Genomic DNA, 56,856 nt, shown 5'->3' with positions numbered 1-56,856 from the left:
TGATCACGTCATAGCTGTCGGCCGAGCCGAAGATGGTCGACACCTGCTGGGTGCCGAAACCGCCATAAAGGCTGGAACGCAGCGTGTCGGTATCGACGCCGAGCGTCGCCGCCTTGTCGCGGTCGATCACCAGCGTCGCCTGCAGTGCGTTGTTCTGCAGGTCATTGGTGACGTCGGTGAAGGCAGCATGATCGGCAGCCATCGCGTCCGTCAGCTTCTGCGCCCAGACGTTCGTCAGGCGGGTATCGAGGCCCTGCACGGCAAGCTGGTAGGCACTCGCCGAAGAACGCGCGCCGAGCCGCAGGTTCTGCACCGGCTGCATGTAGGTTTCGATGCCGGGCACGTTGGCAAGTTGGCGCCGCAGATCCGAAAGCACCTTGTCGATGTTCGGTCGCTGGTCCTTGTCTTTCAGCTGCACAAACAGCTGGCCCTGGTTGAGCGCATTGCTTCCACTGCCCGCCGACCAGCCGACATGCGCGACGTAGGGCGAATGGGTGAAGACATCCGCCACTTGCCCCTGCAGCTTCACCATGGCGTCAAACGAAATATCCTGGCGCGCAATGGTCGTTACTGAGACCTGGCCGATATCCTCCTGCGGGAAAAAGCCCTTCGGCGAGATCTGGATCAGCCACACCGACAGCCCGGCGGTCACGAGGAAGACAAGGAAGACAAGGAAATTGTGGCGCAGGCAGAATGTCAGCAGCCTGTCATAGCCCCGTATGAAGACGTTTTGTCTGTGGTCCCCGCCATGCGCTGCTTTCTGCTCGGCTTTCGATAATGACAGCAGCCGCGAGCACAGCATCGGCGTCAGCGTCAGCGAGACGAACATCGACGCCAGGATGGCGACCGTCACCACCACCGCGAATTCGTTGAAGATGCGCCCGATCACGCCGCCCATCAAAAGCACTGGAATGAACACGGCGACCAGCGAGATCGAGATCGAGATGATGGTGAAGCCGATCTCGCGCGCGCCCTTGAGCGACGCCTCGAGGGCCGAGAGCCCGTCCTCCTCCATATGGCGGAAAATATTTTCCAGCATGACGATGGCATCGTCGACGACAAGGCCGACCGCCAGCGTCAGCCCCATCAATGAGACGTTGTCGATGGAAAAGCCGAACAGGTACATCACGCCCAGCGTGGCGATGAGCGAGATCGGCACCGCCACGGCGGGGATCACCGTCGCCGTCACCCGGCGCAGGAACAGGAAGATCACCATCACTACCAGCGCGATGGTGAGCAGCAGCGTGAACTGCACGTCGTCCACCGCCTCGCGGATCGACGTCGAGCGGTCGTTGAGCAACTGGATGCTCGCCGCCGCCGGCATCTGACCCTCGAAGGAAGGCAGCATCGCCTTGACGCGGTCGACGACGTCGACGGTATTGGCATCCGGCTGACGCTGCACCGCCATGATGATGGCGCGGGTGCCGTCGTACCAGCTTGCCGTCGTTGTGGTCTCGACCGAATCGATGACGCGGGTCACCTCGCCGAGCCGCACCGGATGTCCGTTCTTGGTTGCGATGATGATGTTGGAGAATCCCGCCGCGTTGGTCAGCTGCGTGTTCGCGGTGATCGTCAGTTGCTGTTTGTTGTTCTTGAGCACGCCGAGCGGCGTGTTGCTGTTGGCCGAGGCAATGGCCGTCTGCAGCTGGTCGATCGAGATGCCGCGCGCGGCGAGCGCCGTCGGATCGATCTGGACGCGTACGGCATATTTTTGCTGGCCGTAGATCGAAACCTGCGCAACGCCATCGATTGTCGACAGCGATGGCGAAATCACATTCTCGGCAAAGGCATCGAGATCGGTCAGCGGAATGGTGTCGCTGACCAGCGACATCAGCAGGATCGGCGCGTCGGCTGGATTGACCTTGCGATAGCTCGGCGGGCTGGTCATCTCCGGCGGCAATTGTCGTTGCGTGCGTGCGATCGCCGCCTGCACGTCGGCGGCGGCGTCGTCTATGTCGCGGTTGAGCACGAACTGAATGGCGATCGAGGTCGAACCGAGCGAGTTGGTCGTCGAAATCGAATCGATGCCGGCGATGGTGGCAAACTGCTTGATCAGCGGCGTTGCCACCGAGGTCGCCATGGTTTCCGGCGAGGCCCCGGGCAGCGAGGCCGAGACGTTGACCACCGGAAATTCCGCGCTTGGCAGTGCCGCCACCGGCAGGAATTTGTAAGCAAATAGCCCGCCCAGAACCAGAGCGAACGACATGAGCAGCGTTGCGACGGGCCTGCGGATGCAGAATTCGGAAATCATGGCTGTGTTCCGCCCGTCCGGTCAGCCTCGGCGACCTTCGGAGCCGCCTGGTCGCCGGTGCCGGTCGAAGCCTTGCCTTCGCGCACCGCCGCACCGTTCTTCAGCTTGGTCTGGCCTTCGACGACGACACGCTCGCCGCTTTTCAATCCTTGGCTGATCGCGGTGTTGGCGCCTTCTGTCAGCGTGACCTGCACCGGCCGCATTTCAACGGTGTTGTCCGGCTTGATCACATAGACGAACGGTCCCTTCTGGCTGGGCTGGACGGCGACCGTCGGAACCGACGTCATTTGCGGCATGATGCCGGCATCGAGCACGACATTGACATATTGGCCCGGCCACAGCGAAAGATCGGCGTTGGGCACGCTGGCCCGCGTTGCGATCGTGCCGGACGCGGTATCGACGGAGGAATCGACGAAATCCAGCGTTCCCCTGCCGATCGGCTTCGGGTCGCCATCCTTGGTCAGCGTCACCGCGCCTTGCTGCGGCGCGGCCAGCGCTTTGTGCAGTAACGCAAGATCGCTTTCGGGGAGATTGAAATTCACCTGCAACGGGTCGACCTGCGTGATCGTCACCAGCGGGGTCGACGTGCTGCTGCCGTTGCTGGTGGTGACGAGATCACCGACGGCGACGCTGACCGCGCCAAGCCTGCCGGAGATCGGCGCCCTGATCGTGGCGAAGCCAAGCTGGATTTGGTCCGCATCGATCGTTGCCTTGTCGGCGTCGACGGTGGCCGCTGCGGATTTCTGCGCCGCGACAGCCTGATCGTAGGTCTGCTGTGTGCCGGCCTGCCTGGCGACAAGATTTTTGGCCCGCTGAAGATCGGCCGTGGCGCTGGCAAGCAGCGCCTGATCTTTTGCGAGCGTCGCCTGATCACGTGCCAATTGCGCCTTCAACGAGCGATCGTCCAGCGAGAACAGAAGGTCGCCTGCCTTCACCATCTGTCCGTCCTTGACCGCGATTGCGACGATCTGGCTCGAGACCCGTGCGTTGATGCTGACTACGGCAGGAGAGGACACGAAGCCGATGGCATAGCGCCGGACCGGAAAATCGGCCGTCGAGGCGGTGGCGGCAACCACCGAAGTCGAATGCGCGGCACTTGCCGCTGCAGCGGGTTTGTCCGCCGCCGCCGTCTGCTTCGCCGACAGCAGATGCTGAAGATCGCTCATTGCGCTGGGCGAAAGATAGAGCCACGCCGCGGCAACGCAGGCTGCAGCGATCACCGCAAATACGATCGTTCCGCGCATCGACAAAAGGCCTCTCGATCCGACACGCCGCTATCCGGTGGCCGTAGTCTAGCTCAACTCGCAGCCGATTGCCGCGCTTTTGCCAGATAATAGAGGATGCCGAAGGCGAAAAAGGGCCAAAACCCGTCATTACGAAGATTTAATGTGCAGTGCACAATAAAACGGCAGCTAACGCAGCATCGGCCACAGCGTCGCCGCCAGCATCATGCCCATGGCGATGTTGAACCATTTGAGCCGCACCGCATCTGCCAGAAAACCGCGCAGCGCCATGCCGAAACCGGCCCAGGTCGAAATGCTCGGCAGCATGACGACGGCGAACGCAGCCGCGATCAGCACCACGGACACAAACGGGCGTTCCGGGTTCGTATAGACGGCCATGGCCGTAATCGCCATCACCCAGGCCTTGGGATTGACCCACTGGAAAGCCGCAGCCTCGATGAAGCGCATCGGCTGGCCCTTCGCCTCGCCTTCGCCGCCGAGCGAGCGCGACATGGCGATCTTCCAGGCGAGATAAAGCAGGCAAAGGCCGCCGGCGATCTTCAACCCGGTATGCAGCACCGGAAAGGCCGTCAACACGGCGCCAAGCCCGAAGCCTACGGCAAGCAACAGCACGAGGAAGCCGAAGCCGATGCCGAGCATGTGTGGCACGGTCTTGACCAAGCCGAAATTCACACCCGAGGCCAGAAGCATGAATTGTTCGGACCCGGCGTGACCGAGGTCACGAAGGCATAAACCAGCAAGGCGAAAAATGCATCGAAGGTCATGCCGTTTCCCTAAATCAATGCGATCGGTGGCAAAGCGACGAGATAGAGCCAAGCTGGATGACTACATCCCTTGCGGGCCGCGGTTCATCGCCGCCACCCCGGTACGGCAGATCTCGACTAAGCCGAGCGGTTTCATGATGGCGATGAACTGATCGAGCTTGGAGCCCTTGCCGGTGATCTCGAAGATGAAATGCTCGGTGTTGGCATCGATGACGCTGGCGCGGAATGCATCGGCAAGCCGGAGCGCCTCGACGCGGGCTTCGCCGGTGCCGGCGACCTTGACCAGCGCGAGCTCCCGCTCCAGTGGCCGCTCCTGTCCAAATTCCTGCGACCGCACGGTGAGATCGACGACGCGGTGCACCGGCACGATGCGCTCGAGCTGGTGCTTGATCTGCTCCAGCACATGCGGGGTGCCGCGCGTCACGATGGTGATGCGCGACAGATGCTTTTCGTGCTCGGTTTCCGAGACCGTCAGGCTCTCGATGTTGTAGCCACGCCCGGAAAACAGGCCGATGACCCGGGCAAGCACGCCCGGCTCATTGTCGACCAGGACCGAAAGCGTGTGGTTCTCTGGTTTTTCCGTCTCCTTGGCGATGAAATAGGCCGAGCCGGTCGGTTGCAACTGTGCGTTCATGACATGAATCTCGATTTAAAACTTTTGCGCTAATCTGCTGTTTCCGCACAGCTTCCTCGAACCAGGCTACACCAGTTCCCTGCCCTTGGCGTCGATCGCGTTGGCCACAGCTTCGTCGGTCGCCTCGTCAGGCAACAGCATCTCGTTATGCGCCTTGCCGGACGGGATCATCGGGAAGCAGTTGGCGAGCGTCGCCACGCGGCAGTCGAACAGGACGGGCTTCTTGACCGCTATCATCTCCTTGATGGCGTCGTCGAGCTCGTCCGGCTTGTCGCAGCGAATGCCGTGGCCGCCATAGGCTTCGGCGAGCTTGACGAAATCCGGCATCGCCTCGGTGTAGGAGTGCGACAGCCGGTTGCCGTGCAGCAGCTGCTGCCATTGCCGCACCATGCCCATATATTGGTTGTTGAGGATGAAGATCTTGATCGGCGCCTCGTGCTGCACCGCGGCGCTCATCTCCTGCATCGTCATCTGCACCGAAGCGTCGCCGGCGATATCGATGACCAGCGCATCCGGGTGCGCGATCTGCACGCCGAGCGCGGCCGGCAGGCCGTAGCCCATCGTGCCCAGTCCGCCAGAGGTCATCCAGCGGTTCGGCTTCTCGAAATGATAGTGCTGCGCCGCCCACATCTGATGCTGGCCGACCTCGGTGGTGATGTAGGTGTCGAGGTCCTTGGTCAGCGCATAGAGCCGCTGGACGGCATATTGCGGCATGATCACCTCGTGGTTCATCTTGTAGGCGAGCGAATCGCGGGCGCGCCATTTGGCAATCTGCTCCCACCACGGGTGAAGCGCTTTCTTGTCGGCCTTGGCGGTTGCCCGCCACAGCCGCACCAGATCCTCCAGCACACGCCCGACATCGCCGATGATCGGCACGTCGGTGTGGACGTTCTTGTTGATCGACGACGGGTCGATGTCGATGTGGATCTTCTTCGAATTCGGCGAAAACGCCGTCAGCCGCCCGGTGATGCGGTCGTCGAAGCGCGCGCCGATGCAGAGCATGACGTCGCAATCGTGCATCGCCATGTTCGCCTCATACGTGCCGTGCATGCCGAGCATGCCCATCCAGGTCTTGCCCGACGCCGGATAGGCGCCGAGGCCCATCAGCGTCGAGGTGATGGGAAAGCCGGTCAGGTCGACCAGCTCGCGCAGCAGATGGCTCGCCTCCGGGCCGGAATTGATGACGCCGCCGCCCGAATAGATGATCGGCTTCCTGGCGCCGGCCATCAGCTCGACCGCCGCCTTGATCTTTTCCAGGTCGCCCTGGACCTTCGGCTGGTAGCTGGTGCGCGGCGCCGTCTGCGGCGGGACATAGATACCCTTGGCGAACTGAACGTCCTTCGGAATGTCGACGACGACCGGACCGGGGCGCCCTGTCGTTGCCACATGGAAGGCCTCGTGGATCGTTGCCGCGAGCTCGTTGACGTCCTTCACCAGCCAGTTGTGCTTGGTGCAGGGTCGCGTGATGCCGACCGTGTCGCACTCCTGGAACGCATCCGAGCCGATCAGCGAAGTCGGCACCTGGCCTGTCAGGCAGACCAGCGGGATCGAGTCCATCAGCGCGTCCTGCAATGGCGTCACCGCGTTGGTGGCGCCCGGCCCTGAGGTCACCAGCATCACGCCGGCCTTGCCGGTCGAGCGCGCATAGCCTTCCGCCGCATGGCCCGCGCCCTGCTCGTGGCGGACGAGGATGTGCTCGACCTCGTCCTGCTGGAAGATTTCATCGTAGATTGGCAGAACCGCGCCGCCCGGATAGCCGAAAACATGCTTGACGCCATTGTCCTTCAGCGCCTGCACCACCATTTCGGCGCCAGTCATTTCAGTTCTTGGCATTTCAGTTCTTGGCATGTCGCGCCGCTCATTCTGTCCACTGCTCATCGGTCTGGTCCCGTACTGTTCGCCATCAGGCGATTGCTCGTCGTTTAGTCGTGTTTCGGGCAATAAAAAAGGCCCCCGAGGGAGCCTGTGTCTTGCGCATGGGAGGTCATCGCCCGGCGGTTACACCGCCTCGCCCACGCGCTTACCTACGAGAATGAGTGCCTTTTTCATGGTGGCGGACAATAGAATTGGTTTGACGCCGCTGTCAACGGCGAATGTGCACGGGCCGGATCAGGCTGAACCAATGCGTTTCCAGTAGATGAGGGTGGCTGTGAGCCCGCCATGCGGCTTCAGCGCATAATCCGGTATTTCGCCGGCCAGCGTGAAGCCGAGCTTTTCATAGAGGCCGGAAGCCCCCTCCTCTTTTGCCGTGTCGAGGACCAACAGCGTGCGGCCTTTCTCCACGGCAACGACTTCCGCCGCCTCCATAAGGCGGGTTGCTATGCCCTTGCCGCGGCAATCGAGGCGGGTCATCAGCTTGGCGATCTCGGCCCGGTGCGGCTGGTTGGGAGGGCAGTCGAGCAGCAAGGTGACTGTACCGACCAGAGCCTCGCCGTTCCAAGCCCCAAGCACCGCCCTTTCGCCTTTGGCGGCCGCCTGAAGCGACTTGCTCCAGAAGGCCGCGGCCATCTCCGGCGCTAGCGGATGCATGAAGCTGACCGAGCCGCCGGCAGCGACTGTCCCGATCAGCAGATCCGCCAGCATTTTTTGCGTTCCGTCAGTATTGCTGAGTGGCCTGATTTCGATCGAACTCATGTGGTTTCTCCTTCGCCGCCCGTCAGTCGAAATGACTGGTCCGCTTCCGCTTCCTGGCCCGGCGGATTTCCGCGATGCGATCGGCGTCTTCCTCTTGCAGATGTCGCCCGCGTTCCAGCAGTTCGAGCGTGTATTCCTCATAGGTCAGGCCCAGCCGCTCGGCCTTGTCCAGCCGCATCAGCATGATCTCGCGGCTCGGCGCTTTCCATGCCTGGGCATGGGCGGTCCGCCAGGCAAGAAAGACATAGGGATCGCCCTTGCCCCAGGGCGGACCGTCATAGTCGTCGAGCGGCGGCCCACCATTGTCGGAGCGTTTCGGACGGCGTGCCTTCACCTCAGCGCCTGGCCAACGCAACCAGATAGTCGGCGGCGTCCGGCCCCGGAGCGTGGAAGACGCAATCTGATGGCGCGCCGAGCGCCAGGCAGTCGCCGGTTTCGAGCTTGTGAACGATGCCGCCCTCGGTGAATTCGAGGCGCCCGGAGATCAGCCATATCTGTTGCCTGATGAAGGCATAGGACGCCGCCGGGAAACTTACCTTGGCGCCGGCCGGCAACTGGACCCGGATCAGTTCGAGCGGCATGTCGGAGACCGGCGAAAGATGCCGCCGCACATAACCCGTAGCCGGATCGCGCCACAGCGGCTGGTCACCTTCGCGAAGCAGGCCACCGCCCTGCAATTCCGCCCTTGCGATCAATGTGGACAGCGTCATGCCGAAGGCGGCCGCAATGCGCACGAGGAGTGCCGCCGTCGGGCTGGTCATGCCGCGCTCGATCGTGCTCAGCATGGCTTTCGAGACATCGGACCGCTCCGCCAATTCAGCCAGGGACCAGCTGCGAGCCACCCTTTCGGTGTGTATCCTTCTGCCGATAGTCGAGGATAAATCGTTCGCTATATCATCCATTAATCCAATATATCGAAATTTTTCTGCGAGGCAACAACCGTTTCGTCCAGTTTTCGCAAACTCCTTAATGTCCGCTAAACCATCCGGCCTCATCCCACCTTAACCCCGTTCGCCTAGGCTCATCGCTTGGGAAAAGGGGACCGGCCTGTCCATGCTCGTTGAACGCGAAGCCTCCATTGGGGAACCGACTTTGTTGGAGCGCCGCAGGGCGGAGCAGAACGACAAGCGCATTCTGGGCAATGTCGTGCAATGCGACGGCGCGCGCGCCACCATCAGCGCCTATGCCGACGACATCGAAGGCACGGTCACCGGCCTGTGGAGCGTCGGCAAGATGATCTCGATCAATCTCGGCACATCACGAACCGTCGGCCTTGTCTATGAAATCGGCAAGTCGGATCGTGCCTGGAGCAGCGAGGGCCAGAATCCGATCGAGGTCAGCATCGAATTGATCGGCGAGGTGCGCGACGGTGCCGAACCCGGCGCGAAGCCGATCTTCGACCGTGGCATCACAACCTACCCGCATATCGGCGCCATTGCCCATCGTATCCGCAGCCGCGACCTGCAGGCCGTCTACGATCTCGCCGGTCGTCATTCGATCACCATCGGCACGCTGTCGCAGGACGAGGCCATCGACGCCAATATCGCCATCGATGATACGCTGGCGCGCCATTTCGCCATTGTCGGCACCACTGGAGTTGGCAAATCGACCGCCGTGTCGCTGCTCTTGCGCAAGTCGATCGCCGCCCGGCCCGATCTGCGCGTGCTCATCCTCGATCCACACAATGAGTTCGCCGCATCGTTGCCCGAACATTGCGTCAGGGTCGATTCGACGACGCTCGACCTGCCCTTCTGGATGTTCAAGCTCGAGGAATTTGCCGAGGTGCTGTTTCGCGGCCGCGAGACGGTCCCGGAAGAGGTCGACGCCTTGCGCGATCTCATCCCCGCGGCCAAGAACCTCTACCGCAATCCGAACTCCGGCAACTACCTACGGCGCAGCACCGACGCGCTGACCGCCGACGCGCCGGTGCCCTATCGCATTGCCGACCTCATCAAGCTGGTCGACGAGCGCATGGGATTGCTGGAAAGCAAGAACGATCGCCCGACCCTCAGGTCACTGAAGGCACGTATCGAATCGGCGGCATCCGATCCGCGCTACCGTTTCATGTTCAACTCGCGCCTGATCGAGGACACCATCCACGAGACGATCGGCAACATTTTCCGCGTGCCGCATCACGGCCGCCCGGTAACCTGCTTCGAAATGGCCGGCATGCCGTCCGAGGTGGTCAATTCCGTTTGCTCGGTGCTGGCGCGGCTGGCCTTCGACCTGGCATTGTGGAGCGAAGGCCGCTTGCGGCTGCTCTTCCTGTGCGAGGAAGCGCATCGCTACATGCCGGCCGATCCGCGCCTCGGTTTCGCGCCGACGCGGCACGCGCTGTCGCGCATCGCCAAGGAAGGCCGCAAATATGGCTGTTATCTGGGCGTCGTCACCCAGCGCCCGGGCGAACTCGAACCGACCATCCTGTCGCAGTGCTCGACGTTCTTTGCCATGCGGCTCGCCAACGAGCAGGACCAGGCGATCATCCGCTCGGCGATCGCCGATTCCTCGGCCTCGACGCTGGCGTTCCTGTCTTCCATGGGCCAGCGCGAGGCCATCGCCTTCGGAGAAGGCGTGGCGACGACGATGCGGATGAAGTTCGAAAAACTCTCCGAGGATTTGATCCCAGGCACCGCCAAACGCGAGAATGCCTTGCCGTCCGAAACCGGCGACGAGGTCGACCTAGTGGCGATCGTCGAACGGCTGCGCAACATGCCGAAATCACAGCAGGCAATGCCTTTCGCGGAAGTCGTCGATCCGGGCCGGCAGGCCGGCGATTCGGACTATCGCAAGCCGTCGGCCGCACGCACCCAGCGGAACGACGATTTCGACTTGCGATACGGCCTCAAGCCGGCGACCTTCGGGCTGCGTCCGCCAGAATGATCGAGCCGAGCGACTTTTAGGCAGCGCTCGCAGATATTACAGCTGAGCTTCGATGGCTGTCTTGTCTATAATTGACCACACCTCGCGAATTTTCCCTCTCTGAAACTCATAGAATACGTTCTCGGCAAACGAAATTCTCTTCCCGCTCACATCGAGCCCAAGGAACATTCCCCTTGGCGTGCAGTCGAAGCTTAGCCGGCTCGCTATATAAGGCGGATCGGCAACCAATAGCTGAATGTCGAAGTAAAGGTCCGGAATTTGGTCGAAGTCTCTCACCAACATTTCGAGATAGCCGGACAATCCGAGCTTGCGACCGTTGTGGGTCACTTCATCATGGACAAACCGCCCCAGGTTTGGCCAATCCTGCTTGTTTAGACATGCAATATAGCCCCGATAACGATCTGAGAGGTCGGATTTAGTCACGGCAACACCTCTATTTCCGACAAGCCCCACAAAGGCAGCATCTCAGCTTGACTGGGTGACGTCGGTCTGCGTGCACCGGAAACGCAAAAAAGGATACCAGACGGCCAGCATCACGAATTTCCACATCACGAATTTGACGACGGAATTTCAGGCGCAGACGCGGTTGCGCCCTTGCCTCTTCGCCTCATAGAGCTGGCGATCGGCGCGGCGATAGAACTCCTCGGCGGTTTCCTTGCGATCCCAGACAGCAAGCCCGACGCTGGTGGTGATTTTCAGTCGGACATTACCTGTCAGCACCGACATGTTGGCGATCGCCTTGCGGATGCGCTCGGCGAATTTGGATAGCAGCTCGGCATCCATATTGGGCGTGACCACCGCGAACTCCTCGCCGCCGAGGCGCGCCACCACGTCGTGATAGCGTGTCATGTCCTTGAGACAGTTGGCGACCGCCCGCAACACCTCGTCGCCGACATCGTGGCCGTGGCTGTCGTTGACCTGCTTGAAATGGTCGAGGTCGAGGATCATCAGCCCGACTGGTTTCTCGATGCGGCGGAACTCTTCGAGATATTCCTTCAGCGCATCGTCGAAGTAGCGCCGGTTCTGCATGCCGGTAAGGCTGTCGGTGAGCGCCGCATGCTCCAGCGTCTCTGAACGCGCGCTGAGCGAAACGGTCATGGCACGCAGCTTGCCTTCTTCCGTCGCCTGCTTTCGGATCAGCGGGTAGATGAAGAAAATGCCGAAGAACAGCGCAGTCGCCAGCAGCACGCCGGTCACAAACAGCAGCTTGTTGAGATAGATGATTTCATCGAGTTCCGAAGGCGTATTGCTAATGTCGGCGGCCAAGGTTTGCAGGAGCCCATAGGCGTAAAGCGTCACCAGGCCGGCGGCCAGGATCACAAAAATAAAGACGAAAAAGGCTGATTCCGCCTTGTGGAAACGCATCTGCTCCCCGTTGGAAAGTTCCTATCGATCTTATGGCATGCGGGAACTTACGGACAGTTAACCTGGACAACTTCAACGCGAAATGGCCCCTCGGTGTCGACTTTTCAGGTTGCGCTCGAAGGAGGGGGTGAGGGCATCGAGTCGATCCCCTCACCCGGACGCAATCTCCGCCATTCCGGGCCCAATTGGTGCCTGAACCAGGTCGTCTGCCGTTTGGCATATTGCCGCGTCGCGATCTTCGCGCGCTCGATGGCCTCGGGAAAACTGATGGCGCCGGCCAGCGCGGCCTGGAGCTCGCGAACACCGATCGCCTTCATCGCCGGCAGGTCGGGATCGAGGCCGAGCGCCGAAAGCTGCTTCACCTCGTCCAGTGCCCCCTTGTCCAGCATGCTGTCGAAGCGGGCATCGATCCGCTCCACCAGCGCCGCTCGCTCCGGCTCGATGACGAAAAAGCGCGCGCTGCTCCTGTCGATCAACGGCCGGCCACGCGCGGCCTGCCATTCCAGGATGGAACGGCCCGATGCGTCGAGCACCTCCAGCGCCCGCACGATGCGCTGGCCATCCGTCGGCCTCAGCATCATGCCGGCCGCAGAATCCTCGCGCAACAGGATGCGGTGCAATCTCACTGCGCCCTGTTCCTGGAGTTCGTAGCGCCAGCGATCGCGGATCGACTTCGGAATGTCGGGCATCTCCGAGATACCTTCCGTGAGCGCCCGGAAATAAAGCCCGGTACCGCCGACGAAAATCACTGGCCGCTCCGAGAGCGTGCCGTCGTCCATCAGCTTCGTGACATCACGCAACCAGGCGCCGGTGGAATAGGCGGTGGACGGATCGACGTGTCCATAAAGAAAGTGAGGGACGCGGGCGAGTTCGGCAGGACCTGGCCGCGCCGTCAGCACGTCGAGCACCGAATAGCCTTGCATGGAATCGGTGTTGACGATGACACCGCCATTGCGCTCGGCGAGGTCGAGTGCGATCGCCGACTTGCCGCTGGCGGTCGGCCCGGCTATCAGGATCGCGTTCTTCAGGCGGCCTTCGCCCGCCTGTCCGCTGGAATTTTCGATGCCGCTGATCGCCACGCTTCTATCCCATCCCGCTGGCCGCGCATTGACGCCGACGCTAGCGAATATGGCCTCGCGGTCGGTCGGCGCAAGCGCTGTTCGCTGGCTGGCCGAAGACATCGCCTGCGAGCTCGACTTGCCGGAGACCGCCGACGCTTCCGAAATAACGGCGCGCCTGCATGCCGCGCTTGCTTCCGAACCGATCGACGTGGCCGTCCAGCCGGCTGAGAACAGGCGCAAGAAGATCCTGATCGCCGACATGGATTCGACGATGATCGACCAGGAATGCATCGACGAGCTTGCCGACGAGATCGGCGTCAAGGATCGTGTCGCCGCCATCACCGCGCGATCGATGAACGGCGAGATCGCATTCGAGCCGGCCTTGCGCGAGCGCGTAGCGCTGCTCAAGGGTCTCGATGCCGCAATCATCGACCGCATCATCGACAATCGCCTGACGCTTGCCTCCGGCGGCCGCACGCTCGTCCAGACGATGGCGGCCCGCGGCGCCTGGACGGCGCTGATCTCCGGTGGTTTCGACATCTTCACCAGCCGCATCGCGGCATTGCTCGGCTTTCACGAAAATCGCGCCAACCGCCTGATCGAGCAGGATCGCCGCTTCACCGGCTTGGTCGCCGAACCGATCCTCGGCCGCGCCGCCAAGGCCGAAGCCCTTATCGAGATTTCCGGCCGCCTCGGCCTGACACCTGCCGATGCCATTGCCGTCGGCGATGGCGCCAACGATCTCGACATGATCCGTCTTGCCGGCATCGGCGTCGCCTTGCATGCCAAGCCGGCCGTGGCAGCCGCGGCAAAGATCCGCATCGACTACGGCGACCTCACCGCCTTGCTTTATCTGCAGGGTTATCGCCGGGAGGAATTTGTCGAATGACGCCGATCTGCACCGAGCGCCTGATCCTGCGCAACTGGGAAGATCGTGACCGCGAGCTCTTCCATCGCATCAATTCCGACGAGTTGGTCATGGAATTCTTTCCGTTTCGCCGCGACCGCGCCCAGGCTGACGCCAAGATGGAGGAGTTGCGCGTGGCTATCGATCGCGACGGCTTCGGCTTCGCGGCCGCTGAGATCGCAGCCACAGGTGAATGCATCGGCTTCGTCGGCATAACCCGAACGGATCATTTGCCATTCCTGCCGCCCGGCACGATCGAGATCGGCTGGCGGCTGGCACCCGAATTCTGGGGCCGCTTCTATGTCACCGAAGCAGCCGAAGCCTGGCTCACCTATGGCTTTGAAAGACTTGGCCTCGACGAAATCGTGTCCTTCGCAGTCAAGGATAACAGCCGGTCCACTGCCGTCATGGAGCGCCTGGGCATGATCGCCGACCCCGCCTCCGACTTCAACTATCCAGGTGTTCCGGACAACCACACCGCACTCAGGCGACATGTCTTCTACAGGCTGTCACGCACAGACTGGCAGGCAAGAAAAAGAGCGGCCCGCTAGCCGCCCTTTTCCTTTCAACATCAGAGTGTTGCAGGCTCTTCCGGACTCAATCCATCCGGATTGTCACAAACCTCAGCTCGCCGGTCTTCGACGCCAGCATCAAAAGCGCGTTCTTGCGCCCCTGCTCCTTCAGCGCGCCGATCCGGTCCATGACGTCCTTGGGCGTTGCGACCGATTCCTGCGCGATCTCGGTGATCACCTCGCCCGGCTGGATGCCGCGTTCGGCCGCCGCCGAATCCTTTGAGACGTCGGTCACGACGACGCCGGAGATGTCGGCGGCGATGCCGAATTTCGTGCGCGTCTCGTCGTTGAGCTCGCCGATCGTCATGCCGAGCACGGAAGCCGTCGAAACCGCAGGCGCCTTGTCGGCGTCGTCCTGGTCGGTGTTGCCGTTTTCACCGCCGCTGGCGAGCTTTTCGCCGTCTTCGAGCCGGCCGAGCGTCACCTTGACCATCTGCTCGACCCCTTTGCGCACGATGATTACGTCGACCGCCTTGCCGACTGGGCTCTCCGCCACGACGCGCGGCAGGTCGCGCATTTCATGGATGTCCTTGCCGTCGAACTTGATGATGACGTCGCCGGCCTGGATGGTGCCGTTGTCGACCGGCCCGCCCTTGATGACGCCGGCGACCAGCGCGCCCTTGGCGGTCGCCATGCCCAAGCTCTCGGCAATGTCGTCGGTCACCGGCTGGATGCGCACGCCAAGCCAGCCGCGCCGCGTCTCGCCGAACTGGCGAAGCTGGTCGACGACGCCCGTGGCAAGCTGCGACGGGATCGAGAAGCCGATGCCGATCGAGCCGCCCGACGGCGAGATGATTGCCGTGTTGATGCCGATGACCTCGCCGCTGCTGTTGAACAGCGGTCCACCTGAATTGCCGCGGTTGATCGCGGCATCGGTCTGGATGAAATCATCATAGGGACCGGAATTAATGTCGCGATTGCGCGCCGAGACGATGCCGACCGTCACCGTGCCGCCGAGACCGAACGGATTGCCGATCGCCATTACCCAGTCGCCGACACGCATCTTGTTGGAATCGCCAAACTTCACAGCCGTCAGCTTGTGCCCTTTCGGATCGACCTTCAGCACCGCGACGTCGGTCTTGGTGTCGGTGCCGACCAGCGTCGCCTTGAGCGTCACCCCATCGGAGAAATTCACCTCGATGTCGTCGGCATCGGCAATGACGTGGTTGTTGGTCACCACGATGCCCTGCTCGGCGTCGACCACGAAGCCGGAGCCCAGCGATTGCACCTTTTGCCCGCCGCCGCCCTTGTCGCCGCCACGGTTCTTGAAGAAATCGTCGAAGAAGTCCTGGAAAGGCGAGCCTTCCGGCAGCTGCGGCATCGGCACTGCGCCCGGCCCCTCAGTGCCTTTAACAGTCTGCGACGTCGAGATGTTGACCACGGCGCCAAGCAGGCCGGCGGCGAGATCGGCAACCGAGGGCGGCCCGTCGGCTGCCATCGTCGGCGCCACGAACGAGGGAACGGCAACGGCGCCGACCAGAAGCGCAGCGGCCCCGGCGATGAACGTCCGCCTCGCTGCACGCAGAAGGGTGGTGGATGTCATCGAAAGGCCTCCGGGTGTTCTGAAAAAACCGCTTCGGCAAAAATGCCGGTCCGCGTCATGTTGGCAAGAAATAAGGCACGTTTGCGGCTATGGCTACGGCCAGAGGATAAATCCTCCGTTACGCCGGCGCCCCTGCACCGGCCCTACTGGCCGGTGCCTGGCTGTGCCGCCGGTGCGGCGGGAGCGGCAGGCGGTGGTGCCGCCGGTGCCGCAGGCGTTTCCTTGCTGTCCGGGTCGCGGAAAAAGCGGAAGAACTCGGAATTCGGCGACAGCACCATTGTCGTTCCGGTGCTGTTCAGCGCCGTGCCATAGGCATTCATCGACCGATAGAAATCGAAGAAGGCCGGATCGCGCTGATAGGCACCGGCAAACGTGGCGCTGCGCTGGGCTTCACCTTCACCACGCAGGATTTCAGACTCTTTTTGCGCTTCGGCGACGATTTCCACCACTTCGCGGTCGGCGCGAGCCCTGATCCGCTGCGCTGCTTCGTTGCCGCGCGCTCTCAGCCGCTCGGCTTCGGCGAGACGTTCGGCCTTCATGCGGTCGAAGGTCTGCTGCGAAACTTCGGCCGTGAGATCGGTGCGGCGGATGCGGACATCCTCGATCTGCAGGCCAAGCGAGGTGGCATCGGGCCTCAGCTGATCGCGCACCTCGCGCATCATCACGGCGCGCTCTTCCGAGAGCGCCGCCTCGAAGTCTCGCAGGCCATAGACGCGGCGCAAGGCGGCGTCGAGACGCGTCCTCAGCCGGGCCTCGGCCAGTTCGATCTGGCCGGAGACCGCGGCGCGGAACACACGCGGGTCCGAGATACGATAGGCGATAAAGGCATCGACCTCATAGAACTTGCCGCCCGAGACCTGGACGCGGATGTTGTCGAGGTCGAAGCGCAGCACCCTGTTTTCGATCAGCTGCACGGTGTCGGCATCGAAAAAGGAGAATGGCGCCTTGAAATAGATGCCCGGCTGGTTCTTGACGTCGACGATTTCGCCGAACCTGAGCACCAGCGCCTGCTGGCGCGCATTGACGACGAAGACCGACGAATAGAGCAGGAACAGGATGACCGCGGCGATGACCGCAATGACGGGAAGACGGTTGGCCATCACTGGTTTCCTCCGGTGGCCGGTGCCGGCGCCTTCTGCTGCAATGCCGGCAGCGGCAGGTAGGGAACCACCCCTTGCCCATTGCCCTGCTCGACGATGACCTTGCTCGAATCCTTCAGCACCCTCTCCATCGTCTCCAGGTAGAGCCGCTTGCGCGTCACTTCCGGCGCCTTTGCATATTCGTCATAGACCGAGATGAAGCGCTGCGCCTCGCCTTCGGCCTCCTGCACGACCCGGTTCTTGTAGGCGGCCGCGTCTTCGCGGATCTGTGCGGCCGCACCGCGCGCCTGGCCGAGCTTCTGATTGGAATACTGATTGGCCTGCTCGACGAACTTGTCCTCGTCCTGTTCGGCCCGCTGCACCTCGTCGAACGCGTCTGCCACCTCACGCGGCGGCGCGGCGTCCTCGATCGAAATTGCGTTGACGTTGAGGCCGGCCTTGTAGCCGTCCAGCGTCGTCTGGATGATCTCACGCACCGACGCTGCAATGCCTTGCCGGTCGTCGCGGAAAATGTCCTGCGCCGGGCGCCGGCCGACCGCTTCGCGCATCGCGCTTTCGGCGACCTGCTGCAGCATGCCGTCCGGGTCGGACACGTCGAACAGATAGGCCTTAGGGTCGGAGACCTGATAGGCCACAGAGAACTGCACGTTGACGATGTTCTGGTCGCCGGAAAGCATCAGGCCATTGCCGCTGGAACTGCCGCCGCCGATACTGACAAGCTGCTCGGCGATGTTGGCGGTCTCGACCGTTTCGATGGGCCACCAATGGAAATGCAGGCCAGGCTGCGAGAGCTCCGCCTTCGGCTTGCCGAACCTGAGCTCGACCGCAACTTCGTCGGGCTGCACAGTGTAGACCGCCTTGAACGCCCATAGCACCACCAGCGCCGCGGCAATCAGCCCGAACACGGCCGGGCTCGCGCCACCGCCGCCCGGCAGCGCGCGCCGCAACCTGTCCTGCCCGCGCCGGATGATATCCTCGAGATCGGGAGGCGAGCCTTGTGGGCCGCTGGGTCCCTTGGGTCCCTGACCCCAAGGCCCCTGATTGTTGCCGCCGCCCCACGGGCCGCCGCCGCCGCTCTTGTCGTTCCAGGGCATGGGTGTCCTTTCGCTTGGAATTCCCTCAAGCGCCGGCTCACCGGCGCAAAATCCAATATTATTCTTCTATAGGGATGCAACGGCACGCTTTCAACGCGATCGGCTGCCGCCACTGTCCGCCTTTTGGGTCCATTTAGACCTGTCGCGATCCTTTGTCGTCTTCAATGCACGTCGCGCCGCCGCTCGTAAACCGAATAGCGCGTCGCATGGCTGTCCTTTTCGCCAGCCGCCACGTCTTGCGAGCGGACGATCCGCCACCGCGCCGGATCGATCGGCGGGAAATGGGCATCGCCTTCGACCGTGGCCAGAACATGGGTCACGTGCAGCCGATCAGCCAACGGCAGCGCCTGAGCGTAGATCTCCCCGCCGCCGATGACGCAGATCTCGTCGGCGCCGGCCATGCAGCGCCCGCGCACCGTCGCCAGCGTGATCGCGTCCTCGATCGAGTGCGCGACTTCGACGCCCTCGGCGCGCCATGCCCTGTCTCGTGTCACCACGATGTTGAGCCTGCCCGGCAATGGCCGGCCGATGCCTTCATAGGTCTTGCGACCCATGATGATGGGCTTGCCCATCGTATCGGCCTTGAACCGCTTGAGATCGGTGGAAAGCCGCCACGGCAACCCACCCTCGCGTCCGATCACGCCGTTCGCGGCGATGGCGACATAAATCGCGAGATCCATCAGCCGCCGTTCCCGCCATCGGATGGCTCCAGCAGCAATATGTCGATGTCGTGCTCGGGGTAGAAGTTCTGCGCCTTCATCTCGAACGTGGTCGGTCCGATCTTCCTGACGTTTTCGCCGCAAAACGAGACAAGGTTCTTCGGATCGCCCTTGTCGACGGTCAGCTTGAACGTACCGATGTTTCCCGAGGCCCAGTTGCCGCCCGTGGTCAGGATATAGGCGATGCGGTTCTCGAAATATTTGGGGTAGCCGTCGGGATCGTCCTTGGCTGCCTTGCGCACGGCATTCTCGAAGGCATCGTCCATGCAGTAGCGTGTCTTGTAGGCGGCATACTGGCCCTGGAACTGGCCGTCATAGAAGAAGCTGACCGAGGAGGTGCCGCCGACGCTCGGCTTGTAGCGATGCGAGACATGGACCGCCTTGTTGGCCGGAAAGGTCGAGCGCCACCAATAGGTCGAGCGCAATTGCCAGAACGGCGTATAGACGGTCTTCATGCCCGAACCGTCGTCGGCGGTGTCCTCGATGATGATGCCGCGATTGACCCAGTCGTCGGTGACCGCTTGCGGCAGCTTTGCCAGCGCTGCCTTGGCCGCATCGCCGAACGGATAGAACGGCACGCCCTGCGCCTTCAGGTCAGCGCCGATGTCGATGCCGAGCGCGAACACCTTCTGCTCGAGCTGCGGCTTTGCCGGCACCCCGTCGACCGTCACTTCGAAGCCGAGGAAATTATCGCTCTGCGCGTCCGGAATTGCCGGTATTTCTTCGGGGTCGCCTTCGATGTCGGGCATCGGGAAGGCGACGATCGCATTGACATCCTTGTCGGTGTTGTTGCGGAAGACGTAGTCGACCGTCACCTTTTCCGGCGAGATGTAGAGATCCTCGCTTTCCATCGCCACCGCATCGCTGCGCGAAAGGATCAGCCCACCAGTGCCGAGTTCGGCAACCGAATCATTGGCGAGCGCAGGCGTAGCCGAGAGCGCCAAGGCTGCGGTCAGGACGTAACGGAACATGGAGACTCCCCCGGCGAGAATGCCAACATGACTCTAGCTGTTCAATGTGGCGTTTCAAAGCCTTTCGGCAAATGCGCCGGCGCCTGCCGGCATGTCGTGTCGGTCTGGACACACCGGTTCCGATCGGGCAGGAGTTGGCCCATGCGCAAGCTTCTCGTCATCGGCATCGGCGCCGGCAATCCGGAGCACATAACGGTCCAGGCCATCAACGGCCTCAATCGGGCCGACGTGCTGTTCATTCCCGACAAGGGCGCCAAGAAGAGCGATCTCGCCGAATTGCGCCGCCAGATCTGCGACCGCTTCGTCACTAATCCGAACTCGCGCCGTGTCGAATTCGAGGTGCCGGTGCGCGCCGAACCGGCGCCTTCCTACCGCTCGACCGTCGACGACTGGCACGAAGCGATCGCCGTGATCTACGAAGGCCTGATCCGCGACGAACTCCCCGAAGATGGCTGCGGCGCCTTCCTGATCTGGGGCGATCCATCGCTCTACGACAGCGCGCTGCGCATCCTGGATCGCGTGCGCCTCAGAGGCAATATCGCGTTCGAGCTGGAGGTCGTCCCTGGCATCACCGCCATCCAGGCACTCGCCGCCAGCCACAAAATGGCATTGAACCGAATTGGCGACGCCATTTTGATCACCACCGGCCGCCGGCTCACCGAGGAAGGTCTGCCCGAAAACGCCGGCAGCACCATCGTCATGCTGGACGGCAAATGCGCCTTCAACACGCTGGACGACAAGGACGTCACCGTCTACTGGGGGGCCTATCTCGGCACCCCCGACGAGATCGTCATCTCGGGCCGGATTGGCGACGTTGGCGACAAGATCGTGAGCACCCGTGAGGAGGCCCGCCGGAAAAAAGGCTGGATCATGGACACCTATCTGCTGCGCAAGCCGGGCGAGCCGGAGGAGTAGCAGGGATCGAGCGCGGCGTGAATTCCGCCGAGTTCACGCTGCGTCGATCTCGGCCTGCAGCGCCTCCATATGCGCCGCCGCTGCTGAAGACGCAGCCCGCTCGATCGCGCGGAAGCGGCTGACCACAGCAAGCCCGACCGACGTCAACTGAGCGCCACCGCCTTTTTTGCCGCCCGTCTGTGCCGCAACCAGCGGCTTACCGAACACCCGGTTCATGTCTTCGACCAGATCCCATGCGTGCTTGTAGGACATCTCCATGCCGCGTGCCGCGGCCGAAATCGAGCCGAAGGCGGCGATCTGTTCCAGAAGCTCGATCTTGCCCGGCCCGATGCGGCCATCTGGATCGAGATTTATCCGCAAACTCAGCGACGGCATTTGCTCCTCCGCGGTGACGCTATTCTACAAGTTCTGCAGCGATACCGCTATTCTAAAACGATATAGCGAATCATCGGCCGCTCACCCATCCGCCTCGGCCGGGAACCCGGCGCCGGTGTTCGCCCGGTCGAAGCTCACTGTCTTGACCACGGCGAAGACCTTTCGACCAAGCTGGAGCCCCAGCGTCTGCCGTGACTGTTCGGTGATGCGGGCAAGCACGGTTGCGCCATTGCAGTCGAGGCCGATCTCGACCGTAGGCCCTTCGCCCGGCTCTATCGCCACGATCGTGCCCGGCAATATGTTGAGCGCGCTGAGGCCGACCGGCTGCTCGGTGGCGATCATCACGTCGCGGGCACGGATGCGGACGCGCACTGGCGCACCGACCGGCGTTGCCAGAAGCGGCACCCGGATCTCGCCCGCCAATGAGCCTAGCACGGTCATGCCAAACGCCTCGTCGTGGCGCAGAACAGCGGTATCCAGCACGGCACCGCCCTCGCCCCGCTCTTCGGCCGGCAATAGATCCAGACGCTGCATGATCGCTCCGGTCGGACCGGTAGCGGCGACCTTGCCTTGCATCAGCACCACGACGTCACTCGCCAACCGCGCCACTTCGGCGATCGAGTGGCTGACATAGACGATCGGAATTTTCGTCTCGTCGCGCAGCCGCTCGATATAAGGCAAGATCTCGGCCTTGCGCGCCTCGTCGAGCGACGCCAGCGGCTCGTCCATCAGCAGCAATTTCGGACTGGCAAGCAGCGCCCGGCCGATTGCCACGCGCTGCTTCTCGCCACCGGAGAGTTTTGCCGGCCGCCGGTCGAGCAGATGACCGATGCCGAGCAATTCGACCACGCCATCGATATCAGCGTAGCGCTCGGCAGCCGGCGTGAACCAACGGCCATAGCGCAGATTGCTCGCCACGCTCATATGCGGAAACAGCCGCGCATCCTGGAACACCATGCCGATCCGCCGCTTGTGTTTCGGCACGAACAGGCCGGCGTCGCTATCGACCAGCACGCGGCCCTCGGCCGCGATACGGCCTTTGTCGGGGCGGATCAGCCCGGCAATCAAATTGATGAGCGTCGTCTTTCCGGAACCGGAAGGCCCGAACAGCGCAGTCAGCCGCCCGGCGCTCTCGAAGCGGGCATTGACGGCGAAACCGCCAAGCCGGTGGCTGATGTCGACCTGAACCGTCATTCGATGTCCATCCGCCGGCCGACACGCCGCGCCAGCACTTCCGAGGCCACGAGTGCCGCCATCGATATGACGATCGAGATCAGCGTCAGCCTGAGCGCTCCGGCGTCGCCGCCGGGAACCTGCGTGAAAGTGTAGATAGCCGACGGCAGCGTCTGCGTCTCGTTCGGGATGTTGGAGACGAAGGTGATCGTCGCGCCGAATTCGCCCATCGCCTTGGCGAAGGAGAGGATCGCACCGGCGATCAGGCCGGGCAGGATAAGCGGCAGGGTGATCGTGCCGAATACCCATAGCGGATTGGCGCCGAGCGTGCCGGCGGCCGCCTCGATTTTGCGGTCGACGGCCTCGATAGACAGCCGGATCGCCCGCACCATCAGCGGAAAACCCATTACGCCGCAGGCGAGCGCGGCGCCCGTCCATCGAAAGGAAAAAACGATGCCGAAGTGCTCGGCCAGGAAAGCCCCGGCCGGACCGCGCTTGCCGAAAGTCAAAAGCAGCAAATAGCCAGTCACCACCGGCGGCAGGATCAGCGGCAGATGCACCAGACCATTGAGCAGCGTCTTGCCCCAGAACTGGCCGCGGGCAAGCACAAGGGCGATTGCTACGCCCGGCGGCAGGCTGGCTATCATCGCCACGGTCGCCACCTTGATCGACAGCCGGACCGCGTTCCATTCGTCGGGAGTAAGATCCAGCAGCCAGTTCATGCGTCAGCGCGTTGCCCTAATTGCTCGGCGCGAGCACGGTAAAACCTTGCGCCTTGAAGAGTTCGCCAGCCTTGGCGGATTGCAGGCATTTTAGGAATGCCGGGGTATCCTTACTCTCCGAATCCGCAAGCTGGGCGACTGGATAGATGATCGGCGGATGGGTACCCGCGGGGAAAGTGCCGACCACCTTCACGCCAGGCTCCGCATGCGCATCCGTGGCATAGACGATGCCGAGTGCTGCCTCGCCGGTCGACACCAGTTTTAGAGCGGCGCGCACATTCTCGGCCTGCGCCACTTGGCCTTCGACGGAAGACCAGACACCGAGCGATTCGAGGGCTGCCTTGCCGTATTTGCCGGCCGGCACCGCCTTGACATCGCCCATGGCAAGTTTGCCGTCACCGACGAGCCCGGCAAGAGCGAACCCCTTTTCAATCCTGGTCTCGACCTTGGAATCCCGCGGCGCAACCAGCACAATCTGGTTACCGAGCAGTTTCACTTCGGTTTCGGGCTTGGTCAGCTTCCTGTCGGAAAGATATTTCATCCAGTCGAGATCGGCCGAGATGAACACGTCTGCCGGCGCGCCGCTTTCGATCTGCCTGGCCAGCGCCGAGCTCGCCGCGTAGGAAATGGTTGCCACCTCGCCGACGTCGGCCTCGCAGGCCTTGTTGACGGCGTCGAGCCCTTCCTTGAGGCTCGCCGCAGCAAACACGACCACCTTGTCATCGGCATAGGCCGCCGGCACCACGACCATCAGCATGGCGGCGAGACCGACTTTGGCAATCGTCGTCGAACCCTTGCGCGTCAGCATGAAACTCTCCTCGTCCCGGATCGCCCGAAGCCGTCTATCGATATATCCATGTGAACATAACAAGGAAAGGTTCTTTACCGGCCACGGTCTTCTGGGCTGAGGTTTTCCTGGCCTGCGATAATCTTCGTTGGATACAGCGGTATCGAGGCCGAAGGAAATATTGCATAAAAACAGCGACCAGGGATTGCGTCAGGTCGACGTCGGCCGATCAAGTTGAATGCTGACACGCCCAAGGGCGTAGCCGCAGTAGGCAATTTCGATATGGACGGTCAGCTATGGTGCTAGACCGCGATCGGTGCCTTGATCGTCGCGTCGGCGAAATAGTTGTCGAGCCGGAAATCCTCGAAGCGGAAAGCAAAGATTTCCTTCACCTCGGGGTTTATCCATAGCGTCGGCAACGCCTTGGGCGTGCGCCGCAATTGCTCGCGCGCCTGCTCGAAATGGTTCGAGTAAAGATGCGCATCGCCGAGCGTGTGGATGAAATCGCCGGGTTTCAATCCGGTCACCTGCGCCACCATCAGCGTCAGCAAAGCATAGGAAGCGATGTTGAACGGCACACCGAGAAAAATATCGCCCGAACGCTGATAGAGCTGGCAGGAAAGCTTGCCTTCCGAAACATAGAACTGGAACAGGCAATGGCAGGGCGGCAACGCCATGGCCTCCACCTCGGCCGGGTTCCACGCCGAAACGATTAGCCGCCGCGAATTAGGATTTTTGCGTATCTCCTTCAGAAGATTCGCAATCTGGTCGATGGCGCCGCCATGGTCGTCCGGCCACGACCGCCACTGTTTGCCATAGACCGGGCCAAGATCGCCGTTCTCGTCGGCCCACTCATCCCAGATCGAGACGCCGTGATCGTTGAGATATTTGATGTTGGTGTCGCCGGCCAGGAACCACAAAAGCTCGTGGACAATCGACTTCAGGTGCAGCTTCTTGGTGGTGGTGACCGGAAAGCCGCGGGCCAGGTCGAAGCGCATCTGGTAGCCGAATACCGAGCGCGTTCCGGTGCCGGTACGGTCGCCGCGATCAGCGCCGTTTTCCAGCACATGCTTCAGAAGGTCGAGATACTGGCGCATCGGCTCCGGTCCGATTCGGGTTGTCAGCCATCATAGCCGAATGACCGTCGGCCGAACACAGCAAAGCGAGACGATTCCAGCAGAAGGCTCACCAGCATCAGCGGCGAGGTTGCTCAGAGCGAGCCGAGCATGCCCAGATCCCTGGCGACAAGGTAGTAGAACGTCACCCGGCTCTTGCTGTTGTCGGCCGCCATCGCCTTGCAGGCCTTTTCGATAGCCGCATCTGCCTTGGCGCCGTCGGTGACGCCGAGCTTGCCGGCGACCCAGCTGTTCCTGACGCGCTTCAGTTCCTCCGGGTCGGTGCAGGACACCAGCGAGGAATCGCGGTTCCTGAGCGCGATGCCCAGATGTTTGACGATCTTGGCGACCGCGTCGGCATCCGCCGCCGCATCATATTTCTTTACGTCTGCAAGATAATCGGCCATCGATTTCCCCTCGTCGGCGCCACGGGATCCGGTTGATGAGGATTGTGGCGCGCTGCCGCAAGTATGCGCTAGGTCTCCTCACCGCCACAAAGCTTCGGTTGAGACCGGCTGCAAGTCAACCCTTCATGATCCACTTTGGTACGGACGAAAGTGGCATTCCGGCCTTTCATTTTCCACCGCCAGTCCCTATATTCGCTTCGTCGGCTCGACCGACTATGGCGATAAACAGGCGATGAAATAAGCCGTTCGGACCCGGGGGCGGTACCCGGCGCCTCCACCAAAAACCGCTGCTCAGGAGCGGCTTTTGCTGGGGGCGAAATAGGATCGACGAAGGTGTAAAGATCGTACTTTTGCCCGGCATTGTACCACCGTTATCGGGCTAAACTTATAGTTGCCAACGACAACTATGCGGAAGCACGTCTCGCCGCGTAAGCGGTGCGATAGCTTCAATTCAAGCCCTAGTGGTTCGCACTTCTAGGCGGGGTTCGGAGGTACCTGGCAACAGAAACCTCCATTTCTCCCTTTTTTGATAGGCGCAGCTGCAGGTTGGCCGGCGGCTTTTTTTATGCGCCCTGACAGACCCAAGGCGCCGCGGCGTTTATACCAATCCCTGGCTGACCGCATCGATCGCACCGGCGAATGTTTCATCAACGTCTCAGGCTGAGGCGTCTCAGGCTGAGGCGAAAGCCCAAGGGCTTCCCATTATCGGAATCTCCGATGGCAGCATTCGTATCTTCCTGTTTCCCTTCTCTCATGCCTTTGCGGGACAAGGCCTCAGTTTCTCGCCGCGTGTGGTCATGCCCGGCGAGCTACCTGATGGAGACAAGATGAACCAGGAAACCACACCAAAACACGAACGCATCCTGATCGTTGGCGGCAGTTCCGGCATGGGGCTTTCGCTGGCCAAACAGCGGCTTGCCGCCGGCGCTGAGGTTACGATCGTCGGCCGCTCCCAGGACCGGTTGTCGGCCGCACGGCAGCGCTTGCCTCACCCGGAAAGGCTGAGGACGATCGCAGCCGACGTCACAAGTGAGGACGAGGTCCGACGCCTGTTCCAGGATGTCGGTACGCTCGACCACATCGTCTCGACCGCCGCCGACGTCACCGGCGTCTATGTATTGCTTCCCGAGATGGACATCTCCTTGGCGCGGGAAGTGATGGATTCCAAGGTCGTCGGACCGCTTCTTCTTGCCAAACATGGCGCGCCTCGTCTGACGCCCAGGGGATCGATCACGCTGACCTCGGGCATCGCCGCCTATCGTCCGGCGGCGAAAGGCTCGGTGGTGGCAGCCGTTAATGGGCCCTTGGCTCACTCGCCTACGCGCTTGCCGTCGAACTGGCGCCGATCCGCGTCAACGTCGTCTCGCCGGGCTGGGTCGACACGCCGATTTGGGATGCCGTCGCCGGCAGCGGAAAGACGGCTGCGCTGGACGGCATGGCAAAGCGCCTGCTCGTCGGCCGGATCGGGCAGGCAGCCGACATTGCCCAGGCCATCACGTCCCTGATGCATAACGGCTTCATCACCGGAACGGTGCTTCATGTCGATGGTGGCCAGCGGCTGGTCTAGCGATGGCCAAATTTCGCGAACCATTGCGAGGAACAGCCGCAGCACCGGCGCTTGAATGCGCCGGTGGCGCCATATCATGGTGACTGGCGTCACCGCGCTGCTTCCGGCCCAAGGCAACACACCGATATCGGCGTCGGCCGCGGAAGTCACGAGACGCGGAACCAGCGCGCATCCAAGACCGGCTGCAACAAGGCCCCGTATCGCACCCATGCTGGCGAACTCGCCGACGAGTTTTGGACGGTCAGGCAATGTTGCGGCAAACGTTTCGTCGAACATCCGCCTATAGACGCAACCGGGCTGGGTGACGAGGAAGGCCTCGTCAGTCAGGTCGTCGGACCTTATGGCAGAATATCCGGCCAACCGGTGATTTGCCGGCATTATGACGACGAGCTCTTCCTCGGCTATCTGCTCGCTTCGCAGATCCGGCGCCGCCGCCGGGACGGCTCCGAAATGGAACGATACGTCCAGCGCCCCGCTTGTCACGCCGGCACGCAACCCACTGCTATCGTTCGCCCTGAGGTCCAGTTCCACATCGGGATGACGCCGATGGAATTCCCCCAGCAAAGCCGGCAAGCGTGTCGAGCAAAGCGTCTCCGGGCCACCGACCGTCAGGCGACCGGCAACCGTACCGCTCGCGTCGGCGACAGCGGAACGGGCTTCGTCCGCAAGGTCGAGGAGATCGTTTGCGTAGTCCAGCAGGCGCTGTCCTGCCGCCGTCAGCTTCAAGCCACGCCGTGACCTGTCGAACAGCGACGTGCCCAGATCGGCTTCCAGCGCCTGGATCTGTTCGGTCACGCTCGATTGGGCAAGATGAACCCGCTCGGAGGCGCGCGTGATGTTCAAGGTGGTGGCGACCGCCACGAAGGTCTTGAGATGTCTAAGCTGCATGTCTTGAACCCGTCGTATAGGCATAGGCTGCTTTGAACCGGGACCGCAAACGTGAAAAGGCCGGGAACATCGCCCGGCCTTTTTGTCTCGATAGGTGAAGCTTACTCCGCCGGCGCTTCCGCAACGTCCCGGCTGCGGCCGAGCGTTATCTTGGCCAGTGTGAAGGAGATCGCCGCGCACAGCGTGATGCCCGCCACCATCGGCAGCGGCGTGCCGTCGAAAAACACGCCGGCGACGCCCATGGCGACAGCGCCGATGGCGAAGTGCAGCGTGCCCATCAGCGCCGAAGCGGTGCCGGCGATCTCGCCATGCTCTTCCATGGCCAGCACCGACGTTGTCGGGATGACCAGGCCGAGAAAGCCGTAGCCGATGAACAGCAGCGCCGCCATTACGTCGAGCCGGTCGACACCCGATGCCATCACCGCAAACAGCACCACCATCGTCGTCGCATAGCCCGTCACCGCGACGCGCACCACGCGCTGCAGCCCAAACCGCTCCGATAGCAACCCGGTCAGCTGCGACATGCCGATGAAGGCAACCGCATTGATCGAGAAGAACACGCTGTAAACCGAAGGCGACAGGCCATAATGGTCGATCAGGATGAAGGACGAGCTCGACAGATAGACGAAGAAGCTCGCAATGCCGAAGCCGGCGATGGCTGTCAGGCCAAGGAAGTTGCGGTCGCCCATCAGGAAGCGGTAGCCGGAAAGTGCCGTCCCGAAGGACGAACCGGCGCGCTCTTCCACCGGCCGCGTCTCCTTGAGAGAGGTCGCCAGCAGGATGGTGGCGAGCACGGCCGCGCCCGTCACCGTCCAGAACACGGCGCGCCAGCCGAAATTCTCGATGATCTGGCTACCGGTCAGCGGCGCCAGGATCGGCGACACCGAAAACACCAGCATCAGCAGCGACATCAACTTGGCGGCCTCGGTGCCGGTATGCAGGTCGCGCACGATCGCGCGCGGCACGGCCATGCCGGCGCTGGCGCCGAGCCCTTGCAGGAAACGGAAGGCGATCAGCCATTCGATCGAGGGAGCCAGCGCCGAGCCGACGCCGCCGACCATGAACAGCGCCAGGCCGCCGTAGAGCGGCAGCTTGCGGCCGACCATGTCGGAGATCGGTCCGACGACGATCTGGCCGAAGCCCATGGAAAGAAAGAAGATCAGCAGGCTCATCTGCACCGCGGCAGTGCCGGCATGCAGATCCTCGCCTATTGACGGCAGGGCCGGAAGATACATGTCGATGGCAAACGGGCCGATCGCGGACAATAGGCCGAGCACGACCGCAATGCGGAGGAATTTGGCGTTCATGATAGCAGGCTCTTTCGAATTCTGGTTGCCGCCGAGGACCGGCGCGTAACCCTAGGACGTTCCATCCCGTGGAGTTCCGACTCTTCTGCGGAACGAAACTCCCTTCGTGCAGTCCACAAATTTAGACAGGCTTGTCTAATTCGTCAACCACCTCTATATAGTTTTGCATGAAGGCCAACGTTTCTCCTGACATTTTCCCGCCACGGGGCCATGAGGCCAAGCGGATGTCGATTGTCGACGCCGCCACCTCGGTCTTCTGCCGCGAAAGCTTCGCCGGTGCCAATATCGACATGATTGCCGCCGAGGCCGGCGTCTCCCGCCAGACCATCTACAACCATCACGGCGACAAGGAAAAACTCTTCGTTGCCATCGTCCGCGACCTCACCGAACGTTGCAACGCCGGCATCTTTGCCACGATTTCCACTTTTCCCGATCAGCCGAAGGATCTCGAGGCCGACCTCATCGCCTTTGCTGTGCGGATGACCCACAACTGCATTTGCAACCGCGACGGCAAATTCCTGCGCAAGCTGATCCAGACCGAGGGCGGGCGCTATCCCGAGTTGTTCGCCGAATGGCGCGAAGAAGGACCGGGCAGGACATGGCCGGCGATCGCCGCCCGCTTCGCCCGCCTCGCTCATGCCGGCTTCCTTGATATCGACGATCCCGACGTCGCAGCGCGCCAGTTCATGGCGCTTGCCAATGCCGAGTTGCAGACGACGTTCATGCTCGGCGGCACACCGACCGAGGACGAGGTGGTGCAGTCGGCGACAAATGGCGTGCGCACCTTCCTGCGCGCCTTCGGCAAGCGGCAGCCTGTGGCTGGTAAACACGGCGCGCTCGCCAGCGCTTGACGATCAAAGCCGTTTGACGATCAAATCGTCGCCGATGGGCTTCGCTTCCGCACGCAGGCGATCTATATCCGGTTTACGCCGCGCTCAAGCTTGATTACAGCTATCAGGACGATTCAACGGAACCCGACAGCCACATGGCCGACGACCACATCCGCTACGACATTCTGGCCCAGGAGGCGTTGCGCGGCGTCATGCGCAAAGTCCTGGCCGAGGTCGCGCGCACCGGTCTCCCGGGCAACCATCACTTCTTCATCACCTTTCTCACCGGCGCGCCGGGTGTGCGCGTATCGTCGCGGCTGCGCGAGCGCTATCCCGAACAGATGACCATCGTCATCCAGTTCCAGTATTGGGACCTGAAGGTGAGCGACACCGGCTTCGAAGTCGGGTTGTCGTTTTCCGACGTGCCGGAGAAACTGGAAATCCCGTTCTCGGCAGTGCGCGGCTTTTACGATCCATCCGTCAACTTCGAGCTCGAATTCGACGTCAAGACCGATACCCCGGCGGAACAGGAGACAAAGGCCAAGCCTGCTCCCGAGCCGCTGGCCATCGTCGCCGAGAAAAAGCCTGAGACGAAGAAGAAAAACGCTGAGGTGGAAAAGAAGCCTGCCGCGGCCGACGCCGGTGCCAAGGGCGCCGACGTGGTGTCGCTCGACGCCTTCCGCAAGAAATGAGCCGACGGGCGGCGTGACATGGCCGAGATCGTCAATCTCCGTCAGGCACGCAAGCAGAAGGCGCGAACCGAGAAGGAGCGCCTGGCCGAGCAGAACCGGGCGCTGCATGGCCGTTCCAAAACCAGCCGGGATCGCGACCGCCTGATCGCCGGCAAGGCCGATAAATTCGTCGCCGGCCATCGCCGCGAAAAATCGGGCGATTCGGACAAATCCGATGCTTGAAGGTGAATAGGATCGTTGCGTGAGCCCGGTCGAAAAGCGCTCGGTCACGATTCGCGGCCACCGCACCAGCTATTCGCTCGAAAAGCCTTTTTACGACGACCTGATCGCTATTGCGGCCGTGCGAAAACTGACGCTCGCCGCGCTTGTCGCCGAAATCGACGAGAGCCGCCCGCGCGATGCGAACCTCTCCTCGGCGCTCAGGCTCTATGTGCTGGATTGGGCCAAGCGCGGCAAGTTTTAGCCTTCAGGCAACGCTATCCTGTTTCCTGCGCCGGATACGGAAGCCCAGCAAAGCCGAGCGGTCGCGTTCTTCGGCCTGTTTCTTCGATCTGACGCGCATCAGGTCCTTCCAGCCGACATAGCCCACCAGCCGGGCATTTTCTCGTGTGACGACCGGCAAATGGGACACGTTCGCCATCAGCAGCTTGTCGGAGAGACCCTCGAGATACTCATCCGGATAGGCCAGCGTGACCTTGCTGCCGGCCAGCAGTTCGCCAAGCGTCGTCGTGCGGTGCTTGCCGGTGCGTCTCCAGCGCAGGATCGCCGGCGGGTCGATGACGCCAAGCACGTGGCGCTCTTCATCGACGACCGGAAAGCTCGGATGTCGTGTCTCCGGCGCCGTCAGGAACGCTGCCGCGCCGTGCAGCGTCATTGTCGCCGGCACACTCTCGACGTCGCTGGTCATCACCTCGCGCACCCTGGTCAGGGCGAACGGATCGACACGGTATTCGCGAACCATGTGATGCCCTCGCCGTGCGATTTTTTCGGTGAGGATCGAACGCTTCATCAACAGCACGGTCACCGCGTGCGCAGTGGCAGTTGCCGCGATCAGCGGCACCAGGACATGGGTGTTGCCGGTCAGTTCGACCGCAAAGAAGGTGGCGGTCAGCGGCGCACGCATGGTGCCGCCCATCGTCGCCGCCATCGCCAGCAGCGCCCAGAAGCCCGGATCGGCGGCCGGTAGGAAGCCGGCGAGGACCGCGCCCATCGCCCCGCCCATGATCAGCAGCGGCGCCAGCACACCTCCCGACGTTCCCGAGCCGAGTGCGACCGACCAGATGATCGCCTTCACCACCAACAGGGTGAGCGCAGCGGTCGCTATGGTGCGGCCATCCAGCATGTCGGCGATATTGTCATAGCCGACGCCGAGCGCCTGCGGCTCGATCAGCCCGCCAATGCCGACCACCAGGCCGCCGAGCATCGGCCACCACATCCAGTGGATGGGCAGCTTCTGGAAACCGTCCTCGCAGGCATAGACCATCTGGGTCAGCAACCCCGATAGCAGCCCGGCTGCCATGCCGACCAGCACCCAGCCGGCAAGGGCTGGAAATGAAACCTCCATGCCGCCCTGAAACGGGAAGATCGGCCCCGGCAGGTGCAGCATGGTGCGCTCGACCTCGGCAATAACCGCGGCGACCGCTACGGGAATGAAGCTGCGCGGCGTCCATTCGAAGAGCAGCAATTCCACCGCAAGCATGATGGCAGCGATCGGTGTTCCGAACACGGTGGTCATGCCGGCCGCCGCACCCGCCACCAGCAGCGTCTTGCGTTCATTGTCGCCGACCGGCAGCATCTGCGCGATTAGCGAGCCGATGGCGCCGCCGGTCATGATGATAGGCCCTTCCGCGCCGAATGGCCCACCGGTGCCGATCGAGACTGCCGACGACAACGGCTTCAGGATTGCCACCTTGGCGTCGAGCCGCGAGCGTCCGAGCAGGATCGCCTCGATGGCTTCGGGAATGCCATGGCCGCGAATCTTGTCGCTTCCGAAGCGAGCCATCACACCGATGATCAATGCCCCGATGACCGGAACAAATACCGAGGCATAGCCAAGCGGCGTATCCTGCAGTTTCAGGTCGGCGAGCGTGAACTGGCCAAAATAGGCGATGTTCGTGGCAAGCCGGATCAGCTTCAAAAGGGCAATGCCGGCAAACAGCCCCACCGTCGCCACCACCACCGCTATGCCGGCAATGAGCAGCACCCGGGCATCGGTGGTAAAATCGCGCAGATGTCCGGGGTTGGCGTGATCGGACTTCATTTGCAAACCTTGCTTTCTGGCGGCGTGCCGACTTGCGGATGGGTCGCTGGCCGTGCCACCGATGATGGCGGGCACGAGCCATGTTGGTGCGCTCTGTATCGTAACACGATATAAATGTTCAAGGCCGTTTGCGGCTTTGTCGGAAAGGAATCGATGGCAGACATTTCGAAGCCACAAAAGCGCGGCGCAACGATCGGGCCGGCCGATTACCAGAGGCTGTCCGAATTTCGTTACCTGATCCGCCGCTTTCTCGAATTCAGCCAGATCCAGGCGCAGGAAGCCGGCCTGACACCACGCCAGCATCAGGCCCTGCTTGCAATCAAAGGGTTTCCCGGCGGAGGGCCGGTGACCATTGGCGACCTCGCGGAGCGCCTGCGCATCCGCCATCACAGCGCAGTGGAATTGGTCAACCGTCTTTGCGAAGCCGGGCTCGTCGCGAGGGACCACGACGAGGAGGACCACCGCCGCGTGCTGCTGCGGCTGACCGAGCGCGCCGACGACAGTCTCGCCGATCTGTCAGCCGCTCATCTCGACGAACTCGGGCGGATCGAGCCGATGCTCAAGCGCTTGCTTGCTGGACGCGACACATAAGGGATGCGCCGTCACCCGCCATTCAGCGATTTTAGCAGATCGTCGATCGACGAGGGATCGAACTTGAGCTTTGGCGGGGGCTGCACTGGCGATGGCACGTTATTTGTAGCCGGTGGCGCCCGTTCCGCTCGCTCCGCCGCGGCCTTGCGTTCGGCGTCGAGCCTTGCCTTCTCTTCCGAGGCGATCCGCAACGCCTCTTCCGCCCTCTGGCGTTGCTGTTCTTCGGCCTGCGCTGCTTCCTCGGCAGCCTGTTGCGCCGCCTTGGCTTTGGCTTCGGCATCCGCTTTGGCCTTTGCAGCCGCCTCGGCTTTCGCCCTCGCCTCGGCTTCGGCCTTCGCCGCTGCATCCGCCTTCGCCTTGGCTTCGGCCTGCGCCCTGGCCTCCGCTTCGGCTTGGGCCTGCGCCTCAGCTTCGGCCTTTGCCTTGGCTTCAGCCTGGGCCCTCGCCTCCGCTTCGGCTTGGGCCTGAGCCTCGGCTTCGGCCTTTGCCCTGGCGTCGGCCTCAGCCTTCAGCCGCGCCGCTTCCTCCTCCTGCTTGCGCCGTTCCGCCGCCGCTCTTTCACGCTCGGTTTGCAGGGCAGCGTAGTAGCGCACCTCACGCCGCAGCCTTTGTTTCTCGAGCAGTGCGGCTTGCATGGCTTCGACTCGCTGCTGCTCCTTTTCCAGCGCACGCTGGGTCAGGAACTGGGCCAGCGGCTCGCTGTCGAACTGCCGTTTGGTGGCGCCGAACGGACCGTCGACGCTGAAATTCAAAATCGGTTCGGAGCCGACCAGCGCCTCATCGCCGGGTCGATAGGCGATCTCGCCCTTGGCATCGACGGTGCTGGTGTTCAGATCGGCGGTGATGTCGGCGGACAGCGTCGCGCCCGGGCTTTCCAATTTGACCGGCGGCGCCCTCAGCGTGCCGCCGGCGATGGTGAAGGCAATATCGGTGTCCTGCGCCGGAAAACTGCCCGCCGCGGCGATCTGCGGCACAAAACCGGCAGTCTTCGACGCGTCGATATCGCGCCCGATCGCGTCGGCCTTGGCAATAAATGCGCCAAAGGCATCGGGATTAAAGCCGGCAATAGTCATACCCTTCAGCGTCGCCGTGCCGGAACCGGACAGCGCCGCGACCATCGCGTCGACCGATTTGCCGCTGGTCGAAAGCGCCGTCGAGAAATCGCCGCTTCCGCTGATGCCGGCCTCCGGCAGCACAGCTGTCAAATCGGAGCCGGCGAGTTTCATCTGACCGGAGAAAAGCCCGGTGCCGTCATTGTTCTTGAGCTCGAACAGGCCACTCAACTCGCCCCCGAGGAATTTTGCCTTGAGGTCGGAAACACGGATGCCCTCCTGGTCGAGCTGCAGCGAAAGCGCAGCGTCATAGGCGGTGGCAAGCGGGCCAGCGGCAAGCGACGCCGCCGTCAGATCGAGATCGGCGGTAAATGGCAGACTGGATTTCTGGCTGAACGGTGCCGTCGGCCAGGTCCTGTCATTGACAAGGAAAGCCTGGTCGCCGAACAGCATCACCGCCATCGGATCGAGGTCCAGCTCGTCCAGCGACAGCGCGCCGGCAAGATGCGGCAGCCCCTCTTTGATGTCGATATTTACGTCACCGGAAACCGCCGCTTCGTTGACGGCGCCGCTGAGTCCGCTCAGCACCAGGAGACCATTGCCGTAGTCGGCATCGGCAGCAAGCGACGTCGACATGCCGGTCTCCATGCCGGGCAGGCCGACGCCGGTCGTCATCAGCCATGGCGAGATGTCGGCCGTTTCAAGGCTGACCTTGCCCTTGGCGGCCGCGCCCTGAGGCGTGTCGGCAATTGTCCCGTCGAAACCAGCTTTGAAGTCATTGCCGGCCAGGCTGAATCGTGTCGCCAGGCCGCCGCCAAGCGTGCCTTTGGCCGAGACGTCGGTGGTCGCCTCGCCGAGCATGCCGAGCGGCAGTGCCGGCAGACCGTAAAGCGCCAGAAGCGCGGTAGCGTCGGCGTTCCTTGCGTTGAAGGTCAGCGTCACCGGCGCTTCGAGAGGCCGGTCGAGCGCCCCTTTGCCGGACAACGACGCCGAAAAGGCCGAGCCACCGGCCTTGCCCTGTGCGCTCATGGCCAGTCCGGTCGTACCATCGCCATTGTCTGCGGCACTCGTGACCGCGTCGATACGCGCATCCTGGAACAGTTCGGGATAGGCAGCAGCGCGCTCCGCCAGCCACTTCAGCACCGCATTGTCTGGATAATGCTGGACGGCGACGTCGATCAGCGGCTTGAGGTCGACGGCGACCACCGAGGCGTCGAGCTTGCCGGTCGGGCTCGCCGGGAAATCCTTGATCCGGCCGGTGGCGCTGATCGAGGCGCCGGCAAGTCCGCCGACCGACAGGCGGTCGATCTCAAGCAGCCCCTCACGCAATCTAAGTGCAGTATCGACGCTATCGGCGGTCAAGCCGCCGGCGCTGACCGGCCCGGCCTTGATCTGGAAATCGAGGTCGCGATCGGAAAAGCGGTTGGCGCCCTTGTCGCTGACGAAGATCGAGGCGAAGGCAGCGAGCCCATCGACGTCGAGTTCGCCACCTTCGAGTTGCATCAGCACCGATGGACGGGTTTCGTCGGGCTGGTTGGAATCGATGCGGCCGGAGAACTTCGCCTTGCCGAGGATGAGTTCGAGATCGCTGAAGGCCTGGTGTTTTTCGCTCAAATCCACCTTGGCCTTGAAGCCGGCGGCCGGCAAACGGCGGATCGCCTCGTCGACGTCCTTCGACAGCCAGGCGGCAAAGCCGGAGGGCTGCGCCACCGCCAGAAGCAGCGATCCGGTGAAACCGAAATGGTCCTCGACGCTGACCATGCCATTGGCTTCCAGCTTGGCGCGACCGGGCAGCGTGGCGGCCAGCGATTTTACCGCCCAGCCGCCTTCGGCCGGCTCGGCGGACAGATGCACGTCGCGAACCGTGGTGTCGCCTGCGACCACCGCCGGCAGTTTCACCTCGACCGTGCCCGGTATGGTCGGCTTCGGCAGATCGAGCAGCGCCTCCTCGAGCGCCGCCACCCGTTCGGACAGCGTCAATCCGGCCCCGGCCGCCGCCCCGACGGCCTCGTCGAACTGCACCTGCGCGCCATTGGCCTCGATAGAGAAATGCGGCTTCAGCCCAAGGTCGACCGCAGCCTTGCCGTCGGCGGTGTAGGGATTGTCGAGCGGCCCGGTCTCGAAGCGGAATTCGTCGACGCCGAGCTTCTGGTGGTCGAGCGAAAACTTGCCGTTCAGCCTGAAGCCCGGGTCCGGTTTGCCGGCGCTGACCTTCAGCGCCTCGCCGCCGGTGCCGCGCGGCCGCGCCGCGGTTCGGTCTGCGCCCGATATCTTGAACTGGCCCGAATAGACGGCGGCGCCCTCAACGAGGCCCACATTGCCGTCGGTCTCGATGACCAGCGGATAGGCATCCGGATCGGCCTTGAGCCTGAGCCGCATTTGCCCGTCCGGTTCGGCCTTGCCGGTGGAAGCGGCGATCGTGGTCCGCAACCCGTCCAGCAACAGTGAGCCGTCCAGCCTCCAGGGGCCGGCCAGCGACTTGGCCGAGATCGTTGAGTTGATCTCGGAAATAAGATGGCTGCGCCCGCCGGCGGCGTGGCTGAGCGCGATCTGTCCTTCCGTCACCGTCAGCTTCTCGATGGAAATCTGACCGGGATCGAAGGGCGAGGATGGCCGTATAGTCCAGTCGACCGTGCCGTCGGCGGCGATGTCGATCGTCGCCTTCGGCCGCACCAGCCGCATGTCGAAGATTAGCACTTCACCGCGCAGGAATGGCGCGAGTTCTGCATCCATCGAAAAGGTTTCGACGGTCATCGCCGGCTGGCCGTTGGGGCCACCGGCAACGGCGACATTCGAGAACGTCACCGAGGGGAACGGCAGCAGCCTCGCCGTCGCATCGCCTTGCACGGTCACCTTGCGACCGAGGACGGCACTGGCCTCGCGCTCGAAATCGGCACGGTAACCCGTCCAGTCGACAAAGTACGGCACCACCAGCGCCGCACACAGCACCAGCACAAGAAGCCCACCGAAGATCACGAACAGGCGTGCGAGCATCAGCTCCTGGATAGTTTTGGTTGAAAGTCAGTGGCACTCTACCCGCATCAGCGTGTCGATAAAGAGGCAAATGGGGGCACGGCAGCGGCCTGAAGGTCAGTCCTTTCCAGGCAATATCTTGCCGGGGTTCATTATATTCAGCGGGTCGAGCGCCTTCTTGATCGTGCGCATGATGTCGACGCCATGGCCAAGCTCGTGCCGCAGGAAGCCGATCTTGCCTTGCCCTATGCCATGCTCGCCGGTGCAGGTGCCGTCCATGGCGATGGCGCGCATGTTGAGCCGCGCCACGAATTTTTCCGCCAGCGCGATCTCCTTCGGATCGTTCACGTCCATCAGCACCAGCACATGGAAATTGCCGTCGCCGGCATGGCCGACGATCGGCGCGATCAGGCCCATCTCGGCGATATCCACCTCGGTCTCGGTGACACATTCGGCAAAGCGCGAGATCGGCACGCAGACATCGGTCGACAGGCCCTTGGCACCCGGCCGCAGCGTCAGCGACGACCAGTAGGCATCGTGCCTGGCCTTCCACAATTTCGTCCGCTCTTCGGCGACGCTGGTCCACAGGAACGGACCGCCGCCATTTTCCTCGGCGATCACGCCGAAGGTTTCGGCCTGCTCGGCGACGCCGGCATCGCTGCCGTGGAACTCGACGAACAGGCACGGGCTCTCCGGATAATCAAGCTTCGAATAGGTCTTCATCGCCCGCATCTGCAGCGCGTTGACCAATTCGATGCGCGCCACCGGAATGCCCATCTGGATGGTCGCGATCACCGCATTGCACGCCGCCTCGACACTGGCGAACGGGCAGACGCCGCCCGAAATCGCCTGCGGAATGCCCTGCAGCTTCAACGTCAGCTGGGTGATGATGCCGAGCGTGCCTTCCGAGCCGATCAGCAGCCGTGTCAGATCGTAGCCGGCCGAGCTTTTCTTGGCGCGCTTGCCGGTCGTCACTGCTTCACCGTCGGCCATCACCGCGGTCAGCGACAGGACGTTTTCGCGCATCGTGCCGTAGCGCACGGCGTTGGTGCCCGAGGCCCGCGTCGCCGCCATGCCGCCGAGCGAGGCGTTGGCGCCCGGATCGATCGGAAAGAACAGGCCGGTGTCGCGCAGGTGCCGGTTGAGGTCCTCGCGCGTCACGCCGGGCTCGACGGTGCAATCGAGGTCCTGGGGATTGACTGCAATGATGCGGCTCATGCGTGACGTATCGAGCGAGATGCCGCCGCCCGGCGCGTTGGTGTGACCTTCCAGCGAAGAGCCGACGCCGAAGGCGATCACCGGCACGCGATGCGCCGCGCATGCGCGCACGATCTCCTGCACCTCCTGCGTGGTCTCGGCAAAGGCGACGCCGTCCGGCGCCTGCGTCGGAATATAGGTCGTGGTGTGCGCGTGCTGGGCGCGGATCGCCTGGCCGGTCTGGAATCGCTCGCCGAGCCGCTGCTTGAGGATGCCGAGCACGGCGGCAATGCCTTCTTCGTTGCGCTCGACCGGATTGAGGTCGCTTAGAGCCATCGATTCCTCCGCGAATGGACCAGCGTCCACCCTTGTTCTGCTTCTACGGATGCGTAGTCTCACCAAGCACGCTCTGTCCAGTCCACGCTCACCCCGGCATGACGAGAAGGAAGTTTCCGATGCCCATCCCCGCCCCTTTCGTCTCTCGCGCCATGGACATCGAGGAGGCCTGGATCGACTACAACGGCCATCTCAACATGGCCTATTACAACGTGCTGTTCGATCGTTGCTCCGACGAAGCATTCGAGATGATGGGGATGGGGCCGGATTATGTGAAAGAACGACGGCTGACCATCTACACCGCGGAAGTGCATGTCTGCTACGTCCAGGAGTTGCATCTCGACCACAAGGTCACCGTCTCGTTCCAACTCCTCGACCATGACGAGAAGCGGCTGAGGGCCTATCAGGAAATCCGGCATCGCGACGGCTGGCTTGCCGCCACATCCGAAACGCTGTCGCTGCATGTCGACATGGCTGGCCCGAAGGTAGCGCCCTTCCCCGCCGACGTCCTGGCCAGGGTGGAAGCGATGCGCGCCGCCCATGCCGCCCTGCCGATGCCGGAGCGCGCCGGCCGCTCGATCGGTATTCGTCGTAAGCCGGCTTGAACCAAGAGAGCGCTTGAACCACTGGCCAACCGCCGTTAACCTTACCGAGGTTTTAACGTGAACAAGCCGAATTGAGACGTTGAACGACTCAGCGCGGCGTTGGAAAACCATCCGCATCGAATTGCGATACGGGCGGCGGAGCAGCAGCGGTTCGGGGAACGTGCATGAAAACCGATATCAAGGTCGAAGCGGACAGGCTGGCGGCTGACCCACGCATCACCGACTATGATTTCTGGCGCTCGCTGAAGAACCTCAACAACGAGATCTTCCACATCGCCAACAACAACGAGCCGATCCCCTTCGCCATGATCCGCTGGCGCGCCATCCTGAAGCAGGCGCGGATGAAACGCGGCCACGCCTGAACGGTGCGGGAAGAAACAGACCGGTCGTCCGGTTTGCATTTCTGATGATGTGCTGACGAACGATCCCAAGCGTCAAGGCTGGCGCTTCACGCCCCCAGCGGCGATCGCGGCACCACCGGCGACGACTGGATGATCGCCGTGTTGGTCATCGCAAATGGGATGATGCGGTCGATCACCCGTTCGAGCTCGGCCACCGAGCCGACATGCGCCAAAGCGATGAAACAGTCCTCGCCGGTGACCCTGTCGCATTGGGCGATTTCCGGCAGCTCGCGGATGATCTCGGCCACGACGGCCAATTGGCCCGGCACCGGCCTGATGCGCAGCCATGCCGACAGCTTCATGCCGAGCGCGGCCGGATTGATACGCACCGTATAGGCCTCGATCACACCGCTTTCCTGCAGCCGCTTGATGCGCTCGGCAACGCTCGGCGCCGACAGGCCGACCGACCGCGCCAGTTCGGCGGTGCTGGTGCGCGCGTCCTTTTCCAGCAGGCGCAGGATTTTCAGGTCCGCCGGATCCAGATCGCTATTTTCATTTCGAAGGCGTTTCAGCGGAATACTCCTTGATTTCGGAAAGCAAATAGCCGCAATGACCGGCCATCATCCATATCAATGGCAAAAATCGCCTGCGATACTGATCCCATGCAAGATCGGACGCAAGCCCCAGCAGCAAGTCCGGCACTCGCCGGCCCCGCCTTTACCTTGGCAAACGCGGTCCCGCCGCATCTCTGGTTCGGCGTCAGCGCCGTGTTCCACTATCTCGGACCGGCCTTCGCGGTGCTGCTGTTCCCGCATGTCGGCGTGCTCGGCATGGCTTGGCTGCGCATCGCCACCGCGGCACTCGTCTTTGCCCCGTTGACCCGGCCATGGGCGGTCTTCGCCCGCGCCGATCGCTCGACGCGGTTGTTGCTTCTGGCCTTCGGCGTCTGCCTTGGGGTGATGAATTGCTCGTTTTACCTGGCGCTCGACCGGCTGCCGATCTCGCTGGTGGCGGCGATCGAATTCGTCGGCACCATCGCCGTTGCGCTTGTTGGCCTCAGAAGCCCGCGCAATCTCGCCGCCCTCGCGATCGCTGTCGCCGGCACCCTGTTGCTGATAGACGTCAAATGGTCGAGCGATCCCGTCGGCCTGTTCTGGGCCTTCCTCAACGGCACGCTGTTCGTTGGCTACATCGTGCTCGGCCACCGCGTCGCGCGCGGCGGCGCCGGCGATGGCATCGTCGGGCTGGGTGCCGCCATGGCGGTCGCCCTTCTCGTCGTTCTGCCGATCGGTTTCGCCGATGCTCTGCCGGCTTTCTCGGCGCCGCCGCTGCTGCTTGCGGCGGTCGGCGTCGGCATCTGCTCGTCGGTCATTCCCTATATATGCGACCAGCTTGCCATGTCGCGGCTGCCGCGCTCCAGCTTCGCGCTGATGCTGTCTTTGCTGCCGGTCACCGCGACGTTGATCGGCGTCATCGTGCTGCGGCAGGTGCCGAGCCTCACCGACTGCGTTGGCATCGCGCTGGTGGTGGCCGGCGTCGCCCTTCACAAACCGGCGCCGGCGCCCACCTGATCAGTTCAGCTTCTCCTTGAGGAAAGCGATCGTCCGGCCCCAGGCGAGGTCAGCCGCCTTCTTGTCGTAGCGGGCCGCCGACGTATCGTTGTTGAAGGCATGGTTGGCGCCTTCATAGACATAGACCGAGTATTCGACATGAGCCGCGTCGAGTGACTTCTTGAAGGCATCGATGCCGGCATTGGTGCGGGTGTCGAGGCCGGCATAATGCAGCATGAGCGCGGCCTTGATCTTCGGCACGTCCTCGGCCTTTGGCTGCATGCCGTAATAGGCGACGGCGGCGGCGAGGTCCGGCGCGTTGACGGCCAGCATGTTCACCGTGCCGCCGCCCCAGCAGAAGCCGACGGCGCCGACCTTGCCGTTGCCGTCCTTGTAGCCTTTGAGGTAGGCGACCGTTGCGACGGCATTGGCGGCGACCTGTGCTGGATCGAGCTGGGAAAACAGGTCACGTGCCCTGTTTTCATCGTCCGGCGTGCCGCCGAGCGGTGTCATGAAGTCCGGCGCGAGCGCCACGAACCCTTCCAGCGCAACGCGCCGCGCCACGTCGCGAATATGCGGGTTGAGACCCCTGTTCTCATGCACCACGATGACGGTACCAAGCTTGCCGGTCTGGTCCGCCGGCCTGACCAGATAGCCCTTCATCTCGCCGCCGCTGCCGGGATAGCTGATGTCCTCGCCTTTCACACGCGGATCGTCTTCCGCCACGATTGCCGCCTGGGCCGAGTTCGCCGCCAGCAGCGGCGCGATCGCGGCAGCTGCCGCACCCGATCCGGCAAGTCTGGTCAATTGCTCCATGAAGCGCCGCCGGTCGAGCGTCAGATGCGTGTATTCGTCATAGGCATCGATCATCGCCTGGGTAATGACAGGCTTGGCGGCAGTGGGTCCGGCAGGTGTTGTCATGGCGCGCTCCTCGTGGGCCCCCGCGGCAACATAGAGCCGAAGCTTGCCTGGTCCAGTCACGGCGGAGTGAGGCTGCCATAAGTCCCTGCACGAGGGCCGTGATGCCGCGCGCCGCACTGTCGTTAAATTTTGGTCCTTTGTGGCAATGCTAAATGCACGCGCCACGATGTAAAAAGAAGTTACCGGGCTATGCCTCATTCGGGCCATCTGGCGAACTAGAATGGCCATTTGGCGGGAAAAGAATGCCTGATTGACGACGAAGGAATATGCCATGACCTTTCCCTCCCCGCTTCTGGCAAGTGGGTTCGCCCTCGCCGCTATGGCTTTGCTGGCGCTGCGGTTCACTGCCTTCACCGCATTCAAACGATCGTTGATCCAAATCCGCGCCAACCGGCACCCGCCCGCAAACACCAAAGCGTGAGGAAAGGTCATGGACGTTCAGGACATCATCAACACCGTCTCCCAGAAATCCGGTCTCAACCAGGCTTTGACGGAAAAGATCGCCGGCACGATTTTCTCGGTGCTCGAACACGAGGCGGAAGGCACGACTCTGTCCAGCTTCTTCGCCAAGATCCCGGGAGCCGACGCCCTGGCCAAGCAATATGATGTCATGGCTCCCGGCGCGGCTTCCGGTGGTGGCCTCCTGTCCTCGCTGGAGGGCGCGCTCGGCGGCGCTCTCGGCGAAAAGACCGGCGCGCTGATCAACGGCGTCGCCATACTCAAGGCATCAGGCCTTACGCTGGCACAGATCAGCCAGGCCGGCACGATGCTGGTCCAGCAGGCCGAGGCAGCCGCCGGCCCGCAGCTGACCAGTGAGGTACTTGCATCGGTACCCGACCTGAAAGGGCATCTCGGGCTCTGAAGGAACTTCTCTATTTCGGCAGCGTATAGGCCATCACATAGTCGCCCGGCTTGGTACCGACCGAGCCGTGGCCGCCGGCAACGATGACGACCAACTGGCGCCCGTCGGCTACCGTGTAGGTCATCGGTGTCGACTGCCCGCCCGCCGGCAGCCGCGCCTGCCAGAGCTGTTTGCCGGTCGTCAGGTCATAGGCGCGCACATAGTCGTCGACCGCCGCACCGAGGAAGGCGACGCCGCCGGCAGTGATCATCGGCCCGCCAATGCCGGGCACGCCGACCTTGAATGGCAGCGGCAATGGCGTCATGTCGTAGACGGTGCCGTTGCGATGCTTGTAGACGATCTTTCCGGTCCGAAGGTCGGCACCCGCCACATAGCCCCAGGGCGGCGCCTGGCAGGGAATGCCGAGCGGCGACAGGAACGGCTTCAATATTACTGCGTAAGGTGCACCGTCATTGCGGTTCAGGCCCTGTTCGCTGCCCTTGGTGTCGCCGGGCGGCGGCACGTCGGCGCGCGGCACCAGCTTGGAGATGAACGCCAGGTATGTCGGCATGCCGAACATCACCTGCCGGACCGGATCGACTGCCACGCCGCCCCAGTTGAAGGTGCCGAAATTGCCGGGGTAGATCAGCGAGCCCTGCAGCGACGGCGGCGTGTAGCGGCCCTCATAGCGCAACTTCCGGAGCTCGATCCGGCAGGCCAGCTGGTCGAACATGGTGATGCCCCACATATCCGCGCCGGTCAGCGGTTTCGGACTGAAGCTGAGATCCGAGACCGGCTGCGTCGGCGAGGTATGGTCGCCTTCGATCGCGCCGCCCGGCGCCGGCACTTCCTTGACCGGAACGATCGGCTCGCCGCTGCGCCGGTCGAGCACATAGAGGTCGCCCTGCTTGGTCGGCCCGACCAGCGCCGGCACCACGCCACTTTCCGTGGTGATGTCGACCAGCGTCGGCTGCGCCGGCACGTCCATGTCCCAGAGATCGTGGTGCACGGTCTGCCGCACCCAGCGCAATTGTCCGCTGTTGAGATCGAGCGCGGTGATCGACGAGGAGAATTTCTCGTCATTGGCGCTGCGCCCGGCGCCGAGCTGGTCCGGCGTCTTGTTGCCGAGCGGCACATAAAGCAGGCCGAGCTTTTCGTCGGCGCTTGCCGTCGACCACATGTTGGGCGAGTTGTTGGTGTAGGTCTGGCCCGGCGGCAGCGGCGTCGTCTGGTCCGGATTGCCGGAATCCCAATTCCACAACAGCGCGCCGGTGTCGGCATCGTAGGCACGGATGACCCCGGACGGCTCCTGCGTCGAATAATTGTCGTTGACCGCGCCGCCGACGATGATCTTGTTGGCGACGATCAGCGGCGCCGAGGTCGAATAATAATAGCCCGGCTTCGGATATGGCATGTTGGCGAGCAGGTTCAGCGTGCCGCCTTCGGCGAAAGTCGGGCAGACCTGGCCATTCGCCGCATCGAGCGCGATCAGCCGGGCGTCGGATGTCGGCAGGTAGATGCGTGTGGCGCAGGGCTGGCCGGCGGCGACCTTGGCATCGGCATAATAGGCCACGCCGCGGCAGGTCTGGTGCTGGCGGTCCTTGTTGAGCTTGACCTGCGGATCGAAGCGCCATTTCTCCTTACCGCTCGCGGCATCGATGGCGATGGCGAAATTATGCGGCGTGCAGATGTAGAGCGTGTCGGCGATTTTTAGCGGCGTCACCTGATAGGTCGTCTCGCCGATGTCGTCGGGCCCTTTCACGTCGCCGGTGCGATAGGTCCAGGCCGGCTGCAGATTGGCAACGTTTTCGGCGGTGATCTGGTCGAGCGGCGAATAGCGCTGGCCGTATTGCGTGCGACCGTAATAGTGCCATTCGCCAGCCGGCACGTTGCCGCCAAGATCGGCCGTCGGCGTCACCTTGTCGGTGTTGAGTTCACCCGTAATATCCTTTGGATCGGTCGTCATCGAATAACCGGCGACGGCAAGCGATGCCAGTACGGCGAGGATAAGCGGTGCGCGTCCGTCGGGACCGGTAAGCCCGCGCCGCGCCCATGGCGTCAACAGCCATAGCGCGACAAGCACGATGATGCCGCCGCGCGGGCCGAGCTCCCACCAGTCGAAGCCGATCTCCCAAACCGCCCAGGCGAGCGTGCCGAGCACGATCGCCGCGTAGAGCCACAGCGCCGTGGATCTGCGCCTGTAGAGCAGCCAGGCCGCGACAAGGAAAGCTAGACCGACGATGACGTAGTACCAGCTGCCGCCCAGCGTCACGAGCCAGATGCCGCCGCCGCCAATCGCCAGGCCGATGAGGAAAAGGATCAGGGAGGTGATGACCACAGCCAAGACGGTGCTCCTTCGACTGGTGCGCTCCGCGACGCGTCCATGGGCAACCCCGCATTGCGTTCCTGCCCCCACGCAACTTTCTCCGGCCCGCTTCCACTGTCAAGCAAGCTCGGCGTTTTACGGTGCCGGCCCATCGCAAGCCCGGCGTTTTGGTTAGCAGACCCATCCAGATTGTGAGTCCACCGACTGGACAGAGAACAAAACGGAGACACTTCTGGCCTTTCGCTGCCGAATCACTACATTCGGGGGGAGATGTCCGGCTTTTCGGAAGACATGCCCTTTTTTGAGGAACCGAACGCGCGGCCCGTGGCCCCGTCGGGCATTGCCGCGCGCGCCATGGCTGCCCGCAGCAACCAGAACAACGCGCCCGATTATCTCAACGGCCTCAACCCCGAGCAGCGGCTGGCGGTGGAAACCACCGAAGGCCCGGTGCTGGTGCTGGCCGGCGCCGGCACCGGCAAAACGCGCGTCCTGACCACCCGCATCGCCCACATCCTTGCCACCGGCAAGGCTTTCCCCTCGCAGATCCTCGCCGTCACCTTCACCAACAAGGCGGCGCGCGAGATGAAGCAGCGCATCGGCCTGTTGATCGGTGAAGGCAATGTCGAGGGCATGCCGTGGCTCGGCACCTTCCACTCGATTGGAGTGAAGCTGCTGCGCAGACATGCCGAGCTGGCCGGGCTCAAATCCGACTTCACCATTCTCGACACGGATGATGTCGTGCGCCTGATCAAGCAGCTTATCCAGGCCGAAGGGCTGGACGACAAGCGCTGGCCGGCCAAGCAGTTCGCCCAGATGATCGACGGCTGGAAGAACAAGGGCCTTGGCCCCGCCGACATCCCCGAGGGCGATGCCCGTCCCTTCGCCAACGGCAAGGGCCGCGAGCTCTACAAGGCCTATCAGGAGCGGCTGAAAACGCTGAACGCTTGCGACTTCGGCGATCTCCTGTGCCATCCGATCCGCATCTTCCGCGGCAATCCGGACGTGCTGAAGGAATACCACAAGCGCTTCCGCTACATCCTCGTCGACGAATATCAGGACACCAACACCGCCCAGTACATGTGGCTGCGGCTGCTGGCACAGCGGCCGCAATCCTCCCCCCTTGAGGGGGAGGTGCCCGCGAAGCGGGCGGAGGGGGTTGCCGCAGAAGGCACCGCTAGAGCGTCGAGCACTGCCGCCGGTAGGTCAAGCACTGCCGCACGGACCCCACCCGACCGGGCTTCGCCCGGCCACCCTCCCCTCAAGGGGGAGGGAAGCCCGCGCCTGTCCACCGTAAATATCTGCTGCGTCGGCGACGACGACCAGTCGATCTATGGCTGGCGCGGCGCCGAGGTCGACAACATCCTGCGCTTCGACAAGGATTTTCCCGGCGCCACCATCATCCGGCTGGAGCGCAACTATCGCTCGACCGCGCACATCCTCGGCACCGCCTCCCACCTCATCGCCCACAATGAGGGCCGCTTCGGCAAGACGCTGTTCACCGAAAAGATCGCCGAGGACGACGAGAAGGTGCATGTCCACGCCGCCTGGGATTCCGAAGAGGAGGCCCGCGCCGTCGGCGAGACCATCGAGGCTTATCAGCGCCAGAAGCACAATCTCAACGACATGGCGATCCTCGTCCGCGCGTCCTTCCAGATGCGCGAATTCGAGGACCGCTTCGTCACGCTCGGCCTCAACTACCGCGTCATCGGCGGCCCGCGCTTCTACGAGCGCCTCGAAATCCGCGATGCGTTGGCCTTCTTCCGCGTCGTCGCACAAGGCGCCGACGACCTCGCCTTCGAGCGCATCGTCAACGTGCCGAAGCGCGGCCTTGGCGAGGCCACCATCCGCCAGATCCACGACACCGCACGGGCGCTGCGCATCCCGATGCTGGAGGCGGCGGCAAAACTCGCCGAGAGCGACGAGCTGAAGCCGAAGCCACGCGCCGCACTTCGTGAGGTCGCGGCCAATTTCGAGCGCTGGCAGAAGGCGCTGGAAACCACCCCGCACACCGAGCTCGCCGAGACCATTCTTGAGGAGAGCGGCTACACCGATATGTGGAAGAACGACCGCTCGGTCGAAGCACCGGGACGGTTGGAAAACCTGAAGGAACTGATCCGCTCCATGGAGGAGTATGAATCGCTGCGCTCCTTCCTCGAACATGTAGCACTCGTCATGGACGCCGAGCAGAATGCCGAGCTCGACGCGGTCAACATCATGACGCTGCATTCGGCCAAGGGCCTCGAATTCGAAACCGTGTTCCTGCCCGGCTGGGAAGAAGGGCTGTTCCCGCACCAGCGTTCCCTCGACGAGGGCGGCCGCTCAGGGCTGGAGGAGGAACGCCGCCTCGCCTATGTCGGGCTGACCCGCGCCAAGAAGAACCTGCACATCTGGTTCGTCTCCAACCGCCGCATCCACGGCCTCTGGCAATCGACCATCTCGTCACGCTTCATCGACGAGCTGCCGGAAGCCCATGTCGAAGTTTCCGAGAGCGGCAACTCCTACGGCGGCTACGGCAATGCCTATGGCGGCGGCTCGTTCGCCTCCGGTCGTGGAGGCCAAAGTGCAGGCAGGCAGAACCCTTATGGGGCATCGCGCTTCGACAACATTGGCGGCAATAACGGCGCTGAAAAATCCGGCGCTTTCTCCAGCACCTATGCGACACCGGGCTGGCAGCGCGCCCAAGCCAACCGCACCGAGGCGACCGACCGCAATTGGGGCACGCGCTCCGGTCACCAGGTCGAGCGCATCGGCTATGGCGAAACCGACTCCGGCTACGGCGCCGGTCGCACCTCGGTCAAGGGGCGCACCATCGACGGCGAGCTGGTCGCCAAATCCGTCGCCCACACGCCGTCCCCCTTCAGCGTCGGCGACCGCGTCTTCCACCAGAAATTCGGCAACGGCAACATCTCGGCCATCGAAGGCAACAAGCTGACCATCGACTTCGACAAAGCCGGCCAGAAACGCGTGCTGGACGGGTTTGTGACGGGGGTGTGAGGCCGCCGGGCGCTAGCGATACCGCGCCTGGTTCCACTTGTGGCCGAGCAGCGACAGGATGATGATCAGGCCGTTGAAGAACTGGACATAGAAGCCGCTCAGGCCTGCCGCCACCACGCCGGTCTGGATGAACGAGACGGTGACCGCGCCGATCGCGCCGCCGACAACAGTGCCGATGCCGCCCCAGGTCGGGGTGCCGCCAACGAACACCGATGCCAGCACCGGCAGCAGGTATCCGTCCCCCGCCGTCGGCCACCAGGTGAAGTTGATCATCACCGAGAAGGTGCCGGCGATCGCAGCCCCGATGCCGACGAAGACGAACACTTTTACCCGCACGCGCTTGACGTCGATACCCATCTGCTGGGCGCTGTCGGGATTGTCGCCGACCACCTTGACCTGCGCGCCGAAGCGATGGCGGTTGTAAAGCAGAGCCGACAGCACGACGAAGCCGATGGCCCAGAAGATCTGCACCGGAATGCCGTAAAGCTGGCTGGAGAAGATCTTGTAGGCCCAGCTGTCGGCAAGGCCGGTCAGCGCCGTCGACCTGCCCTCGTTGATGATCTGGATCAGGCCGCGCAGCAGGAAATTCATGCCGAGCGTGGCGATCAGCGACGACAGCCCGCCATAGACGACCAGCGAGCCGACCAGGAAGCCGAGCAGCATGCCGGTGACGATTGCGGCGGCGATGCCGAGGAACGGGTCGTAGCCGGCCTGCACGACCAGCGCGAAGACCCATGAGGCAAAGCCCATTGTCGCCGGAAACGACAGGTCGATCTCGCCGCAAGTGACGACGAAGACCAGCGGCACCACCACGAACAACGCCACCGGCAGCGTGGTCAGCACGGAACTGTAGAGATTCCAGGTGGTGAACACGATCGGGTTGGCGATCATGAACACCGCCATCATGACGATGAACACGGCAAGCGTGCCGAGCGCGGCGCGGTTGTCGAGGATGAACCCGCGCAGCCAATTGTCGGACGGGTGTCTCCACTCTTTCCCGGCGGCCTCATTATGCGTGCCGCCGAGGGGGCTCTGCAGATCGGGTTCCATGGTCTTGCTCATCGTGCCGCCCTCCCTGCATCGCCCGCGTCGTGCAACCCCGGCAATCCGCTGGGGTGGGCGACGTCTTCCATGAAATTGATCAGATCCTCGGCCGATTTGACCTCGCTGCGGTCGGCGGTGAGCGCGACCTTGCCGCGGTCCAGCACCACGAAGCGATCGGCGATATCGAAGACGTGGTGGATGTTGTGGCCGATGAACAGGATCGAGCGACCGCTCGCCCGCACCTGGCGCACGAAGTGGAAGACCTTGGCGGTCTCGGTCAGCGATAGCGCGGTCGTCGGTTCGTCGAGGACTATCAGCTCCGCCTTCTTATAGATGGCCCGCGCGATCGCCACGCCCTGCCGTTCGCCGCCCGAGAGCTGGCCGACGATCGACTGTGGCGTGAACACTTTCGAGGTGAAGCCGATCTCGCGCATCAGCCGGCTCGCCTCCGCGATCTCCTTGTTGACCTTCAGCCAGCCAAGCCAGCCGGTGAGTTCGCGGCCCATGAAGATATTGCGTACGATCGTCTGCTGCACGGCGAGCGCCCGGTCCTGGAACACCGTTTCGATACCGGCGTCGCGCGAGCGCGCAGGGCTCCATCCGGTCACCGGCTTGCCGCGGACGAGAATCTCGCCGCTGGTCGGTTTGACCACGCCGGACAGGATCTTGATCAGCGTCGACTTGCCGGCGCCATTGTCGCCGATCAGGCCGACCACCTCGCCGCGATCGACGCTGAGATTGACCCCGCCCAGCGCATAGACCTGGCCGTAGGACTTGGTGATGTCGCGCAGTTCGATGATGCGTTCGGCCATGGCGATCCTCGCTTGATTGTCGCGTGCCGGCCTTTTCGCCGGCGGTCCCGCCGGCCGGGCTCGATCCCGGCCGACGGCTTGGGAGGTCAGCGCAGCGCCTGCTTGGCGAGCTCGGCGACGATCTCGTAATTCTGCGGCGTGACGAAGCCGGCGCCGGTATCGACATTCATCGGTGCGAGACCCAGCACAACCTGCTGGCAGAGGCTGAGGATCGGCAGATAGCCCTGCAGGAACGGCTGCTGGTCGGCCGTCAGCTGCACCCAGCCGCCCTTGAAGCCCTCGACGATCTGCGGGCTGGTGTCGAAGCCGAAGTTGAAGATATCGCCCGGCTTCCTGCCCGCCGCCTGCATGTAAGTCGGGACGTTGCCCAGCATCTGTCCGCCGGGATAGCCAACCGCCTTGACGTCGGGATTGTTGAGCAGTGCCGCGGTGATCACCGGAAGGGCCAGATTGGGGTCGGAAGCCCATTCGCCGCTTGGCGGCGAGGAGAGCTGTATGACCTCGACGCCCGCTTCCTTGAGGGCAGCGACAGTGCCGCGTTCGCGCGCGCCGCGGCTCTCGTTCTCGAACGGGCCGATCATGATTGCCTTGTCGCCGGCCTTGAGCCCGGCCAGCTTGACCGCCTCGGCACCAAGCGCGCGGCCCTGCTGCTCCTGCTGGGCACCGACATAGCCGCCGCCGAACGCCGCCGTGACCGTCGGCACCGGCACGTTCTGGTACATCATCTTGATGCCGTCCTTGTGCGCCTGTTCGGCCAGCGGCATGATCGCGGCGTCGCCCGGGTGGCCCATCATGGCGATGCCTTGGGGCTTGACCGCGACAGCCTCGCGCAATTGCTGCACCATCTTCTCGACATCCCACTGGGAAAAGATGTAGTCGACCTTCGGCCCGAGATCGGCCGCCGCCTGCTTCGCGCCATTATAGACGATCGTGCCGAAGGCATCGCCCTCGGCGCCGCCGACGAAGAAACGGATATGGACATCCTTACACCACTGGGCATCGAGCGCCTGCGCCGGCAAGGTCGAGAGTGCGGCGGCGAGCGCCATCGCGGCCGCCGCGACGGTCGAGCGCAGAACTGTCCTTCTCATCGTAATGCTCATGCACTTATCCTCCCTTTGTTCCCTCGCTAGCCGAGGGGTTTTGACGATTGCTTCGGCATTGCGCCGCAATCTTTCGCTGGCCGGCACCTCCCGCCGGCTTGTCCTGTTTTTATGCATGTCGTTATCGCAAAACCGCTGGGCACTTTTGCGCGACATGCATTAGCCTCACACCGGGTTCGGCAGGTAGCTCGCGCCTCCCCGGCATTGTTGGAGATAATCCAGTGCCCGCGCCTGGCCGGTGATCTCGAGATCGCCGCGATAGACCGGGTCGTGCCAGCCCTCGATGTCGATGGCGCCCTTGTAGCCGGCCAGCCGCAGCTCGCTGATCACCCGCGTCCAGTCGCTGTCGCCGAAGCCAGGGGTGCGCATCTGCACGAACGGCAGGCGGCCGAACACGCCATGTTCGCGGATCACGTCCCAGCGCACCGTCGCGTCCTTGCCGTGGACGTGGAAGATACGCTGCGCCCATTTGCGGATCTGCGGGATCGGATCGATCAGATAGACCAGCTGGTGGCAGGGCTCCCACTCCAGGCCGAGATTGTCGTTTGGCAATTCGTTGAATATCAGCTCCCAGGCGTCCGGATTGTGGGCGATGTTCCAGTCGCCGCTGGCCCAGTTGCCGTCCATGGCGCAGTTCTCGAAGGCGATGCGCACGCCCTTGTCGGCGGCCCGCTTGGCGAGCGGCCCCCAGACCTCGCGGAAGCGCGGCAGGCTGTCGGGCAGCGGCTTGCCGCGGATGCGGCCGGTGAAGCCGCTGACCATGTTGGTGCCGAACCGATGCGCGTTGTCGATGATCGTTTCCCACGCCTCGAGCACGCCGCGATCGATCTCGCCGCTCTCCAGCGGATTGCCGAACACGCCGATCGACGAGACGATGACATCGGCATCGCCGATCGCCTCGCGGATCTCGCCCGCCAGCCGCGGAATGTCCTTGCCGCCCAGCGTCTGCCAGAAGAACGGCTGGATGCTCTCGAAGCCGAGCGGCAGGATCTGCCTGACATAGGCGGCCGGGTCGTCGAGGTTCGCACGCACCATGGTGCCGATCCTGATGTCGAGCAGCGGGTTTGGCATCATGACCCCTCCTGTTGAGCGATAGCGACCCGGCGCCCGGTTTCGGCGCTCTCGATCGCAGCGAAAACCATGGCCAGGCTCTTGATGTTGTCGGCGCCGCGCGTCTCCGGCTCGGTGCCGGTTTCGACGGCGCGGACGAAATCCTGGATGATGCCGAGATGGCCGCCGACGCGATCTGCCGGGTCGAGCGGCGGCACGGCTATCGGTTCGGTGCGGTCGAACAGGCCTTCACGGACCGGCCGCACGACTTCCGCCTTCAATCCGTCCGCGCCGTCCCAGACAATGCTGCCGCGCTCGGCGACGATCCGCCATGTACTGTCCCAGCTTGTACGGAAGCCGGCCGCGCACCAACTGCCGGCATAGGTGAACAGCTTGCCGCCGCCGAGGTTGAAGCTTGCGGCTGCCGACGACCCTTGCCGATACCAGGAGTTGGCCGGCTCCCACTCCTGGCAATAGACGCCGGCCGGTTCGCCGGCCACCATGTAGCGGGCTGCATCGAATGTGTGGATCGCCATATCGAGCAGCAGCACATGGCGCATCTCTTCGCGAAAACCGCCGAAATGCGGCGCAACGAAGAAATCGGCGTGGATGCTGGTTGGCGCACCAATGGCGCCGGAATCGAGAAAGCGCCGGATGCGCCTGACATTGGCGACATAGCGGCGGTTCTGCACGACGGCATGGATGCGGCCGGCGCTGCGGGCCGCCTCGACAATGGCACGCGCATTGTCCGGGCTGTCGGCCAGCGGCTTTTCGGTCAAGAGATGGCAATGGTGGGCAAAGGCGGAAAGCGCGACCTCGCGGCGGGCGGCGGGAACCACGACGTCGAATACCGCGTCGGGCCTGGTCTGGTCGAGCACGGCGTCGAGCTCAGTTCCGATGACGGCGCCGGAAAGCTCGTATTCGCGCGCCCTTGCCCGCGCCCTTTCGGCGTCGAGATCAACCAGGCCGACAATGGCGAGCCCGTCGATCTGCTTGGCCGCATCGAGCCAGGCCTTGCTCATCGCGCCGCAGCCGACCAGGACGACATTGATCATCCAGCACTCCTCCCTCTCGGCCCCTCCAGACCGATCGTCACGGCGTTCACGGCAGAGCCGCAAACGTTCTTCCGTAAACGTTTACGAGAACACACCCGATGGCGTAGAATGTCAATTGGCCGGCTGTGAAAAATCGTGGCGTCGGCTTGGCCCGGAGAGCAGCCGGTGCTAGCCAAGCAAGGGGGAGAACTGTCCTTTGGCGTCCAGCATTCACGACCTTGCGCGTCACCTGAATATTTCGATCGGCACGGTGTCGCGCGCGCTCAACGGCCGCGCCGACGTCAATGCCGACACACGCCAGCGCGTGCTCGATGCGGCCAAGAAGCTGAATTATTCGCCGAACCAGTCCGGCCGCAGCCTGCGGCGCGGCGCCACCCATTCGATCGCCTTCATGCTGCAGCCTCATCCGGGCGACCAGGAATATGGCGAGCCGTTCTTCATTCCGTTCCTGACCGGGTTGCAGGCCAAGCTCGCCGAAAGCGGCCTCGACCTGATCGTAGTGATGGGCGCGCCGGGCGACTACCAGCAGGAGCGCCTGCGCCGTGTCGTCGAGACGCGGCGGGCCGATGCCGTGGTGCTGGCCTGGACGCGGCGCGAGGACGAGCGCATCGACTATTTGACCCAGGCCGGTTTCCCGTTCGCGACGCTCGGCCGCAGCCGCTCCGGCGGCGATGCCTATCCCTCGCTCGACCTCGATTTCGAAAAAGCCGGGGCTGACGCGGTCGATCGTCTCGTCGCGCGCGGTCACCGCCGCATCGCCGCCATCCGCCCGTCGCTCGACCTCAATTTCGGCTATCTGTTCCTCGCCGGCTATCGCAAGGCGTTGCGGCGGCACGGCATCGAATTCGACCCCGAGTTGATCGCCGACGGCTTCATCAACGAGGCCGGCGGCTACGCGGTGATGCCGAAGGTCATGCACTCCAAGGACCCGCCGACGGCCATCATCTTCAACAACGACGCGATGGCGCTTGGCGGCTGCAAGGCTCTGGCCGAGGCGGGCATCAGGCCCGGCCACGACGTTGCGGTGATCGTCATCGTCGACACCCCGCTCTGCCGCTATTTTTCGCCGGCGCTGACCGGCTTCCGCCCGGCGCTCGAGCCGATGGGCGAGCGGTTGGCCGAAATGCTGCTGGCATCGATCCCGGCTTACGCCGGCGCCGAAGGCGCACGCATCATCCGTGAAGTCTGGCCGCTGGAACTGATCGCGCGCGACAGCGATTGAATCGCGGCACTTCCCTTCTCCCCTTGGGGAGAAGGTGGCCGAGCCCACGGGTCTTGCCTTCGGCAAGCCAGAGGACAGGCTCAGCTCGGTCGGATGAGGGTGCTCCAGCTCGGCACCGAGGCACTCCGTCCAGCACCCCTCTTCCGTCTCGGCGCTGCGCGCCGATCCACCTGCTCCCACAAGGGACGAAGGAACAAGCGCCCTCTGTCACGCAAGTATCATGTTCGCGTCCTAGACCTTTTTCGGAAAGCGCTGGCGGCATGTCGATGCGACGCCCGCTTCGGCTGTTTTGTCACAAAGAGGATTTCCATGAAAAACCTGCACCGAAACGCGTCCCTCGCGGTCGCGCTGGCGATGTTCACCGCCTTGACTCCGGCCTTGGCTGAAAACGCAGCGACCGTCGGCGGCGTCAGCTTCGTCAACAAGGGCCTGGTCGGTGTCGGTCGCATCCCGGCCAGCCAAAGGGACAAGTTCGGCGAGACGTTTGGCTCCGGCTCGGGCATGGCGATCGACGCTGCCGGCTGGACGCATGGCGCCGATGGCTATAAGGGCTCGCTGTGGCTGCTGCCGGATCGTGGCTACAATGTCGTCGGCACCACCGATTACCGTCCGCGCATCAACACGATTGCCATCGAATTCGCCCAGATCGCACCGGGTGCGGCACCAGCCGCCGGCCAGGAACAGTCGGGCCTCAAGGCAACCCTTGCCGACACCATGCTTTTGACCGACGACAAGGGCGCCGACGCAACCGGCCTCGATCCGCTCAACGGCGTGCGCGCCGCGACCGACGACATGCCGATCCTGCCCGAAGCCAACGGCAAGCTCGCGCTCGATAACGAGGCGATCGTGCGGCTGCCCGACGGCACCATGTTCATCTCGGACGAATATGGTCCGAACATCTACCACTTCTCCGCCGATGGGCGTCTGATGTCGGCAACGCAGTCGCCGGCGGCGCTTGTCCCGATGCGTCATGGAACGCCGAACTTCGCGTCCAACAATCCGGGACCGGGCGCGGCAGACCCAGATCCGACGGATCCCGAAACCGGCCGTCAGAACAACCAGGGCCTCGAAGGCATGGCACTGACGCCGGACGGGAAGTTCCTGATCGCTGTGCTGCAATCGGCCCCCAGACAGGATGGCGGCGATTCCGCTTCGACGCGCCAGAACACGCGCGCGCTGGTCTACGATGCCTCGGATCCGGCCCAACTCAAGCTTGCGCATGAATATGTTGTGCCGCTGCCGGTGTTCACCGATGCCAAGGGCAAGACCAAGATTGCCGCGCAGAGCGAAATCGTGGCTCTGTCGGACAAGACCTTCCTGATGCTGGCGCGCGACAGCGGCAACGGCCAGGGGGTGAAGGGCGACACCTCGCTCTATCGCGAGATCAGCGTCGTCGATGTGTCGGCGGCAACCGACATCGCCGGCACCGAGTTCGACAAGGACAAGCCGGTTGCGCCCAAAGGTGAGCTCGATCCCTCGGTGACGCCGGCCAAGCTGACGCCGTTCATCGACATCAACGACAAGACCGAGCTCGGCCACTTCGGGCTGCACAATGGCGCGCCCAATGACCGCAACAACCTTTCGGAGAAGTGGGAGGCGATGTCGGTGGTGAGCGTCCTCGATCCAACACGGCCCGACGACTATTTCCTGTTCGTCGCCAACGACAATGACTTTCTCACCCAGGACGGCTTCCAGGTCGGCGCGGCCTACAAGGCCGAAGATGGCGCCGATGTCGACACGATGTTCCTGGTCTATCAGGTCACGCTTCCAGGCCTCGCCGGGAAGTAGCGACACCCCCAGGCAGGCGGACGCGCCGAACGCGTCGGCCTGCCTGGCACGATCGAACGGTCGGGCCCTTCAGTTGCGGCTCGCCGGCACAAGGATTGTGTTCTAGTGGGTTTGCAAAACCTAAGACTGATGATCCGTCGAAGGCACTTACCTCAACATCTCCGCGTCCTTTGGCACGCCCGCATCGATCGGCTCGGCCGTCCTGTCCGACACGGCGGCGATCTTCCCGGCGGCCGACAGGTTCGGGCGCACGAAGACCGGCGCGACGCCGTCGACGCGGC

The 56,856-nt window shown here is 63.3% G+C and carries 50 protein-coding genes, 1 other RNA gene and 4 pseudogenes (2 of these 55 running past the window's edge); 19 read left to right on the top strand and 36 right to left on the bottom strand.

The genetic code is table 11. The annotated features are described in order from the left end of the window. From NKJ84_RS05490 to NKJ84_RS05455, 8 genes and pseudogenes are all read right to left on the bottom strand, one after another. Positions 1-2,251: the 5' portion of an efflux RND transporter permease subunit gene (locus tag NKJ84_RS05490; protein WP_352505653.1), read on the bottom strand. Its footprint begins 908 nt before the window's first position; the window shows 2,251 of its 3,159 coding nt (coding positions 1-2,251); it begins with the start codon at positions 2,249-2,251; its stop codon lies off the left edge, out of view. Further along, positions 2,248-3,495, bottom strand: a complete 1,248-nt coding sequence (locus tag NKJ84_RS05485; RefSeq protein WP_352505652.1) for an efflux RND transporter periplasmic adaptor subunit — start codon at positions 3,493-3,495, stop codon at positions 2,248-2,250. Before NKJ84_RS05485 ends, NKJ84_RS05490 begins: the two co-directional genes overlap by 4 nt. A 168-nt stretch (positions 3,496-3,663) precedes the next feature. Further along, positions 3,664-4,259, bottom strand: a pseudogene (locus tag NKJ84_RS05480) (LysE family translocator). 61 nt (positions 4,260-4,320) lie between these two features. Beyond that, entirely contained in the window at positions 4,321-4,893 is a 573-nt protein-coding gene (ilvN, locus tag NKJ84_RS05475; protein ID WP_023676680.1) for an acetolactate synthase small subunit, read from the bottom strand. A 66-nt stretch (positions 4,894-4,959) separates the two neighbouring features. Beyond that, positions 4,960-6,711, bottom strand: coding sequence for an acetolactate synthase 3 large subunit (locus NKJ84_RS05470; protein ID WP_352505651.1), 1,752 nt, complete (start codon positions 6,709-6,711; stop codon positions 4,960-4,962). Positions 6,712-7,002: 291 nt separating this feature from the next. After that, on the bottom strand, positions 7,003-7,527 hold the full coding sequence (locus tag NKJ84_RS05465) for a GNAT family N-acetyltransferase (protein WP_352505650.1): 525 nt from the start codon (positions 7,525-7,527) through the stop codon (positions 7,003-7,005). Between the two features lie 22 nt (positions 7,528-7,549). Continuing rightward, a complete protein-coding gene (locus NKJ84_RS05460; RefSeq protein ID WP_254818924.1) occupies positions 7,550-7,861 on the bottom strand; it encodes a hypothetical protein in 312 nt (103 codons plus the stop codon). 1 nt (position 7,862) lies between these two features. Then, positions 7,863-8,429: a helix-turn-helix domain-containing protein gene (locus NKJ84_RS05455; RefSeq protein ID WP_352505649.1), complete on the bottom strand. Its 567-nt coding sequence runs from the start codon at positions 8,427-8,429 to the stop codon at positions 7,863-7,865. A gap of 151 nt (positions 8,430-8,580) precedes the next feature. Here NKJ84_RS05455 and NKJ84_RS05450 point away from each other — a divergent pair, with 151 nt between their 5' ends. Next, positions 8,581-10,407, top strand: a complete 1,827-nt coding sequence (locus NKJ84_RS05450; RefSeq protein ID WP_352505648.1) for an ATP-binding protein — start codon at positions 8,581-8,583, stop codon at positions 10,405-10,407. A gap of 36 nt (positions 10,408-10,443) precedes the next feature. Here NKJ84_RS05450 and NKJ84_RS05445 read toward each other — a convergent pair whose 3' ends face one another. The 3 genes from NKJ84_RS05445 to miaA all read right to left on the bottom strand — a co-directional run bounded on the left by NKJ84_RS05445 (position 10,444) and on the right by miaA (position 12,845). Then, entirely contained in the window at positions 10,444-10,830 is a 387-nt protein-coding gene (locus NKJ84_RS05445; protein WP_352505647.1) for an ester cyclase, read from the bottom strand. 147 nt (positions 10,831-10,977) lie between these two features. Further along, complete coding sequence (locus NKJ84_RS05440; protein ID WP_352505646.1) at positions 10,978-11,772, bottom strand: GGDEF domain-containing protein; 795 nt, start codon at positions 11,770-11,772, stop codon at positions 10,978-10,980. 104 nt (positions 11,773-11,876) lie between these two features. Then, the gene (gene miaA / locus NKJ84_RS05435) at positions 11,877-12,845 is read right to left on the bottom strand and encodes a tRNA (adenosine(37)-N6)-dimethylallyltransferase MiaA (RefSeq protein ID WP_352505673.1); all 969 of its coding nucleotides are present in this window, start codon (positions 12,843-12,845) and stop codon (positions 11,877-11,879) included. Between miaA and serB the strand changes: the two genes are divergently transcribed. Next, positions 12,835-13,722 (top strand): phosphoserine phosphatase SerB, encoded by an 888-nt coding sequence (gene serB, locus NKJ84_RS05430; protein ID WP_352505645.1) that lies wholly within the window; start codon positions 12,835-12,837, stop codon positions 13,720-13,722. The genes miaA and serB overlap by 11 nt on opposite strands. Then, complete coding sequence (locus tag NKJ84_RS05425; protein ID WP_352505644.1) at positions 13,719-14,291, top strand: GNAT family N-acetyltransferase; 573 nt, start codon at positions 13,719-13,721, stop codon at positions 14,289-14,291. The genes serB and NKJ84_RS05425 overlap by 4 nt, the downstream gene beginning before the upstream one ends. Before the next feature lie 46 nt (positions 14,292-14,337). Here the strand turns inward: NKJ84_RS05425 and NKJ84_RS05420 are convergent, their stop codons facing one another. From NKJ84_RS05420 to NKJ84_RS05400, 5 genes are all read right to left on the bottom strand, one after another. Beyond that, complete coding sequence (locus NKJ84_RS05420) at positions 14,338-15,855, bottom strand: DegQ family serine endoprotease (RefSeq protein WP_352505643.1); 1,518 nt, start codon at positions 15,853-15,855, stop codon at positions 14,338-14,340. 143 nt (positions 15,856-15,998) lie between these two features. Beyond that, entirely contained in the window at positions 15,999-16,955 is a 957-nt protein-coding gene (hflC, locus tag NKJ84_RS05415; RefSeq protein WP_352505642.1) for a protease modulator HflC, read from the bottom strand. Further along, positions 16,955-18,049: an FtsH protease activity modulator HflK gene (gene hflK / locus NKJ84_RS05410; RefSeq protein ID WP_023676693.1), complete on the bottom strand. Its 1,095-nt coding sequence runs from the start codon at positions 18,047-18,049 to the stop codon at positions 16,955-16,957. Before hflK ends, hflC begins: the two co-directional genes overlap by 1 nt. A gap of 161 nt (positions 18,050-18,210) precedes the next feature. After that, positions 18,211-18,729, bottom strand: a complete 519-nt coding sequence (locus tag NKJ84_RS05405) for a dihydrofolate reductase (protein WP_352505641.1) — start codon at positions 18,727-18,729, stop codon at positions 18,211-18,213. Continuing rightward, a complete protein-coding gene (locus tag NKJ84_RS05400; RefSeq protein WP_352505640.1) occupies positions 18,729-19,739 on the bottom strand; it encodes a DUF4424 domain-containing protein in 1,011 nt (336 codons plus the stop codon). The genes NKJ84_RS05405 and NKJ84_RS05400 overlap by 1 nt, the downstream gene beginning before the upstream one ends. Before the next feature lie 141 nt (positions 19,740-19,880). Here NKJ84_RS05400 and cobF point away from each other — a divergent pair, with 141 nt between their 5' ends. Further along, positions 19,881-20,654, top strand: coding sequence for a precorrin-6A synthase (deacetylating) (gene cobF, locus NKJ84_RS05395; RefSeq protein ID WP_352505639.1), 774 nt, complete (start codon positions 19,881-19,883; stop codon positions 20,652-20,654). 33 nt (positions 20,655-20,687) lie between these two features. Here cobF and NKJ84_RS05390 read toward each other — a convergent pair whose 3' ends face one another. From NKJ84_RS05390 to NKJ84_RS05365, 6 genes are all read right to left on the bottom strand, one after another. Further along, positions 20,688-21,029: a winged helix-turn-helix domain-containing protein gene (locus NKJ84_RS05390; protein WP_023676697.1), complete on the bottom strand. Its 342-nt coding sequence runs from the start codon at positions 21,027-21,029 to the stop codon at positions 20,688-20,690. A gap of 81 nt (positions 21,030-21,110) precedes the next feature. Then, entirely contained in the window at positions 21,111-22,223 is a 1,113-nt protein-coding gene (gene modC / locus NKJ84_RS05385) for a molybdenum ABC transporter ATP-binding protein (RefSeq protein ID WP_352505638.1), read from the bottom strand. Continuing rightward, positions 22,220-22,924: a molybdate ABC transporter permease subunit gene (gene modB / locus NKJ84_RS05380; protein WP_254818937.1), complete on the bottom strand. Its 705-nt coding sequence runs from the start codon at positions 22,922-22,924 to the stop codon at positions 22,220-22,222. Before modB ends, modC begins: the two co-directional genes overlap by 4 nt. Positions 22,925-22,940: 16 nt before the next feature. After that, a complete protein-coding gene (gene modA, locus NKJ84_RS05375) occupies positions 22,941-23,732 on the bottom strand; it encodes a molybdate ABC transporter substrate-binding protein (RefSeq protein WP_502896044.1) in 792 nt (263 codons plus the stop codon). A gap of 281 nt (positions 23,733-24,013) precedes the next feature. Beyond that, entirely contained in the window at positions 24,014-24,808 is a 795-nt protein-coding gene (locus tag NKJ84_RS05370) for a thymidylate synthase (RefSeq protein ID WP_352505637.1), read from the bottom strand. 113 nt (positions 24,809-24,921) lie between these two features. After that, positions 24,922-25,233, bottom strand: coding sequence for a DUF2853 family protein (locus tag NKJ84_RS05365; RefSeq protein WP_254818940.1), 312 nt, complete (start codon positions 25,231-25,233; stop codon positions 24,922-24,924). Positions 25,234-25,393: 160 nt separating this feature from the next. On the opposite strand from NKJ84_RS05365, the gene ssrA reads away from it, so the two are divergent. Both ssrA and NKJ84_RS05355 read left to right on the top strand, forming a co-directional pair. Then, positions 25,394-25,749, top strand: a transfer-messenger RNA (tmRNA) gene (gene ssrA / locus NKJ84_RS05360). A gap of 311 nt (positions 25,750-26,060) precedes the next feature. After that, positions 26,061-26,800: pseudogene (locus NKJ84_RS05355) on the top strand (SDR family oxidoreductase). A 24-nt stretch (positions 26,801-26,824) separates the two neighbouring features. Here the strand turns inward: NKJ84_RS05355 and NKJ84_RS05350 are convergent. Beyond that, positions 26,825-27,688 (bottom strand): annotated as a pseudogene (locus tag NKJ84_RS05350) (LysR family transcriptional regulator); the annotation flags it as partial. A 101-nt stretch (positions 27,689-27,789) separates the two neighbouring features. Continuing rightward, on the bottom strand, positions 27,790-28,995 hold the full coding sequence (locus NKJ84_RS05345; RefSeq protein WP_023676705.1) for a multidrug effflux MFS transporter: 1,206 nt from the start codon (positions 28,993-28,995) through the stop codon (positions 27,790-27,792). A gap of 167 nt (positions 28,996-29,162) precedes the next feature. On the opposite strand from NKJ84_RS05345, the gene NKJ84_RS05340 reads away from it, so the two are divergent. The 4 genes from NKJ84_RS05340 (at position 29,163) to NKJ84_RS05325 (ending at position 30,980) form a co-directional block, all read left to right on the top strand. After that, a complete protein-coding gene (locus tag NKJ84_RS05340; protein WP_352505636.1) occupies positions 29,163-29,846 on the top strand; it encodes a TetR/AcrR family transcriptional regulator in 684 nt (227 codons plus the stop codon). A gap of 134 nt (positions 29,847-29,980) precedes the next feature. Continuing rightward, entirely contained in the window at positions 29,981-30,517 is a 537-nt protein-coding gene (locus tag NKJ84_RS05335; RefSeq protein WP_254818944.1) for an SspB family protein, read from the top strand. 18 nt (positions 30,518-30,535) lie between these two features. Beyond that, on the top strand, positions 30,536-30,739 hold the full coding sequence (locus tag NKJ84_RS05330; RefSeq protein WP_352505635.1) for a DUF4169 family protein: 204 nt from the start codon (positions 30,536-30,538) through the stop codon (positions 30,737-30,739). 19 nt (positions 30,740-30,758) lie between these two features. Beyond that, a complete protein-coding gene (locus tag NKJ84_RS05325) occupies positions 30,759-30,980 on the top strand; it encodes a ribbon-helix-helix domain-containing protein (protein ID WP_254818946.1) in 222 nt (73 codons plus the stop codon). A 3-nt stretch (positions 30,981-30,983) separates the two neighbouring features. Here the strand turns inward: NKJ84_RS05325 and NKJ84_RS05320 are convergent, their stop codons facing one another. Continuing rightward, complete coding sequence (locus NKJ84_RS05320) at positions 30,984-32,777, bottom strand: chloride channel protein (protein WP_352505634.1); 1,794 nt, start codon at positions 32,775-32,777, stop codon at positions 30,984-30,986. Between the two features lie 153 nt (positions 32,778-32,930). Between NKJ84_RS05320 and NKJ84_RS05315 the strand changes: the two genes are divergently transcribed. Continuing rightward, positions 32,931-33,368 (top strand): MarR family winged helix-turn-helix transcriptional regulator, encoded by a 438-nt coding sequence (locus tag NKJ84_RS05315; RefSeq protein WP_352505633.1) that lies wholly within the window; start codon positions 32,931-32,933, stop codon positions 33,366-33,368. 11 nt (positions 33,369-33,379) lie between these two features. Here the strand turns inward: NKJ84_RS05315 and NKJ84_RS05310 are convergent, their stop codons facing one another. Together NKJ84_RS05310 and NKJ84_RS05305 are read right to left on the bottom strand one after the other, a co-directional pair. Continuing rightward, complete coding sequence (locus NKJ84_RS05310; RefSeq protein WP_352505632.1) at positions 33,380-37,414, bottom strand: AsmA family protein; 4,035 nt, start codon at positions 37,412-37,414, stop codon at positions 33,380-33,382. Between the two features lie 96 nt (positions 37,415-37,510). Further along, the gene (locus NKJ84_RS05305) at positions 37,511-38,926 is read right to left on the bottom strand and encodes an FAD-binding oxidoreductase (RefSeq protein ID WP_352505631.1); all 1,416 of its coding nucleotides are present in this window, start codon (positions 38,924-38,926) and stop codon (positions 37,511-37,513) included. A gap of 119 nt (positions 38,927-39,045) precedes the next feature. Between NKJ84_RS05305 and NKJ84_RS05300 the strand changes: the two genes are divergently transcribed. Both NKJ84_RS05300 and NKJ84_RS05295 read left to right on the top strand, forming a co-directional pair. Continuing rightward, positions 39,046-39,531: a thioesterase family protein gene (locus NKJ84_RS05300; protein ID WP_352505630.1), complete on the top strand. Its 486-nt coding sequence runs from the start codon at positions 39,046-39,048 to the stop codon at positions 39,529-39,531. A gap of 164 nt (positions 39,532-39,695) precedes the next feature. After that, positions 39,696-39,893, top strand: coding sequence for a hypothetical protein (locus tag NKJ84_RS05295; RefSeq protein WP_023676715.1), 198 nt, complete (start codon positions 39,696-39,698; stop codon positions 39,891-39,893). 86 nt (positions 39,894-39,979) lie between these two features. On the opposite strand, the gene NKJ84_RS05290 is transcribed toward NKJ84_RS05295, so the two are convergent. Continuing rightward, positions 39,980-40,444 (bottom strand): Lrp/AsnC family transcriptional regulator, encoded by a 465-nt coding sequence (locus NKJ84_RS05290; RefSeq protein WP_352505671.1) that lies wholly within the window; start codon positions 40,442-40,444, stop codon positions 39,980-39,982. Positions 40,445-40,534: 90 nt separating this feature from the next. Here NKJ84_RS05290 and NKJ84_RS05285 point away from each other — a divergent pair, with 90 nt between their 5' ends. Continuing rightward, positions 40,535-41,443 carry an EamA family transporter gene (locus NKJ84_RS05285; RefSeq protein WP_352505629.1) on the top strand — a complete coding sequence of 303 codons (909 nt, stop codon included), beginning with the start codon at positions 40,535-40,537 and terminating at the stop codon, positions 41,441-41,443. On the opposite strand, the gene NKJ84_RS05280 is transcribed toward NKJ84_RS05285, so the two are convergent. Beyond that, positions 41,444-42,343 carry a dienelactone hydrolase family protein gene (locus NKJ84_RS05280; RefSeq protein ID WP_352505628.1) on the bottom strand — a complete coding sequence of 300 codons (900 nt, stop codon included), beginning with the start codon at positions 42,341-42,343 and terminating at the stop codon, positions 41,444-41,446. It abuts the gene before it with no gap. Between the two features lie 271 nt (positions 42,344-42,614). Here NKJ84_RS05280 and NKJ84_RS05275 point away from each other — a divergent pair, with 271 nt between their 5' ends. Continuing rightward, complete coding sequence (locus NKJ84_RS05275; protein WP_352505627.1) at positions 42,615-42,764, top strand: hypothetical protein; 150 nt, start codon at positions 42,615-42,617, stop codon at positions 42,762-42,764. Between the two features lie 9 nt (positions 42,765-42,773). Continuing rightward, positions 42,774-43,205 carry a hypothetical protein gene (locus NKJ84_RS05270; protein WP_023721154.1) on the top strand — a complete coding sequence of 144 codons (432 nt, stop codon included), beginning with the start codon at positions 42,774-42,776 and terminating at the stop codon, positions 43,203-43,205. A gap of 10 nt (positions 43,206-43,215) precedes the next feature. Here NKJ84_RS05270 and NKJ84_RS05265 read toward each other — a convergent pair whose 3' ends face one another. Continuing rightward, entirely contained in the window at positions 43,216-45,528 is a 2,313-nt protein-coding gene (locus NKJ84_RS05265; protein WP_352505626.1) for a glucose/quinate/shikimate family membrane-bound PQQ-dependent dehydrogenase, read from the bottom strand. Between the two features lie 252 nt (positions 45,529-45,780). Between NKJ84_RS05265 and NKJ84_RS05260 the strand changes: the two genes are divergently transcribed. Continuing rightward, positions 45,781-48,504, top strand: coding sequence for an ATP-dependent helicase (locus NKJ84_RS05260; RefSeq protein WP_352505625.1), 2,724 nt, complete (start codon positions 45,781-45,783; stop codon positions 48,502-48,504). Positions 48,505-48,516: 12 nt separating this feature from the next. Here NKJ84_RS05260 and NKJ84_RS05255 read toward each other — a convergent pair whose 3' ends face one another. The 5 genes from NKJ84_RS05255 to NKJ84_RS05235 form a co-directional block, all read right to left on the bottom strand. Then, positions 48,517-49,566, bottom strand: a complete 1,050-nt coding sequence (locus tag NKJ84_RS05255; protein ID WP_352505624.1) for an ABC transporter permease — start codon at positions 49,564-49,566, stop codon at positions 48,517-48,519. Next, positions 49,563-50,360: an ATP-binding cassette domain-containing protein gene (locus NKJ84_RS05250; RefSeq protein ID WP_352505623.1), complete on the bottom strand. Its 798-nt coding sequence runs from the start codon at positions 50,358-50,360 to the stop codon at positions 49,563-49,565. The genes NKJ84_RS05255 and NKJ84_RS05250 overlap by 4 nt, the downstream gene beginning before the upstream one ends. An 86-nt stretch (positions 50,361-50,446) precedes the next feature. Further along, positions 50,447-51,460 carry a substrate-binding domain-containing protein gene (locus tag NKJ84_RS05245; protein ID WP_023676725.1) on the bottom strand — a complete coding sequence of 338 codons (1,014 nt, stop codon included), beginning with the start codon at positions 51,458-51,460 and terminating at the stop codon, positions 50,447-50,449. 165 nt (positions 51,461-51,625) lie between these two features. Beyond that, the gene (locus NKJ84_RS05240; RefSeq protein WP_352505670.1) at positions 51,626-52,531 is read right to left on the bottom strand and encodes a sugar phosphate isomerase/epimerase family protein; all 906 of its coding nucleotides are present in this window, start codon (positions 52,529-52,531) and stop codon (positions 51,626-51,628) included. Further along, positions 52,531-53,565 carry a Gfo/Idh/MocA family protein gene (locus NKJ84_RS05235; protein ID WP_352505622.1) on the bottom strand — a complete coding sequence of 345 codons (1,035 nt, stop codon included), beginning with the start codon at positions 53,563-53,565 and terminating at the stop codon, positions 52,531-52,533. The genes NKJ84_RS05240 and NKJ84_RS05235 overlap by 1 nt, the downstream gene beginning before the upstream one ends. A gap of 196 nt (positions 53,566-53,761) precedes the next feature. Here NKJ84_RS05235 and NKJ84_RS05230 point away from each other — a divergent pair, with 196 nt between their 5' ends. Then, a complete protein-coding gene (locus tag NKJ84_RS05230) occupies positions 53,762-54,787 on the top strand; it encodes a LacI family DNA-binding transcriptional regulator (protein ID WP_352505621.1) in 1,026 nt (341 codons plus the stop codon). Between the two features lie 309 nt (positions 54,788-55,096). Then, positions 55,097-56,575, top strand: coding sequence for an esterase-like activity of phytase family protein (locus tag NKJ84_RS05225; protein ID WP_352505620.1), 1,479 nt, complete (start codon positions 55,097-55,099; stop codon positions 56,573-56,575). 147 nt (positions 56,576-56,722) lie between these two features. On the opposite strand, the pseudogene NKJ84_RS05220 reads toward NKJ84_RS05225, so the two are convergent. Next, a pseudogene (locus NKJ84_RS05220) lies at positions 56,723-56,856 on the bottom strand (L,D-transpeptidase) (it continues 651 nt past the right edge of the window).

The sequence above is a fragment of the Mesorhizobium sp. M0048 genome, from assembly GCF_040323405.1.
Taxonomy (GTDB): Bacteria; Pseudomonadota; Alphaproteobacteria; order Rhizobiales; family Rhizobiaceae; genus Mesorhizobium.
The sequence above is the reverse complement of the archived record's forward strand: the minus strand, read 5'-3'. Positions and strand labels throughout refer to the sequence as shown.

Coding starts and splice junctions, on each gene's coding strand:
- NKJ84_RS05330 (WP_352505635.1), top strand. CDS start 30,536: ATGGCCGAGATCGTCAATCTCCGTCAGGCACGCAAGCAGAAGGCGCGA.
- serB (WP_352505645.1), top strand. CDS start 12,835: ATGCCGCTGATCGCCACGCTTCTATCCCATCCCGCTGGCCGCGCATTG.
- NKJ84_RS05485 (WP_352505652.1), bottom strand. CDS start 3,495: ATGCGCGGAACGATCGTATTTGCGGTGATCGCTGCAGCCTGCGTTGCC.
- NKJ84_RS05335 (WP_254818944.1), top strand. CDS start 29,981: ATGGCCGACGACCACATCCGCTACGACATTCTGGCCCAGGAGGCGTTG.
- NKJ84_RS05270 (WP_023721154.1), top strand. CDS start 42,774: ATGGACGTTCAGGACATCATCAACACCGTCTCCCAGAAATCCGGTCTC.
- modA (WP_502896044.1), bottom strand. CDS start 23,732: ATGCTGACGCGCAAGGGTTCGACGACGATTGCCAAAGTCGGTCTCGCC.
- NKJ84_RS05425 (WP_352505644.1), top strand. CDS start 13,719: ATGACGCCGATCTGCACCGAGCGCCTGATCCTGCGCAACTGGGAAGAT.
- NKJ84_RS05345 (WP_023676705.1), bottom strand. CDS start 28,995: ATGAACGCCAAATTCCTCCGCATTGCGGTCGTGCTCGGCCTATTGTCC.
- NKJ84_RS05465 (WP_352505650.1), bottom strand. CDS start 7,527: ATGAGTTCGATCGAAATCAGGCCACTCAGCAATACTGACGGAACGCAA.
- NKJ84_RS05225 (WP_352505620.1), top strand. CDS start 55,097: ATGAAAAACCTGCACCGAAACGCGTCCCTCGCGGTCGCGCTGGCGATG.
- NKJ84_RS05295 (WP_023676715.1), top strand. CDS start 39,696: ATGAAAACCGATATCAAGGTCGAAGCGGACAGGCTGGCGGCTGACCCA.
- NKJ84_RS05305 (WP_352505631.1), bottom strand. CDS start 38,926: ATGGCTCTAAGCGACCTCAATCCGGTCGAGCGCAACGAAGAAGGCATT.
- NKJ84_RS05245 (WP_023676725.1), bottom strand. CDS start 51,460: ATGAGCATTACGATGAGAAGGACAGTTCTGCGCTCGACCGTCGCGGCG.
- NKJ84_RS05255 (WP_352505624.1), bottom strand. CDS start 49,566: ATGAGCAAGACCATGGAACCCGATCTGCAGAGCCCCCTCGGCGGCACG.
- NKJ84_RS05390 (WP_023676697.1), bottom strand. CDS start 21,029: ATGCCGTCGCTGAGTTTGCGGATAAATCTCGATCCAGATGGCCGCATC.
- NKJ84_RS05250 (WP_352505623.1), bottom strand. CDS start 50,360: ATGGCCGAACGCATCATCGAACTGCGCGACATCACCAAGTCCTACGGC.
- NKJ84_RS05315 (WP_352505633.1), top strand. CDS start 32,931: ATGGCAGACATTTCGAAGCCACAAAAGCGCGGCGCAACGATCGGGCCG.
- NKJ84_RS05280 (WP_352505628.1), bottom strand. CDS start 42,343: ATGACAACACCTGCCGGACCCACTGCCGCCAAGCCTGTCATTACCCAG.
- hflK (WP_023676693.1), bottom strand. CDS start 18,049: ATGCCCTGGAACGACAAGAGCGGCGGCGGCGGCCCGTGGGGCGGCGGC.
- NKJ84_RS05235 (WP_352505622.1), bottom strand. CDS start 53,565: ATGATCAATGTCGTCCTGGTCGGCTGCGGCGCGATGAGCAAGGCCTGG.
- NKJ84_RS05285 (WP_352505629.1), top strand. CDS start 40,535: ATGCAAGATCGGACGCAAGCCCCAGCAGCAAGTCCGGCACTCGCCGGC.
- NKJ84_RS05320 (WP_352505634.1), bottom strand. CDS start 32,777: ATGAAGTCCGATCACGCCAACCCCGGACATCTGCGCGATTTTACCACC.
- NKJ84_RS05470 (WP_352505651.1), bottom strand. CDS start 6,711: ATGACTGGCGCCGAAATGGTGGTGCAGGCGCTGAAGGACAATGGCGTC.
- hflC (WP_352505642.1), bottom strand. CDS start 16,955: ATGGCCAACCGTCTTCCCGTCATTGCGGTCATCGCCGCGGTCATCCTG.
- NKJ84_RS05440 (WP_352505646.1), bottom strand. CDS start 11,772: ATGCGTTTCCACAAGGCGGAATCAGCCTTTTTCGTCTTTATTTTTGTG.
- NKJ84_RS05420 (WP_352505643.1), bottom strand. CDS start 15,855: ATGACATCCACCACCCTTCTGCGTGCAGCGAGGCGGACGTTCATCGCC.
- cobF (WP_352505639.1), top strand. CDS start 19,881: ATGCGCAAGCTTCTCGTCATCGGCATCGGCGCCGGCAATCCGGAGCAC.
- NKJ84_RS05455 (WP_352505649.1), bottom strand. CDS start 8,429: ATGGATGATATAGCGAACGATTTATCCTCGACTATCGGCAGAAGGATA.
- NKJ84_RS05260 (WP_352505625.1), top strand. CDS start 45,781: ATGTCCGGCTTTTCGGAAGACATGCCCTTTTTTGAGGAACCGAACGCG.
- NKJ84_RS05450 (WP_352505648.1), top strand. CDS start 8,581: ATGCTCGTTGAACGCGAAGCCTCCATTGGGGAACCGACTTTGTTGGAG.
- NKJ84_RS05365 (WP_254818940.1), bottom strand. CDS start 25,233: ATGGCCGATTATCTTGCAGACGTAAAGAAATATGATGCGGCGGCGGAT.
- NKJ84_RS05240 (WP_352505670.1), bottom strand. CDS start 52,531: ATGCCAAACCCGCTGCTCGACATCAGGATCGGCACCATGGTGCGTGCG.
- NKJ84_RS05405 (WP_352505641.1), bottom strand. CDS start 18,729: ATGGATCTCGCGATTTATGTCGCCATCGCCGCGAACGGCGTGATCGGA.
- ilvN (WP_023676680.1), bottom strand. CDS start 4,893: ATGAACGCACAGTTGCAACCGACCGGCTCGGCCTATTTCATCGCCAAG.
- NKJ84_RS05340 (WP_352505636.1), top strand. CDS start 29,163: ATGAAGGCCAACGTTTCTCCTGACATTTTCCCGCCACGGGGCCATGAG.
- NKJ84_RS05300 (WP_352505630.1), top strand. CDS start 39,046: ATGCCCATCCCCGCCCCTTTCGTCTCTCGCGCCATGGACATCGAGGAG.
- NKJ84_RS05310 (WP_352505632.1), bottom strand. CDS start 37,414: ATGCTCGCACGCCTGTTCGTGATCTTCGGTGGGCTTCTTGTGCTGGTG.
- modB (WP_254818937.1), bottom strand. CDS start 22,924: ATGAACTGGCTGCTGGATCTTACTCCCGACGAATGGAACGCGGTCCGG.
- modC (WP_352505638.1), bottom strand. CDS start 22,223: ATGACGGTTCAGGTCGACATCAGCCACCGGCTTGGCGGTTTCGCCGTC.
- NKJ84_RS05400 (WP_352505640.1), bottom strand. CDS start 19,739: ATGTTCCGTTACGTCCTGACCGCAGCCTTGGCGCTCTCGGCTACGCCT.
- NKJ84_RS05275 (WP_352505627.1), top strand. CDS start 42,615: ATGACCTTTCCCTCCCCGCTTCTGGCAAGTGGGTTCGCCCTCGCCGCT.
- NKJ84_RS05370 (WP_352505637.1), bottom strand. CDS start 24,808: ATGCGCCAGTATCTCGACCTTCTGAAGCATGTGCTGGAAAACGGCGCT.